This is a genomic window from Microbacterium sp. SA39, assembly GCF_000967865.1.
GTDB lineage: Bacteria > Actinomycetota > Actinomycetes > Actinomycetales > Microbacteriaceae > Microbacterium.
Window position 1 is genome coordinate 1 of sequence record NZ_JXRU01000024.1, and the last position, 55,586, is coordinate 55,586.

The window sequence follows — 55,586 nt, forward strand, 5'->3', positions numbered from 1 at the left end:
CCTTGACCCCACAACCTCCCCCACCGGCACAGCATCCGCCAACCGCATCCGCTCGTCCTCGCTCAAACTCGATCTCTGCCGCCCCGCGTTCTCGTCCAGCCGTGCCCTCCTCCGCGCCCCCGGAATCGGCACCACACCTTTCGACAACACCCACGCGTGCGCCACCGTCGCCCCGCGCTCCCGAGCAACCTCCTCGACCCGCGCGACCAGCCGGCGGTTCGCCGCGAAGGCCTCGGGCTGGAGGCGCGGCCGTCCGCGTCAAGCATCCTCGTGCGCCAGCTCGTCCAGCAAACGGCTACCGGGGGTCACCGTCCCGCGCCCGAACGGAGAGAGCGGCACCAACCCGATGCCAGGCTCGTCGGCCGTCGCCTTCTCGTCGTTGTGCAGTACGTCGCGTGCGAAGAGCGAGAACTCCGACTGCACGGCCGCGATCGGATGCACCACGTGCGCCCGCCGCAACCTGGAAGCCGACGTCTCGGACAGCCCGATGTGCCGCACCTTGCCCTCGCGCACGAGGTCGGCCAGCGCACCGACGCTCTCCTCGATCGGCACATTCGGATCGACGCGGCGCAGGTAGTGGAGGTCGATCACGTCTGTCCCGAGGTGCCGCAGCGACCGTTCGCACGCCCGCCGGATGTACTCCGGCTGTCGTTGCGTCCGTGGACCGTGCCGTCGTCATTCGTCTCGGCCGGCGCCTCCGTGGCGATTGTGACCTCGTCGCGCGGGGTGCCCAGCGCGCGCCCGACGAGACTCATGCTTCCGACCGATCGTAGCCGAATATATTGCTTGTGTCCTCATATGTGGGCTTTCATAGCCAGATGGATCATCAACTCTCGAACACTCGGGCGGATTCATGAACACAGAAGTTCCAACAGCAGCCCTCGTCGCACTATCGGTGCCGCGGTGGCGGCCCACCGCAACCGGAAAGAGGAATCGCATGTCATCTCCCATCAGTCATTCCACTGCAAGCCCGAACGTGTTCGCGCGTTTCGGTCGACGCACGGTCGCGAGCGCCGCCGTCGCGGCCACGATCATCGCGGGAAGCGCCCTGTGGGCGGGGCCCTCCGCCTACGCCGAAGAGACCGGCGACGGTGTCACCGTGCAGGAAGTCGCCGTCGCTCTGGACAGCGTCAGCAGCGGGCTTGTGAAAGATGCGGTGGCGGTCCCGGCCGGGCCGAGCGCAGAGACCACGCTTCAGGTTGAGGTGCCGGCGACAGCGTCGGAGGGCGTCTCGATGTCCGTGGGAGATTTCGACCTGAGTATCTCGCTCCCGCAAGCGGCAACAGCAGACAACGGGCGGCTTCTCGGCGACGGGACGACCGTTTACCCCTCCGACGGCGCGAGCAGCAATGCCGTCATCCCCATAGCAGGCGGTGTCCAACTGCTCTCCGTCCTCGAAGGCCGCGATGCTTCGGAGAGCTACTCGTACGATCTGACCATCCCGGCCGGCCACCGGCTTGAGGCCACCGCAGACGGCGGCGCTCGGATCGTGGACGAACAAGGTACCGTGAAGGTTGAGTTCGAACCGGCCTGGGCCCAGGACGCGTCCGGCGTTGCCGTGCCCACGCACTACTCCGTCGAAGGGAACACGCTCACCCAGGTGGTGGAGCACAAAGATCTGGGCAGCGTTTCCTACCCGATCGTGGCGGACCCGCTCCCCGTGGTCGTGTTCGTTGTCACCGGCCTCGCCTTGGTCGCGGTTGCGGCCCTCGCGCTGGGGGTCGCTTCATGGCTCGTGGTCAGCTGGTGGAACACCTGCCAGGCGAAGGGGATGTACCCCGAGCTGTCCACCAGGAACGGTTTCACAGCCAGGTGCGTGCGATGAGCCAACCCCGCGCCCTCGATGCCAGCGTCTCGGGACACTCCAGCGAGATCGCCGGGCGCCTCTTCATCATCGCCTGTTCCCTGGGGATCGCTATCGGGGTCGTCGCCACCGCGGGAATGCTGCTCGCAGCGACCGCGTTTGCAACGGCCAGCACGCTCGTCGTTCCGCTCGTAGCCACATTCGAGGGCTTCCAGGACGTGGCGGGAACGAACGCGGTCACCGTCACCGGGTCCTGGGCGATGGCAGGTGCCTTGATGATCATCCTGGCGTCGCTCCTGTCCTTCTTCGTGCTTCGACGCCCCGGACCACCGGCTGACAGGAACATCCCGGCGTGAATGACTGAGAGGTAGCGAGCCTTTTCCAGGAGGCCGCGACCCACAGCACAACGGAAGGATCATCATGTTCGGAAACGGACTCGACATCGTCGCACTTCTCGCCTGGGTCGCCGTCGCCGCGGCGGCGGCTATCGCTGCAGTTGTGCTGATCAAGGCGATCATCCGACTCTGGCGTCGTGCGTCCGGTCGAAACCGCTCCGATGCAGACCGCTGACCGGCCGATCCGCCACGAAGGGCGCCCGAACTGTCGGGTGCCCTTCGTTGGGCTTGGAACAAGTGGCGGCTCAAGGTGACCTATTACAGCTGTGGTTTCAACTACTGCAGCTACACGATGTACACAGCCGCACCGTAGACAGGAGGAACAACATGCGCATCAGGACGCCGTCCACCAAAGTCGGGTATCTCCTTATCGTCGCCGTCGGGATCACGCTCACCGCAATTCCGCTCGCCGCCATCAGCTTCGAACTCGGGTTCGCGTGGGCGGTCATAGCTCTCGTAGCGGCTGTCGCGGTGGCAGCACGAACATTCCGTGGCGCGGGTGAATCGGACGCCCCACGCCCCTGGTGGAAGATGACCAGCTCACGGGGCAGCGGAATTCTCCTCAGCGTGTTGTTCCTCGTCCAGGGCATCACGGCATCCTTCGGAGCGTTCGCTTCACCGAGTCCGACACTCGCTGTCACCGGTAGCGTGGTGGCGCTGATCACGGCTGTCTTCTACCTGAACTCAGCCATCCGGGTACACCATCACGCGGCGCAGCCCGTTCGCGGGGAACTCTGAGTCGAGGCTCTTCCGTACCTCACCGTGCCCCATCCGCCTCGTCGACAAGCTCCACGGCATTGCCCCACACCCAGCACCGGAACCGCTGATCGCCGGCGCGGAACTCGATGCCCGCCGCCTTCGGTGTGGATCGCACGATGACGGCATCCACACGGATCGATTCCGGACCGAACCGCACCCACGCCCGTACGCGACGCTGCAGTCGATACGGATACACGGTGAGGGGTTGGTCGGCGATCGCGAGTTCCCGGTCGGTCAACGACTGCAGCGGTCCGTGCTTCGATGCGGCGATGATCGACTTTTCCTGCGACCGCAGATCGTAGTGCGCGGCCAGCGACGGACCGGGGTTCCCCATACCGGCTCTTCCTTCCTCCGGCCGAGGTGGTCAGCCTACGGCGAGGCACCGACGGACCCGCCAGCGATCACGACCGCCGACGCGTCTGCGCCTCCGCGTCAGGTGAAGGTCGCCAGATCGGTGACGGTCGCGGTCTCCGGGTTCCACAGGCGCAGGCCCACAGCGCGTCCGTGGATCTCGCCACCTACGAGCTCGAGCGCTGCGACGAAATCGACGACGCGCAGCCGGCGGGCGAGGGTGACGTGGGGGGTCCACTCGCCCGGAGCCGTGTGCGGGGCGTCGTCCCCGAGTCCGGCAGCAGCGTGCACGGCTGAGTGAGTGTCGAGGAGTTCGGCGCTCGGCACGATGCTGCGGGCCAGCACGCGGCGCTCGCCTGCGCCGAACAGTAGAGGAGCACTGAGCGTGACCGGGAACGACGAGCGCTCGAGGAGGGCGTGCGCGTCGAAATGGGCCAGGTCGGTGCGGACGAGGAGGGTCACGTGCGGACGGTTGCTCGCCGACGTGTGATGGGCGAGGCTCGACATCCCGTGTGCGGCGAGCGCGTCCCACTCGGCTCGGACGGCCGCCTCCGTCGCCGGATCGAGCAGCAACTCGATCGACATGAAGGGTCGCTTCGGCTCTGGATCTCGCACGCACCGATTATCCCGCGCCGCGAGGGCGGCGGGACGGTACACGGCGGTCGCGACGTTTCGTCACTTCGACTCGCTCCGCTCGCTCAGTACGGCGCTCCTCGCTTCACTCGTCGCTCAACGACCAGGGGAAACCTGCGAGGATCGCACAGTGAGCGCCACCGTGACGATCCCCGCAGGGGTAACCGTCATCGTCGACGACGGCAGCCGACACGACCTCGTCCCCGGCACCTATCCGGTCCATGCCACCACCGCGACGGGGCAGCAGGTGCCCGCCGGCGATCGCCCGCACTTCCTCGAGCTCGACCTGCCGACCGCAGGGACGACCGGTGTCGGCATCATCCTCGTGCGCATCCCGGCATACGAGGATCTGTTCCCGGTGCAGACGGCAGGCGGAACCGTGAAGTTCGGGATCGACAGCGAGCGAGCCGTCCGCCGAGGCTAGCGGACCGGCTTCTGCGCTCCCGCACCCGCACCGTGTTGCTTTTCGAACGCGAGGATGTCCCGTCGCACACGTCGGAACTCGATGATCCCGTAGATCGCGCTGAACGCGAAGACCAGGGCACCGAGCCACCGCAGGAAGTCGTTGCCGTCGATGATGAGGATCAGGAACCACGCGATCGCGATCACGGTCGAGGAGATGAGGGTGTAGAGCGCGAACGACCGCCGACGGGCGAAAGCGATCCGCTGCTGGATCAGCGACGGGACGGGTCCGATGTCGGGCTCACTCATCCGACGAGCCTAGCCCTGACGTTTCGACGGCAGGATGCTAGGACGTGTGGTCGTCTTTCGACCGGATCTCGATGTGCGGGTCGCCGACGCGGGTGAAAGCGACCAGCATCCAGTCGATCCAGGTGCCGTCCGGCTGGCGCATCTCCCAGTGGGCGCGCATCTCTTCCGGCCCATGGAACGTCACCGTGGCGCGGATCCCCTCGCCATCGTTGCGATAGCGGCCCTTGTCATCGAAACTGCCGAGCGCGTGCTCGACCGTGCCGTCGGCGTTGAACGACGTCTGGTCGAACTCGGTCGCCGACCCCTCACGCGGAGTGAAGAGCTCGAGGGCTTCGTTCCGACCGCCGAAGATCTCCACATCGACGCGGTGCACCATCTGCCGTTCGCCGGGGAACCACTCGTAGATGTCGTGGCCCGACCAGTCCTGGCCGACGTAGTCCCCACCGATGAAGCGCCCCGCGGACCGCCAGGTGCCGACGAGCCGGTCCATCTTCTCGCGCAGTTCTTCACTCTCGCTCATCACTCCAGCGAACCGGGTGGGAGCGTCGGATGCAAGCGTTCGAGGGTATTGAGCTGCCAGCAGCGTGGCTCCCGTTGCCAATAGCATCGAGGATCGACGACAAGACCAAGCCCGCCGTCACCTTCACTCAGGTCGGCGCTGGGGAATCTGGAGGGCCATGATGAACATCCGCTACGACCCCGAGGTGGACGCGGCCTACATCGCGATCGGACGCGCCGTCGCTCCGGGAGAGGCCGCCACTCAGGTGCACGGCATCCGTTCCCCGCGGGGCGAAGGCGAGATCATCCTCGACTTCGACGCCCAGGGGCACGTCATCGGCATCGAGCTCCTCGGGGCCTCCTCGCTGCTACGATCCGAAGATATCGAGCGCGCCGAGACTGTCTGACTTCCGCACGCAGTCGGCGGCTCACCAACCGCCTGATTCGAGATTCGGCATTCGCGCAGCGCGCGCGAATTCCTCTCGCCGATGGACGTACGACATGAACGTGAACCAGGTGAGCATCGGGACCAAGGTGATGATTACGATCGCCGGCTGCCAGTCCGGGCGATGAGTCGAGATCGCCCAGCCCATCACGCTCAACGCATTGATTGTCGTGGTCCCGATGAAGTGGCTCACTGGACGCGTCAGCGTTCCGAACCATGAGACTTTCTCAGGGACGGAATCCTCGTACCTCGCCATCATGAGGAGGTACCAGGTGACAATCCCGAGCACGGCGGGCGCGTGGAACCACCATCGGTGCTCGGGCATCGATGCGCCCGCGATCATGAGCGCGGCGAAACCGACCAGCACGATGCAGGTCGTCATCCGAGTGACTCCGGGCTGGAGGATCGTCCGGAACCACGACCGGGGGTGTGGGGTATCGGGCATGATCGTCCTCCGTTCGACTCGTCTCCTTTCGGAAGATGAAAGCACACATATGAGGACATCGGGGATATTCTGGTGACGCACCACCCCCCGCGGCACTGTGAGACGTTTCGTCTCCTCGCTTCGCTCGTCGCTCAACGACCGGAGCGGCGGCCGGGTCAGGCCGAGATCCCCCGCAGCAGCACGCTCACCGTCGCGTCGACCCGCTCGTCGCTCAGCGGACGCCCGAGCAGCGCGGCGTAGCTCGCCATCGCGACGAACTGGTCCGCGATAGCGGCAGCATCCGCGTCTTCCCGAACATCCCCCGCCGACACAGCAAGCGCCACCCGCGACCCGACCCACTCGCGGATCGGCGCCGCGAGCTTCTCATTCAGAGCGAGCCCGAGCTCGGGATCGGATGCCGTGATCACGATCAGCGCCCGCGCGATCGCGACGCCGTCGGCATCCGCCAGCGACGCGCTCATCGCCGAGAACCAGGCCCGCAGGTCGGCGGCGAGATCCGGCGTGAACGGTACGGCGACATCCGCCCCGGGCAGCCCGCCCTCGAGCAGCGCCTCACCGAGGATCGCAGCCTTCGACGGCCACCACCGATAGATCGTCTGCTTCGAGACCTCCGCCTCGGCGGCGAGGCCCTCGATCGTCACAGCCTCGTACGCGTGGCTCGACAGCGCGGCGCGCATCGCGTCCAGCACGGACTGACGGGCTTTCTCGCTGCGAGGACGGGGCACCATCCGAGCGTACTCAGGCGTACACTGAATCATAAGTAGACGCACCGTTGCGAAATAGGCGCGTTGCGAAACTCGAACAAGGAGAACGAGCATGGCCCTCACCGCACACTCCACCATCGGCGACTGGATGAACGACCCGACCGGCGGCCCGCTCATCCGCAGCCTCTTCGAGAAGACGGGCGCCGACCCCTCGCTGCTCACCCCTGTTCTCGGCCTGCCGCTGCAGCAGCTCGTCGCCATGAGCCAGGGCGCCATGCCGCAGTCCGTCGTCGACGACCTCGTGCGCGCGGCCAACGGCGGCGAGATCCCGGCGGACGACGAGTCCGCAGGCTGGACCGAGAAGCCCACCACCGGACGCTTCGCCGGCAAGACGGTGATCGTGACCGGCGCAGCATCCGGAATCGGCAAGGCCACGGCATCCCGCATCGCCCGCGAAGGCGGACGCGTGATCGCCAGCGACATCGCCGCCGAGAAGCTCGACGCCCTGAAGGCGGAACTGCCGGATGCCGACATCGTCACGGTTCCGGGAGACCTCACGAAGCAGGACGCGATCGACGCCGTCCTCGCCGCCGCCGGCGACCGCATCGACGCCCTCGCGAACGTCGCCGGCATCAACGACGACTTCTCCCCCGCGGGCGAGACGACGGATGCCGTGTGGGACCGCGTCATCGCGATCAACCTCACCGCGCCGTTCAAGCTCATGCGCGCGGTGCTGCCTCTGATGGAAGCGGCCGGTCGCGGGGCGATCCTCAACGTCTCGAGCGAAGCGGGTCTGCGCGGAAACGCCTCGGGCAACGCCTACACGGCCAGCAAGCACGGCATCATCGGCGTCACGAAGTCGGCGGCGTTCATGTACGGGCCGAAGGGCATTCGCGTGAACTCGGTCGCTCCGGGCGGCGTGGCCACCGGCATCCCGATGCCCCCGAACATGTCGGAGTACGGATCGGGCCGGCTCGCTCCCTTCCAGCAGGCGATCCCGACCGTCGCGACGGCCGAGCACCTGGCCGCGTCGATCACCTTCCTGCTGTCGGACGACGCGGTGAACATCACCGGGGCGATTCTCGCGAGTGATGGTGGTTGGTCTGTGCAGTAGACCGCTGGCCTAGTCTGAACCGCATGGTTCGGATCACCGAGGTTCTCACCGCAGACGAAGCAGTTCTCACCGCGTTGAATCGGCTACTGCCGCAGCTCTCATCGACGGCGAAGCCGTTGAGGATCGGCGACCTTAACGAGATCGTCGCCGCGGACACCACCTTGTTCCTGGCACATGTGGACGAGGCTGCGGTCGGCACCCTCTCGCTGATCTTCTATCGAACACCCTCGGGTTTGCGATCGCGGATCGAAGATGTGGTCGTCGATGAGGCTGCACGCGGTCACGGTGTCGGGCGGGCATTGACCCGGGCGGCCGTCGCAGCTGCGCGCACCCGCGGTGCACGGAGCATCGATCTCACCTCACGTCCGTCGCGTGTCGCCGCGAACGAGCTCTACAAGTCGGAAGGGTTCCAGCTGCGGGAATCGGCCTCGTACCGGCTCACGCTGTAGCTCCAGGTCGGATACTGGATCAGAAATGCTTCTCCTCGGCACTGGGGAGAGGCATTTCTGATCCACGCTGAGGTCGACGGGCGCGGCGCAAGGGGGTGGCTCGACGCGCGGGCCCTTCGTAGCATCGCGACATGCTCGCCATCGTCTCGATCGTCATCCGAGTGAACGATCTCACCGCGCAAACCGAGTTCTGGAAGGCCGCCCTCGACTACATCGAGCGCGATGCCCCGGAAGACGACTGGGTCGTGCTCAAGCCACGTTACGCGGACGCGCCTTGCATCGCGCTCGACGCGCACCACTCCGAACGCGTGCTGCCGCCGCGCATCCACCTCGACATCTACGCCGAGGACCAGGCCGCCGAGGTCCACCGGCTCACCGAGCTGGGCGCCCGCGAGGTGCAGTGGGACGGACGGCCCGACGACGCGGACTACATCATCCTGGGAGACCCCGAGGGCAACCGCTTCTGCATCGTCGACCGTCCGCACTGGCCGGGCTGGCAGCGCATCCCGGCACGCTGATCACAGCGGCCCGAGGACCCTCGCCGGTTCGGCATCCAGCGCCAACGTCTCGAGGTGTGAGGCAAGACTCTGTCACAGGATGGATCAGAAATGCATCGCAGACCCGCACGGGAGATGCACTTTTGATCCACCCTGCTGGCTCACTGGGGCACACGCCTCCGCGACCAGGCTGTCGCGAACACCACTGCCGCGAGCAGGAACGCCACCCCGTACGCCATGCGTCCGATCGGCGGCAGCACGAACTGCGGAAGCGCGAGCGCCGCCAGCACCCCGAGCGGCCACGCTCCCCACACCGCAGCGCCCGCCCGCCCCGCGACGACCGCGAGGCAGACCATCCCCGCGGCGACGAGCAGCAGCCCGACTCCGAACAGCGTTGCCGCCACGACATTCCCGCGGATGCTGCCGCTCAGAGCCAGCACATCGACCGGCGATCCGGCGAGCGCTGCACGACCGATCTCGTGCAGCGCGAACGTCTCAGCCCCGTAGTACGGGAGAATCAGCACAGCTCCGACCGCCGTGCCGTAGCGGGCAATCCGCGCGACCGGAGACCGGCGTCGCACCGACTGCTCGCGAAGACCTGCGGTGACGACAGCATCCGCCAGCAGAGCGAGCACCACGAATGCCGCGGCCCCGGCAAGGTGCGCGATCACCCACCTGGGGTCGGCGAAGGCCTCTGCCACGGCATCCGGTTCTTCCGTCACATCGCCCCACGGGCGCAGCAGCTGGAACGTCGCCATCAGCACCCCGGCGACCACGGCGTACACGGGAATCAGTCGGTGGCGCATGCGCTCGACGCTAAGCGCCTGAGGTGAACGGCGAGCGAATCGTCATCCCGGAACGACGTCCCGATCCACGAAGTCGACGATCCTCCGGGTGAACAGCACCGGGTCCTGGATGCTCCAGATGTGCCGCATCCCGGGCGCCACCCACGTGCGGGTCTGCGGCATGGCACGGGTCAGCGCCGGGAACGCCGCCTGCACATCCTTCGGCTCCCGCTGCCCCGCGAGCGCGTCACGTCTCGCGGAGATCCGCGCTGAGCGAGCGAAGCGAGTCGAAGCGTCGCTCAACGAGCGGGGGCTCTCCTTGCGGCATCACCCGCGACAGCCCGCATCCGCCCGACCGCCTCGCGCACCATCGCGGCGTTCGTCGGAGCCCGACGCCCGTCGGGCAGCGTCAGCACATCTTCCAGGCCGATCCGCGAGTCGTGCCCCAGCTCGACCGCGAGGTCGAACGCCGGCCAGGCCGAGCGCTCCTCGCCGTGCAGCAGGATCGGGATGCCGGGCTCCTCGAGCCGCACGTGCGCGATGAGCCCCTCGGCGTGGTCGCGCACGACCTCGGCAGCTTCGTCGGGCAGCTCGATCAGTACCCGGAGGCAGTCGCCGCGCACCGGAGAGACCCGCCAGGCCTCGAGGCCACTGGCATCCCAGATCCCGGCCTCGACCCCGACGCCGCGGCTGAGCAGCAGCTCGGCCACCCGATCCGCACCCGCCTCGTGCCAGTTCACCGACGCGAAGTCCGGGAGCTCGGTCCACCCCGCGATCGCCGCGAGACGGCGCTCGACATCGGGCTCGGTCCATGCACCGGTCGTCACTCCCACCGGCACGTCCGGGCACGCCGACCTGATCTCGCGCAGCCACCGCGCGACATCGTCGCCGTCGAGGCTGTCGTCGCCCGCAGCATCCTTCGGGTGCACATGGATCGCCTGCGCACCGGCGGTCACAGACCGGGCCGCGTCCTCGGCCACGACGAACGGATCGGCAACGAGCCACGGATGTTCGGCGATATCTCGTGCGCCGTTGACGCACACCTGCAACAGCATCCGAGCTCCGCTCAGCTGCCGGGGCCGGACTCTGCCCGGCGGCTTCCCGCCTCGAGCACGTCGCCGGCCGGAAGTTCCTTGTGCCCACCGAACTGCAGCCGCATCGCCGACAGCACCTGGTTGGCGAACTTGTCCTCGTCGCGTGACGCGAAGCGCTCGAACAGGGATGCCGCGAGCACCGGCACCGGAACGCCCACGTCGACCGCCGCCTTCACAGTCCAGCGGCCCTCGCCCGAATCCGAGACCCGGCCCGTCAGACCCTCGAGCGTCGGGTTCTCGTTCAGCGCGGTGGCCGTGAGGTCGAGCAGCCACGACGAGATGACCGATCCGCGGCGCCAGAGTTCGGAGACCTTGGCCGTGTCGATCGGGAACTGGTAGAACTCCGGCTCCTCGAGCGGCGCGATCTCGGCCGAGTGCTGCGCCTCGCGGATGCCGGCATCCGCGTTCTCGAGCAGGTTGAGGCCTTCGGCGAGCGCCGCCATGATCCCGTACTCGATGCCGTTGTGCACCATCTTCACGAAGTGGCCGGCCCCCGACGGACCGCAATGCAGGAAGCCCTGCTCCTCGGGCGCGAGGTCGCCGGTGCGACCAGGGGTACGCTCGACCTCGCCGACGCCCGGAGCGACCGTGCGGAAGATCGGCTCGAGGCGCTGCACCGCGGCATCCGGCCCTCCGACCATCAGGCAGTAGCCGCGCTCCAGGCCGAAGACGCCGCCGCTCGTGCCGACATCGAGGTAGTCGATGCCGCGCTCGCGGAACGCGGCCGCGCGGCGCACGTCGTCGCGGTAGTTCGAGTTGCCACCGTCGATCAGGGCGTCACCGGGCTCGAGGGCCGCTGCCACCTCGTCGGCGACGCCGCCGGTGAGGGAGGCGGGCACCATCATCCAGACGGACCGCGGGGCCTGCATCTTCGAGACCATGTCGGGGATGCTGTCGGCCCCGACCGCTCCTTCGGCGACCAGCGCCTGCACGGCATCCGGATTCACGTCGAAGACGACGCACTCGTGACCCGCCCGCATCAACCTGCGAACGATGTTCGCACCCATTCGTCCGAGTCCGACCATCGCCAGCTGCATTGCGTCTCCTCCGGATATGTTCTCGATCATGCGCATCGCGCGCGCACCTGGGGGTGATGCTACGCCTCCCCGGTGACGCGCCACTCACCAGATCAGGTCGCGCGGGTGGGGCTGCTGGCCCGGAGCGTCTGCCGAGGGCCCCTCCTCGGTGCGGACGGTGTGCTCGACCTGTCGCGCGACGGCCGCGCCGCGACCGGCCCTGACGGCATCCTCCTCGTTGTCGAACCCGTCACCGATCGTGCGGGATTCGCCGACGATGCGGTTGAACCAGATGCCGTTGCGGTGGAACGTCTCGATGTCGCCTGCAGCCATTGCGTGATCCTCTCTGCCTGCTTCTGTTCTAGGTCAGAGCGCGGATCTGTTGGAGCCCCTTGACAGTGCGAGCGCGTGGGGCCGGGCGTGCTGCCGTGCACAACTCCTCCAGAGTTTGCGCCGATCGGCTCTGAAAGCCTTTTCGGCGCCCGAGTCGGGAAATTCTGACTGAGTTGTGCACGGGCCATCGCCGCGCCCGCAGCCCGAACCACGGTTTTCTCAGGGCGTCAAGCCCGCAGACGGCACACTGCTGCGCGGTTAGCTTCGGATGATGCCCGACCCGAATGGCCTCACCCCGACCGCGACGCTCCGGTGGTCACGATGACACTGGAAGTCGTCTCCCCGACGTCGGCGCTGCTCGACGGACGGTACCTGCTGGAGGACCGCGTCGGCAAAGGCGGCATGGCGACCGTGTACCGCGCGGAGGACACTCATCTCGGGCGGACTGTCGCGATCAAGATGATCCACGCCGACGACCACCGGGCCATGGCATCCGCCGACCGGGCTCACACCGAGAAGGCCCTGCTGGCCTCGCTCAACCATCCCTCCCTCGTCGCGCTGTTCGATGCGCAGCTGGAGCCCGGCCGCCCGCAGTACCTCGTGATGGAGTACGTCGACGGGCCGACGATGGCCGACCGCATGGCCCAAGGCCCGATCCCCGCGCGGGACCTCGCCCGCATCGCCCATGATCTGGCCGACGGCCTCGCCGCCGTGCACGCCGCCGGAATCGTGCACCGCGACATCAAGCCGTCGAACCTGCTGCTGGCGCGACCGCGCGGCGACGCCCGCGTCCCGCGCACGGCCAAGCTCGCCGATTTCGGCATCGCCTGCTCGCTCGACGGCGACCGGATGACCTCTCCGGGAATCGTGCTCGGGACGCTCGCCTACATCGCTCCGGAGCAGCTGCGGGATGCCGACCCCGGCACGGCCGCCGACATCTTCTCCCTCGGCCTCGTGCTGGTGGAGGCACTCAGCGGAGAGCCCGGCTACCCCTCGCTCGGCACGGGCAAGAGCGCGGCCATCTCCCGCCTGATGGCGCCCCCGACGATTCCGGCACCCGTTCCGGCGGACTGGCGCGATCTGCTCGAGCGGATGACGCGACTGGAGCCCGCTGAGCGTCCGACGGCACCGGAGGTGGCGCGCGTCGCGAAGCAGCTGCAGCGGTCGGCCGGCGGACTCACGGTGCTGGACTCCGTGCCCCCTCCGCGCAGGTCCACCGAGGCCGTGAGCTCTCCGACGGCCGCGACGGCGGTACTCCCGCCGGTGCGCACGCCGCGCTCTAAGCGCGTGGCGTTGTTCGGCGGGGCGGCGGCGCTGGCGCTGATCGCCGCGGCATTCGTCACCGACCTCGCGTCGTCTGCGGATGCCGGGATCGACGCGGGCAGAACGGTCGCCGAGACCCTCGTGCGCGCGGAAGCACCCGCGACGTCGGTCGAGCCGGCCGCCACCGTCACCGATGGGCCCCAGCCGGACCCGCTAATTCCGGTGCAGACCAGCAACGGCAACAGCGACAAGGCTCAGACGTCGAACCGTCCCGACGGCGGCACCGGAAAGCCCGAAGACACCGGCAAACCGCCGAAGTAGGCACGTGAGCCGCGGCGGTTGCGTCGACGTCGCTGTTCACAATTCAGTCAGAATCTGCGCCGGAGGCCCCCATTCGGTCACCTCGGGCCGACTGCCGAAGTTCTTGACGGAATTGTGAACACACTCGGCCCGAGATCTCGGCCCGAGCCCGCCATGCGCACCGACGAGCAACCACCTTCAGACGGCTAGTGCGTCACACGCACCTCCACGCCCGCCGTCTCGAACGGCGCGAGATCGAGACGGATGGCGGCACCATCGACCGCCACGTCGCCGAGCACATCGCCCAGCAGGGTCGTGCGGCGCGCAGCATCCGCTCCCTCGACCTGGATACGCAGCGGCACCGCCTCGTCGGCGAACGACTGCAGGCGCAGGCGCGTCCAGCCCTCCTCGTCGGTCGCGCCTATTCCGATCAGGGCCACCCGATCGTCGTCCATCCGCACGAAGGAGGCCTCCGAGACGGGAGTCCCCCGACCGGCCGCCGGAATCGACAGCAGCGGGCGCGCGACCGCCGAGGCCGTGCGCACCGCGAGCGCCTCCGCGCTCTCTTCCGCGTTCGCGCGCACACCGACGGCGTAAGAGAACGTGGCGGTGAAACCCTGCTCGATCGGGAAGTTGGTGTCCCACACGTTGTTGTGGAACCACGAGAACACGGTCCCCGGCTCATGCGGTGAGGTACTGGCCGGGAAGGGCGAGTAGGGCAGCGCGATCGAGCCGGTCTGCACGAGCGGTGCGTCCTTCGTGGCCCAGGCGACAGCATCCGCCGCGTCGACGACGCTCACCCAATTGCGGATGGCGCGCATGTGCTGCGGCGCACCGGGGATGTGCGCGATGCCGTCTCCCGTCACCCCACCGGACACCTCGAACCGCACCGACGGTTCGTCGGCGGCGAAGGGGAATGCGAAATACCCGCTCTCCTTCACGCGTGTCACCGGCTTCGACACGCGGTTCTCGATCAGCAGCGTCGGATCCCCGTGCCGCAGACGCAGCGTCACCTGAACGGAGTCCACGCCATCGGCCGCGTACTCGTAGACCAGCCGCTGCTCGACCGCGTCATCGACCCGCTCGATCACGATCGAGGGACGCGCTTCGGTCCGCGAGGCCAGCAGCTCGAGCCGCGGTGACACCGACAGCTTGTTGGCGAGGTGGTTCACCCCCGCACCGGAGCTGCCGTAGGTGTCGTAGATGTAGCCGTTGAAGCCGGCGACCGACTCCGTGTTCACCCAGTCGCGTCCGGTCGACTTCTCGACGAGCGAGCGGATGACGGAGCGGCGGTCATCGACCTCGACGCGCAGGTGCTCGTTCTCGAGGACCAGCAGCTGCTCGCGAGGGGCGCTCTGAAGCGGATGCCGCCGCGCGGGCTCTGCGGGCGCATCGGCCGCGACGATGTCGAACCGCACCCACCCGACCTCAGGAGCACCCGCCACCGGGAACGTGATCCACCGACCGGACTCGCGGTGCAGGGAGTTGCCCTGTGCTTCTATGGCGTGCGGCACGGTGTTTCCCGTGCGGGTGTCGATCACCCGGAAGTCGGCCTCGAGCGGCACCTGCGACTCCTTCACCAGCACCCGAGCGACCGACGACCGCGAGTGACCCGCGACGTTGACCACGACGTAGCCGGCGAGCGCCGACTCCGCGGGCGCGACGGCCTGAGCGAGGTGGTGCAGAGCGCGCTCGGTGGCGTCCGCCGTGCGCTGATGCGCGGCGATCGCGTGGCCGACCTTCCACTGCCACTGCCGCTCCCCCGAGTCGTAGCCCTCGTCGCCGTGCGTCCACGAGTTGCTCGCACCCCAGGTGTGCTCGTTGAACATCGAGATCGCGTCGTAGGCGGCCTGCGCGTCCACGCCCTCGGAGGTCACTGCCTCGCCGCCGCTCCAGCGCGACAGCTGGGAGACTGACCGCGCGACGGGAGCCGATACCTGCGCCTCCCGAGCGAGGGCGAGCGGAACGGCGCCGGACCCGACGCCCTCGACCCACCAGTCGCCCCAGTCGCCCTCGAACGTCTGCAACTCGTCGCCGACGCGCTCTTCCGCTTCGGCGAAGAAGTCCTCGTTGCGCGACACCCGCAGTTTCGGGAAGTCCCAGGTCTCGTTCCACTGCCGCACCTGCTCGGAGAGGTGCAGGCGCGCGGGACCGTTGTCACCCATGAAGCCCTGGGTGCGCACGTGCAGCACATCCCACGGGTACGGCTGGCGACCCGGGTCCTCCTCGCCGTGCGCGCCGAAGACGCCGGGAGGGAACGGGTACCCACGCGTCGACAGTGCGGTGAGATAGGCAGGGAAGAGCGTCTCGAGCGTCTCGAACGACTCGGTGAACCCGACCATCGGCCCCTCGATGTAGGCCAGGCCGTGTGGGCTGTCGGTCATCCAGACGAGCACCGACTTGCCCGCCGGCGACTTCCAGCGGAACATCCTCGGCATGTCGAGTGCGCCGTTCCTGTGCGGCTCGGAGCGACCAGCCCAGTTGTGTGCGACGGCGAGGTACCGCACGCCGAGATCCGACAGCGCGTCGGGGAGGCCCGCGACCTGGCCGGGCACATCGGTCTGCATGGCGCTCGCGAAGTCGATGCCGTACTCGTCGCGGATGCGGCGGGCCGACGCGAGCAGTTCGTGCAGTTCATCGGTGGAGCAGGTGTCGGTGTGCAGGTTGTACGGCATCGCGCTCAGGCCGATCGACCCCTCCTTCACGAGCTTCACGAGCTCGTCGACCTCGCCGCGGGTGCGCGTGCTCTCCCAGTCGCCGAACGCCCAGAGCGCCTCGGCGTTCCAGCGGAACCGCGAGGCCTCCGGCCAGTCCGCGGTCTGATGGATGAGGTCGACCGCCGAGTCGAGGTACGACCTCTGGTTCGCGATCACGGCGGCCTGCGGATCGGTGTATCCGAAGTCGAAGTGGGAGTGGTGCACGACGTGCACGCTCCACGGCCGCACGACGTCGAGCTCAGCCTCGACGACCTCGTCGCCGAGCTCAGGGATGCGCACCCGGACCGTCGTGGGCGTATCGGATGCCGGCACCAGCACGCGCACCGACCCCGCCGGTGCGTCCGCCCGGCCGACGTTCACGGTCGCGCCCTGCGCATCCACGAGCACGACGTCCAGCGCGCCGGCATCCGCCTCGCGAGGCCCGTCGACGGCCACGCGGACGCTGCGCGCGTTCTGCCCGTCGACCTGGCGCTGCAGCGGTTCCGGGATCACCCGCACCGTGTGACCACCGATGCGGCCGACCGCGGCGGTGGCGCGATCGATCAGTCCGGCGCGTGCCTCTTCGCCGGTCCACGGGCTGGCGGAGATCAGGGAGGGTTTCATCGGTTTTCGCTCCTCGGTGAGTCGGGGGAATCGGGGGATGGTTCGTGCGACAGCAGCCAGTGGGCCGCGCCGAGCACTGGTGCGTCGGCGAGCAGGGTCGAGGGGACGACGTCGAGAGCGGCGGGTCGGGAACCGCCGGAACCGCGGTCGATGCCGGCGGTCAGGGCGTCCACGAGGACGGGCCAGGAGCGGACCATCGATCCGCCGATGGTCAGACGCGTCGCGGAGAACGACTTCAGCCACGGAGAGAGCGTCTCGCCCAGTGCGGCCATCGCATGATCGAGCACCGCCGCCGCGTCGATGTCGCCGGCGGTGGCCGCTGCGGCGATCTCCTTCACCGTCGACACGCGGCCGGTGCGTCGAGTGAAGGCGCGGGTGATCGCTCGTGTCGACACCGTGTCCTCGAGAGGGAGGCCGTCGAACTCGAGCAGATACGCCCATCCGCGCGGGGGCACCTCCGGCCCTTCGTCGACGACGCGTCCGTGATCGAGGAAGCTCGACCCGACACCCGTGCCCAGCGTGATGCAGACCTGACGATCGGCGCGCGTCGCCGAGCCGTAGGCCCACTCGCCGATCCCGTAGGCGGCGGCGTCGTTGACGAAGCGGATGCCGTCGGCCTCGATGCCGAGACGCAGGGCCAGCCCGTCTCGGACCGACACGTCGCGCAGGGCGTCGAACTTCCCCACGGCGTCGAAGCGCCCGACCCCGGTGGCGTAGTCGAACGGCCCCGGCATCGCCACGACCCATGCGCCGGCCCTTGCCGAACCTTCTGCACGCGCCCGCGCGGCGACCCGCGACGCCGGCTCGGCGATCGCGTCGAGCAACGCTTCCGCGGGGGCCGAGGGGTCGAGGGCCACCGTCTCGGCATCCGTCACTTCGCCGGCCCCGGCATCCGCCTCGACATCCGCACCCGCACCTTTCGCGTCGCGCAGGAGGACGGATGCCGCCGTGGCATGGCTGCCGCCCACCTCGATCACCCGCACGACGGTGTCCGCCGCGCGGCCGCGCGTCTCGTCGATCACAGAGAGCACCTTCGCATGTCGATCGGGCGGGGATCAGTACTGTCCGAGCGCGAGGCCGCGCTGGAAGTACTTCTGAGTGAGTCCGAACAGCAGAGCCGTCGGGATGGAGACGAGCAGCGCGGCCGTGAGCAGCACCGTGAACGCTGATCCTCCGCCCTGCACCGACTGCAGGGCCTGCAGCAGCGGCATGACCGGACGGGTCTCGGAGCTCTGGGTGAGGATGAGCGCGAGCAGGAAGTCGTTCCACACCCACGTCGCCTGCAGGATGAAGACGACGACCAGGGCGCTGCGCGACATCGGCAGGTAGATCTGCGTGAAGATGCGCCAGGGCTTCGCGCCGTCGACCACCGCCGCCTCGAACACCGAGTCGGCGATACCCGCGAAGAAGTTGCGCATCACGAACGCCGAGAACGGCAGGCAGACCACCGAATAGATCAGGATCATGCCGACGGCCGTGTCGAAGAGACCGACCTGCGAGTACGCGGCGAACAGCGGGATCACCATCAGCTGCAGCGGGAAGACCGTGCCGCAGAAGATCACGAAGAACCAGAAGAACCCGTGCTTCAGCTTGAGCGCGATGACCGCATAGCCGACCGCCGCGCCGAGGATCACCGCGATGACGGGCGCGACGATCGCGTAGATCAGCGTGATGAAGAGCCCGGACGGCACGTCCGTCGTCGTGAAGACGTCGACGATGTTCTGCACGAGGGCGGGGAAGTTGCCCGGTTCCCACAGGCGTGAGCCGGAGTACTCGGACGTCAGCTTGCTCGCGTTCGCGAGCAGCAGGTAGATGGGAAGCAGCCAGAGGATGCCCATCAGGCCGAGGATGCCGTAGCGGAGGATCTTGGAGATCATGCGCGGCGCGCTCCCTTCGTCTTCGGTGCGGCATCGATCTTCGGCGCCGCGTCTCCGAGGGAGAGCTGGCGGCGCAGGTAGATGACGGATGCCGCGACGGTGATGACGGTGAGGAAGATGGCGACGGCCGACCCCATCCCGTACTCGTTGTTGAGGAACGTCTCGCGGTACATCGTCACGCCCAGGGTCTCGGACACGCGGTTCGGTCCGCCCTGGGTCATCGACTGCACGATGTCGAACGTCTTCAGGCTGTTCACGATCGACAGCCCGACGACGATGGTGGTGGTCGGACGCAGCAGCGGCCAGACCATGGAGGCGAACAGACGGAAGCCGCCGGCACCGTCGACCTTCGCCGCCTCGAGCGGCTCCTTCGGTATCGACTGCAGCCCGACGGTGAACAGCAGCGCGTTCACGCCCACCCCTTGCCAGGAGGCGGCCAGGATCATCACGATCGTGTTGAGCGGAGCATCCTGCAGCCAGCGCAGCTCGGAACCGGGCAGGTTCAGGAACGCGAGTGCCTGCGACAGCGCGCCGCCGTTCTGCAGCACGAACGAGAAGATCACGCCGACCGCGACGCCCGACAGCGCATATGGGATGAGGAACGGCACCCGCAGCCACGCCGCCCCGGGGAGCCCGTAGGCGAGGTACGCGACGAGCAGCCCGAGCCCGACGGGCACGAGGAGCGTACCGAGCACCCACGCCAGCGTGTTGAGGATCGAGAGAGCGATCGCCGGATCCTGGAACATCTCGACGTAGTTGTCGAGTCCGATCCACGTCGGATCCCCCAGACCGTCGTACTCGGTGAAGCTGAGGTAGACGGTGTAGAGCACCGGGATGTACAGCGCGACGACGACCACCGCGACGCCCGGGCCCATGAAGGCCCAGGCGTCGCGCTGGCGCGCGGAGCGGACCGGGGTCCGGCTCAATGCTCGCTCCAGTACTCGTCAGCCGCCCGCTGGATGCCCTCGAGGTACGGCATCGGATCACCGGGATTCGTCATGAATCCGGTGAACTCGTCGAGCGACGCCGTGAGGATCGGAGCAGGCGCCGCCTCGTAGTAGCGCAGGTAGAACGTGTACTTCGGGTCGGTGTACTCCTCGCCGATCTTCTGGAACTCCTCGGTCGCGGCGGTCGCCTTGGGGTTGAACGGCAGGTTGCCCTGCTGCTCCGACCATGCCGTCTGCGCATTGGTTCCCATCCACCACTCGGAGTACTTCAGGCCGAGGTCTCGCTGCGCCGACTTCTCGGGCACGCAGATCGGAGCGGTCTCGATCGCGACCGGGACGACCTCCTGGTCGGCGTTCACGTTCGGGATCGGGAACACGCCCCAGTCCTTCCCGCTCTCGAGGCCGACCGTGTCGAGGGTGCTGGAGTACCAGGTGCCGAAGGGGACCATCGCGATCTCCTGGTCCTTGATCTGCGTCTCGGCCGGAGTCTTGGAACCGGGGTCGGAGAAGTATCCCTTCTCCTTCATGTCGAGCCAGACGTTCATGACGTCGACGACCTCGGGGTCGGTGAACTTCGCCTCGCCGCTCACGAGGTCCTCGTAGAGTTCGACGTCTGTGCCCGCCACGAGGATCTGGAACCAGACGAATGCCCAGGGGTTGCCGCCCGAGTTCCAGAACGGGGCGATGCCCGCATCTACCAGGGTGTCGGAGACCGCCATCATCTCGTCCCACGTGGTCGGCACCTCGAGGCCGAGCTCGGAGAACGTGCGCTTGTCGTAGTACATGACCCAGTCGTCGACGCTGATCGGCGTGCAGTACTGGGCGCCGTCGATCGTGTAGAGATCCTTGACCGACTCGCTCACGTCGCCGTCGGCGATCGCCTTCTCCCAGATGTCGGTCGTCTCTACCACGAGACCTTCGGCGACGAGCTCCTCCAGCGGCGAACCGGTGTGCCAGGTGAAGAGGCCCGGTGCCTTGTTCGAGCGGAAGGACTGCTTGATGAACGCCTGGAACGCATTCTGGTCGGCGTAGTACTTCGGATCCAGCGCAATGTCGATGTCCTCCTCGCCGACGGCGGAGAACTTCTCGAAGTCCCAGCTCTTGTCGGTGACGAAATTCAGGTCGCCGGAGGAGGCGGAGGACGAGCCGGCGCAGCCCGCGGCGGATGCCACGATCGCCAGTGCAGCCGTGACTGCGGCTGCTTTACGAGGGAACTTCACGGCGGAACTCCTTTGTTCGGTACGAGGGCCAAGACCGGATCACGAGGTGAGAGCGCCGTCTTGGTATCGTTATCAGAATCGGACTGTAACACGAGGCCGGAGCAGAGGGCAAGGAAGTCGTCCGCCGCCGTCGCGTCGTCTTCCGGCGGCGCGAAGACGCGCTCGCCCCGAGAAAGCCGCCGCTCACCACGGGTGCGGATACCATGACGGCATGCCCGACCACCTCGCTCCTCACCGCGGTGCCGCCGCACCCACCGTGCAGGACGTGGCGGCCGCTGCGGGCGTCTCACCCATGACGGTGTCACGCGTGCTCAACGGCGGACCCAACGTGCGACCCCAGAAGATCCAGGCTGTCCTCGACGCCGCCGCAGCACTCGGATATCGCCGGAACGAGAACGCGCGCAGCATCCGTCCCGGCCAGCGCACCGGACTGCTCGGCGTCATCATCACCAACGTCGCGAACCCGTACTACGCCCAGGTGCAGCTCGGGGTGGAGGAGATCGTCTCCTCTGACGGCATGCGGCTGCTCGTCGGCAACAGCGGCGAGGACGTCCACCGTGAACGCGCCCTCGTCAACGACTTCATCGGACGCAAGGTCGACGGCTTGATCGTGGTCCCCGCCGGCGGAGACGTCGCGCACCTGCGCGCTGCCACGGCGGTCGGCATCCCCCTCGCCCTCGCCTCGCGGCAGGTCGACGGCGTCGATGCCGACGTCGTGCTCGTCGATGACGAGGGCGGCGCACGAGACGGCACCGCGCACCTGCTCGCCGAGGGGCACCGACGCATCGCCTTCCTCGGGAACCGCTCGTCCGTGTTCACCAGCCGCCGCCGTCAGCAGGGGTTCGAGCGGGCGCATGCCGAGGCCGGAGTCGCGTTCGACCCGATCCTGCTGCGCGCGGGTCAGAATGACGATGCGACCGCCCACGACGTGACGCTCGAGCTCCTCGCGCTCGACGAGCCGCCGACCGCGATCTTCAGCGCGAACAACCGGAACACCGTGGGCGCATTGCGCGCCCTCTCCGAGCGCCGCGACCTCGCCGAGTCGCTGCGGATCGTCGCCTTCGATGACTTCGAACTCTCGAGCCTCGTTCCGTTCGCGCTCTCGGTGATCGAGCACGACCCTCGAGAACTCGGTCGCACCGCGGCGCGCATGGTGATGGCGCGCCTGCACTCGACGGTCGACAGCGTCGCGCAGACGATCGAACTGCCCACGCACTTCCGGCCCTGAGCGCATCGGCAGGTGGACATTCGGCGCTCGTTGTGTAAATTGGTAACGATATCAGCGCGGTGCCTCCGAAGTGAGGCACGGCGCGGAGCTTCATCGAGAAAGGCTGCAGCGATGCACCACCCCCACGAGCGCGACAGCGCGACGGCGACGTCTGCCTACGATCGCTCGCCCGCGATCGACCTTCCCGCGGGAGAGCAGATCCGCCGGGGAGGCGAGGCTTGGCGCCCGCTGCTTCACGCTGCGGCCGCCCTGGGCATCCGTCCGCTGATCGCCGTCGACGCCTACCCGGGAGCCGACGTGGCCACGCTCCTGACCCAGCTGGGCGCGGCGTTCCCCGAGTACGAGGTCATCGATGTCGAGCGTGCAGCGCTTTCGGCCCCGCAGCTCGCCGAGAACTTCCGGGCGAACCTCACGGACGATCGGGTCTTCGGTGTGATGTCGCACGCGACGATCGAGTCCTTCTACGCCCCCGAGGGCATCGAGGCACTGCGAGCCGAGGTGCGCGAGCGCGCGAGCGGAATGATCCTCGTGGGTTGGGGCGCCGCCACGATCGCGGAACCCGACATCACCGTCCTCGGGGAGATGGCCCGGTGGGAGATCCAGCTCCGATACCGGCGGGGGATGCCGAACTGGCACGCCGGGAATCACGAGGAAGACCCACTGCGCAAGATCAAGCGCGGCTACTTCCTCGAGTGGCGCGCCGCCGACCGGCACAAGCGACCGCTCTTCGACGCCGCCGACTTCGTGCTCGACCTCAACGACGCGTCCGATCCGGCGCTGATCACCGGCGACGCTTTCCGCGGGGCGCTCGCCTCCGCGCTGACGCGGCCGTTCCGCGTCGTCCCCTACTTCGACCCCGGCGTCTGGGGCGGGCAGTGGATGAAGCAGGTCTGCGGACTCGACGACTCCGAGCCGAATTACGCCTGGTCGTTCGACGGCGTGCCCGAGGAGAACAGCCTGCTGCTCTCGGACGGAGTTTCGACCTTCCAGATCCCCGCGACCGACCTGGTCTTCCGGCATCCGCGCGAGCTTCTCGGCGAACGCACGTTCGCGCGGTTCGGCGCGGAATTCCCGATCCGCTTCGACCTGCTCGACACGATGGACGGCGGGAACCTCTCGCTGCAGGTGCATCCGCTCACCGACTACATCCAGGACCGATTCGGGATGGCCTATACACAGGATGAGAGCTACTACCTGCTGGATGCCGGTGACGACGCGGTCGTCTACCTCGGACTGAAGACGGGAGTGGACCGGCAGCGACTCACCGACGACCTCTCACGGGCTCAGGCCGGAGAGATCTCCTTCCCTGCGGAGGACTACGTGAACACGTTCCCAGCGAAGAAGCACGACCACTTCGCGATCCCCGCCGGCACGGTGCACTGCTCGGGGCGCAACTCGATGGTGCTCGAGATCTCGGCGACGCCGTACATCTTCACCTTCAAGATGTGGGACTGGGACCGGGTCGGCCTCGACGGCGCCCCGCGCCCGATCCACCTCGATCACGCGTTGGCCAACATCCAGTGGGACCGTGACACCGAGTGGACGACCGCCAACCTCGTCGACCAGGTCGAGCCGGTGTCGGCGGGAGACGGATGGCGCGAGGAGCGTACCGGCCTTCACGAACTGGAGTTCATCGAGGTGCGCCGGCACTGGTTCGACGGCACCGTGCCGCACGACACGCAGGGCACGGTCAACGTCCTGAACCTCGTCGAAGGACGCGAGGTCATCGTCGAATCGCCGACCGACGATTTCGCGCCTTTCGTGGTGCACTACGCCGAGACCTTCATCGTGCCGGCCGCCGTCGGGGCCTACACGATCCGCCCGCACGGTTCGGGCGTCGGCATCCGACACGCCACCGTCAAGGCGTCGGTTCGCGACACCGCGACCTGACTCAGGCTCGGTCTCGGGTGGGCTGGATGCCGACGTGTGCTCCCGTGGATCAGGCCGTGCGGATCAGCTTCTTGTTCACGAACTCGTCGGCACCCAGGAAGCCCAGCTCGCGGCCGATGCCGCTGCGCTTCACGCCGCCGAACGGCAGCTCCGGGCTGTCCGCGAGCACGAGGTTCACATAGACCATGCCGGCCTCGATCTGATCCGCCACACGCGCCGCCTGCTCGGCATCCGTCGAGAAGAGGTACGAGCCGAGGCCGAACGGCGTGCCGTTGGCGATGCGCACGGCATCCGCCTCATCCGTCGCGCGGTAGACGACCGCGACGGGACCGAAGAACTCCTCGCTCCACGCCGCCATCTGCTCGGTCACGCCGGTGAGCACCGTCGGCTCGAAGAAGGCGCCGCTGCGGCCTCCGCCGAGGGCGAGTCGAGCACCTGCTTCGATGGCCCGGGCCACCTGCTTCTGCAGGGAGGCCGCCGCCTCCTCCGAGGAGAGCGGGCCCAGCACCGCGTCGTCGGCGAGGGGCTCGACCGCGGCGTGCGCGCCCATCCGCTCGACGAACTTCGCCAGGAACTCCTCGTACAGGTCGTCCGCGATGATGAACCGCTTGGCGCCGTTGCAGGACTGTCCGCTGTTGTCGAGGCGCGCGTCGACCGCAGCCTGCACCGTGGCGCCGAGGTCGTCGGTCGACAGCAGGATGAACGGGTCGGATCCGCCGAGCTCCAGCACGACCTTCTTGAGGTGCCGGCCGGCCGTCTCGGCGACGCTCGAGCCCGCGCCCTCCGAGCCGGTCAGCGAGACGCCCTGCACCCGCGGGTCGGCGATGATGTCGGCCGCCTGCGCGTTCGAGATGTAGAGGTTCGCGTAGGCACCCTCGGGGAAACCGGCGTCGTGGAAGATCTGACCGATGGCGGCCGACGACTCGGGGCACTGACGGGCGTGCTTCAGCAGGATCGGGTTGCCGATCAGCAGGTTCGGCGCCGCGAAACGCGCGACCTGGTAGTACGGGAAGTTCCACGGCATGACGCCGAGCAGCGGGCCCAGAGCGGACCGGCGGATGACGGCGGTGCCGTCGCCCTGGATGCTCAATTGCTGATCCTTGAGGATCTCTTCCGCATTGTCGGCGTAGTACTCGATGATGTCGGCCGCGAAGTCGACCTCGCCCAGTGCACCCTCGAGGATCTTCCCCATCTCGCGCACGATCAGCTGCGCGAGCTCCTCCCGGCGCTCCCGGTGGAGGCGCGCCACCTCGCGGAGCAGCGCGGCGCGCTCCGCGACACTGCTCGAGCGGGACCAGCCGCGGAACGCCGCATCGGCGGCATCCACCGCCTCCCCGACCTGCGCGTCGGTGATCTCGTCGTAGGTGTTGAGCACGGACCCGGTCGCGGGGTCGGTCACGCTGTAGACAGCCATGTCGTGGTTCCTTCTTTCGTCGGGAGGGCGGAGAGATAGGTCGGAACGCTCTAGGCGCGGAGTCCGGGGATGAGCAGCTGGCGCAGCGCGTCGCCGGTGGCGAGTAGGTCGAGGCTGGCCTCGGCCTCTTCGAGCGGACGGTGCGCGCTGATGAGCTCGTCGACGAGCAGTCGGCCGGCCATGTACTCGTCGACCAACCACGGGATGTCGCGCGACGGCTTGATGCCCCCGTAGTTCGAGCCGATGATCCGCTGGTCGAGATCGACGAGCGTCTGCGGCTCGAACGACACCGTCGACCCCGCGGGCGGGATGCCGACGACCACGGCGCTGCCGCCGATCGCCAGGCTGCGGATGCACTGGTCGGTGACCGCACCCTTGCCGATCGCGTCGAACGCGAAGTCGACCCCGTCTCCGCTGAGCTGGCGGATCCGTTCGACCACATCCATCCCGGGCTCGACGGCGATCGAGTCGGTCGCGCCGACCCTGCGGGCGAGCGCGAGCTTGTCGGGGCGCACGTCGACCGCGATGATCTGCGCGGCGCCGGCGAGGCGGGCGCCCTGGATGATCGACAGGCCGACGCCACCGCATCCGATCACGGCGACGGTCGACCCGGCCGGCACCTGCGCCGAGTTCACGACCGCGCCGACTCCGGTCGCGATCGCGCAGCCGATGATCGAGATCGCCTCCAGCGGAGCGTCGTCACGCACCTTGATGGCGCCGGATGCCGGAACGACGGCGCGCTCGGCGAACGCCGACGTGCCGAGGTAGTGGTGGACCGTCTCGCCACCGACGCTCAGCCGTGAGGTTCCGTCGTTCAGGGTGCCGCCCAGGGCGACGATCCCGGCGGCGACCTCGCAGCGCACCTCGCGCCCGAGCAGGCAGTTGCGACATTCGCCGCACGGCGCGACCCAGGAGAGCACGACGTGGTCGCCGATCGCGAGATCGGTGACTCCCTCGCCGACGGCCGAGATCGTGCCGCTGCCCTCGTGGCCGAGGACCAGGGGAAGCGGAAGATCCCAATCGCCCTTCCGCACGTGCAGGTCGGAGTGGCAGACGCCGGCGGCCGCGATGGTGACCTCGACCTCGTTCGGTCCGGGCGCCTGCAGCTGCACGTCTTCGACGGTGATCGCGGTGGCGCTGTCTCTCAGGACGACTGCTCTCATGGTGGGGGGCCTCACTTGATCTTGTCGGCGGTGTCGGCGGAAAGTGCGGATGCCTCGGCTGCGGCGGCGAGCTCGATCTCGCGGGTGGCGAGCGCGAACTGCGGGCCTGCCTGGGCGGTGGCGATCCGGGTGCGGAGGCGTGCGAGCCACCAGATCCCGGCGAGCGCCATCGCGACGAGGAACACCACGGCGTTCGGCTGGAACGCCGGGAGGAACAGCAGCGCCGACAGGACGGCCCCGAAGACCACGACGCCGAGGATGTAGATCGGCACGCGGAGGCGTCCGAGGTCGAACGTGCCCGCCGTGTCGGTGGGGATGCGGCCACGCCTGTGAGCGATGAGCAGCCCGATGGTGGTCAGCATGTACACGCCGAAGTAGCCGAGGGCCGACATCCCGATGATGTACGAGAACGTCTGCTCGTTGGCGAACGCCGAGCAGAGCAGCAGGAACGACATGACTCCGGTCGCCCAGACGGCGGCGGTCGGGACCTTGTGCTTCTTCGACACCCCGCGAAGGGCTTTCGAACCAGGGAGCATGTTGTCGCGTGCCAGCGCGTAGACCACGCGGGAGGCGACGAGCATGTTCGCCAGGACGCAGACGAGGATGTTCGTCAGCGCGAGGGCGACCACGAGCTTCGAGAACCACGGCGAGATCTGCTGCGCGAACAGGTCGGCGATCGGCGAGGCGCTGCCGGCGAGGGTGTCGGGGTCCTTGATCACCAGCAGGAACGTGATGTACATGAAGAACTCGATGACGGATGCCACGCCGAGCGCCAGGAACATCGTGCGGGGAATCGTGCGTCGGGCGTTCTTCGTCTCCTCGGCGATGTCGGCCGCGGCTTCCACGCCGAGCAGGCCGAAGATGCAGCCGAGGCTCGAGGTGAGCCACACGACGATGTACGGCGACGGGCCCTCGTCGGTGCCGCCGGTGGAGAAGAGGAAGTCGAGGCTCTGGTGCTCGTTGGTGACGAAGAACGCCACGATCGCGATGAAGGCCGTCGCCCCGATCGTGACCACGAGCTCGAGGCCGACGCCGATGTTGTTGAGCAGCGTCGCGAGCTTCACGCCGTAGACGTTGATCAACACGCACAGCAGGACGATGGCGATCGAGATGCCGATCTGCAGCGGCGTGGACATCTCGAGGCCGAAGAGACTGCCGACGTAGCCGGCCATCACGAACGCGACGCCGGTGAATCCGCTGATGAAGCCGATCGCTCCGGCGAAGCCGGTGAACCAGCCGAGGCTCGGGTTCACCAGGCGGCTCGTCCACTGGTAGGCGTAGCCCGAGAGCGGCAGCTTGCTCACCAGGTCGGCAGCGATCAGCGCCCAGATGAAGAAGACTGCGACGGCGATCGGAAACGTCCACACGAAGGCGGGGCCTGCCGTGCCGAGGCCGAAGCCGAAACCGGAGAACACCGCGGTGGTCGCGCTGATGACCGCGAACCCGAGGAAGAAGGAGGAGACCCCACCGACCGATCGACTGAGTTTCTGCGTGTAGCCGAGTTCGCCGAGGCGGCGGTCTTCGTCCGAGTTTTCCATGCGTGCTCTTCTCTGTCGGCGTCGTTGCCCCCCCATGACAAGCCCTGAGCCTAGGGAGGGGTCTGACAGAGGACAACCGGGGCACTCCCGTTGCTTTCCATCGTGTTCTCCTGTTCCGCGGGGTTCACTCCCGTGGCAGTTGTGGCGGGTGTTGCGGCCGCAGACCGACCACACCTGCCACGGGGGTGCGCGGGTCAGGCCTGGACGTCGAGCACCCAGGTCACGCCGAAGCGGTCGGTGAGCATGCCGAAGCCGGGCGACCATACGGAGGCCGCCAGCGGCTCGATGATCTCGGCGCCCTCGGCGAGCGCGGTCCAGTAGCGGGTGAGCTCGTCGAGCGAGTCGGCTTGCAGCGACTGGAAGAAGGTGCGGTCAGTGAGCGTGGCACCGTTCTCGCGTCGTGTCGTGCCTGCGGTGGCGGCGGCATCCGCATCGTCGTGGCCGGGGATGTCGTAGGCCAGCAGACGGATGCCGTCGGGGCTCACGAGCTTCCCGAAGACGATCTTGTCAGCGCCCGGCACTCCCGCCGGCATCCCGAAGTCGCCGTACGTGGCGAGCGTGACCTCGCCGCCGAAGACGGATGCATAGAACTCGAGCGCCTGTCGCGCGGTGCCGCGGAAGTTGAGGTGCGTGGTGGTCGTGATGGTCATGGTGTCCTCCTGGATCGCGACGGCCGGAAACGCCGTCATGACCAACGATCACAGGGGTAGAGGTCAGGATCGGTCCTCTACTCACGGCACAATGAAGGCATGACCGGAAGCTCCTCCCGCATGCTCGCGCTGCTGTCGCTGCTGCAGACGCAACGCGATTGGCCGGGCCGGGTGCTCGCCGACCGCCTCGAGGTGAGCCCGCGCACAGTGCGCCGGGATGTCGACCGTCTGCGTGAGCTCGGGTACCGGATCGGCGCGATCAAGGGGCCGGACGGCGGCTATCGGCTCGCCGCCGGGTCGGAGCTTCCGCCGTTGCTGTTCGACGACGACCAGGCCGTCGCGATCGCCGTCGCCCTGCAGAGCGTGCCGTCGAGCGGGGTCGACCTCGACGAGGCGGCCGCCCGCGCGCTGGCCACCGTGCGGCAGGTGATGCCGTCACGGCTGCGGCACCGCGTGGACGGCATCCGCTTCTCCGGCACGACCAACACGACCAGGGTCGATCCCGCGGTGCTCGAGGCGGTGAGCGGGGCAGTGCGGGAGCGGCGGATGCTGCGCTTCGACTACGGCTCGTCGTCTGAGAGGCCGGCGAGGCGGACCGAGCCGCACGCGATCGTTGCGCGCGAAGGACGCTGGTATCTGATCGCATGGGATCTCGAGGCCGACGACTGGCGCACGTTCCGGCTGGATCGGCTGCGTCCACGGATCCCGACCGGGCCGTCGTTCACGCCACGTGAGCTGCCGGCAGCGGATGCCGTGACGTACCTGGCTGCGCGATCGAAGGGCTCGGTCGGGGAGGACCGCTGGCCCTGCATCGGCGAGGTCGTCATCGAGCTGCCGGCGCAGGAGGTCGCGCCGTGGATCGGCGACGGCACGCTCGAGCCGCTCGATGAGGGGTCGTGCCGGATCACCGTCGGATCCTGGTCGTGGACCGGGGTGCTGGCCTCAGTCGCCCGGTTCGATGCGTCGTTCACGGTGGTGGGGCCGGAAGCGTTGCGCGAGGCGGCCTCAGCGCTGGCGGCGCGGTTCGCCGCGTCATCTGGCCGCTCCGCCTCCTCCTGATCGGGCGAGCGGCGTGCACAATTCAGCAAGAATTCGCTCGAGCCGAGGGCGGCGTCCCGGATTCACGCGGAAGTCGGCCCTCGGCACCGAAGATCTTGCTGAATTGTGCACGCGGTCGGCCCGGCATCCGAGGCCAACCGACCGGCATCCCGCACGAACCTCCTCGAATCCGGCCGAACGTGACCGCCGGTAGACTGGACACGCCCCGCCGGCCCCTTCCTTTGGAGTGCGCGTGACCACCGCCCCTGCACCTGTCCACAAGCACGTCCCCGACTCGGTCGAGAACGCGACCGCGACGCCCGAGAAGGAGCAGCCCTACGGCGCCCTCGGCCTCAAGGACGACGAGTACGCGCGCATCAAGGAGATCCTCGGCCGCCGCCCCACATCGGGCGAGCTGGCGATGTACTCCGTCATGTGGAGTGAGCACTGCTCGTACAAGAGCAGCAAGAACTACCTGCGCCGCTTCGGCCAGAAGGTCTCCGACGAGATGAAGGAACGCCTGATGGTCGGCATGGGCCAGAACGCCGGCGTCATCGACGTCGGCGAGGGCTGGGCCGTCACCTTCAAGGCCGAGTCGCACAACCACCCCTCGTTCATCGAGCCGTTCCAGGGTGCGGCCACCGGTGTCGGCGGCATCGTCCGCGACATCATCTCGATGGGCGCCCGCCCGGTCGCGGTCATGGACGCTCTGCGCTTCGGCGCGATCGACCACCCCGACACCGCCCGCGTCGTGCACGGCGTGACCAGCGGCATCAGCTTCTACGGCAACTGCCTCGGCCTGCCGAACATCGGCGGCGAGACGGTGTTCGACTCCGTCTATCAGGCCAACCCCCTCGTGAACGCGCTCGCGGTGGGCGTGCTGCGCCACGAAGACCTCAAGCTCGCCAACGCGACCGGCGTCGGCAACAAGGTCGTGCTCTTCGGCGCCCGCACGGGCGGCGACGGCATCGGCGGCGCCAGCATCCTGGCATCCGACTCCTTCGACGAGTCCGGACCGACCAAGCGCCCCGCGGTGCAGGTCGGCGACCCCTTCGCCGAGAAGGTGCTCATCGAGTGCTGCCTCGAGCTGTACCGCGGCGAGCTCGTCGAGGCGATCCAGGACCTCGGTGCCGCCGGCATCTCCTGCGCGACCAGCGAGCTCGCGGCCAACGGCAACAGCGGCATGAAGGTCTCGCTCGACAACGTGCTGCTGCGCGATCCCTCGCTCACGGCCGAGGAGATCCTCATGTCGGAGTCGCAGGAGCGCATGATGGCGATCGTCGCTCCCGAGAAGCTCGACGCGTTCCTCGCCGTCGTGAACAAGTGGGAGGTCGAGACCTCCGTGCTCGGCGAGGTCACCGGAGACGGCCGCCTCATCATCGACTGGCAGGGCGAGCGCATCGTCGACGTCGACCCGTCCACCGTTGCGGTCGACGGCCCGGTCTACGACCGTCCGGTCGCCTACCCGACCTGGATCGACGCGCTGCAGGCGGATGCCGCCGAGAACCTGCCCCGCTCCAACGACCCGGAGACGCTGCGCGACCAGTTCCTCGCGCTCGTCGCCTCGCCGAACCTGGCCGACACGAGCTGGATCACCAACCAGTACGACTACTACGTGCTCGGCAACACGGCCCTCAGCTTCCCCGACGACGCCGGCATGATCCGCGTCGACGAGGAGTCCGGCCTCGGCTTCGCCATCTCGACCGATGCGAACGGCCGCTACTGCCAGCTCGACCCGTACGCGGGTGCGCAGCTCGCACTGGCCGAGGCGTACCGCAACGTCGCCGTCACGGGCGCCGTTCCCACGGCGATCACCGACTGCCTGAACTTCGGGTCGCCGGAGAACCCCGAGGTCATGTGGCAGTTCGGGCAGACCGTCGACGGCCTGGCGGACGGATGCTACGAGCTGGGCACCCCGGTCACCGGCGGCAACGTCTCGTTCTACAACCAGACCGGCGACGTGCCGATCCACCCGACTCCGCTCGTGGGTGTGCTCGGCATCATCGACGACGTCTCGCGCCGCATCCCCTCGGGCTGGCAGGACATCGGTCAGAACATCTACCTGCTCGGCACCACCGCGACCGAGCTCTCGGGTTCGGCCTGGGCCGACGTCGTGCACCAGCACCTCGGCGGTCTGCCGCCCAAGGTAGACCTCGCTGCCGAGAAGCGTCTCGCCGGCCTGCTCGCCGCAGCGCGCGACGAGTGGCTGATCTCCTCGGCGCACGACCTCTCCGAGGGCGGCCTCGGCCAGGCTCTCGCCGAGGGTGTTTCGCGCTTCGGCGTCGGGGCGCGCGTGTGGCTGAACGAGATCCTCGAGCGCGACGGTGTGGATGCCGCGTCGGCGCTGTTCTCCGAGTCGACCGGCCGCGTGATCGTCACGGTTCCTCGCGAGGACGACGTGAAGTTCCAGGGCCTCTGCGAGGGTCGCGGATACCCGGTGCTGCGCATCGGCGTGACGGACAGCGAGCCGCAGCTCGAGGTGCAGGACGTGTTCACGGTCTCGGTCGCCGAGCTGCGCGAGCGCTCGCAGGCCACGCTGCCGTCGTACTTCGGTCCCACGGTCACGGAGCCGGCAGACGCCGGTCGTTGAGCGAGCGAAGCGAGACGAAACGCGTGAACAGCGAGCTCAGCAAGCCCGACGACGACTACGGCGACCTCGGTGAGCCGCGTAACCGCCGCATCCGCATCATCGCGTGGACGGTCATCGTCGCGCTGATCCTCGGCGGCGGCGGGGCGACCGTGCTGACGATCCTGCTCGGCTGAGTCGGCTTTTCGTCCACAGCGACCCGTCAGACGAAGTTCTCCCCCGCCACCGGAGAACGCCCCGCGAATGTGAGTGCCCCCGCGGAGGATGAATTCACCACGAACAAGGGGGATTGCATGAGTGACGCGAAGCTGGACCTCATCGCCAAGCTGCTGGCCAAGGCCGAGAGCACCACGCCGGAAGAAGCCGAGGCTCTCACTGAGCACGCCGAACGCCTGATGGTGAAATACGGCATCGAACAGGCGCGCATCGACGAGCGCCGCGGGCGGCTCGGGCAGGAGCGCGAGGAGATCGTCCAGGAGCGGATCATCTTCACGGGCACGTACGCGCGCGACATGAGGGAACTCGGCACCCGTGTGGCGCTGGCTCTCGACACCGTGCGTCCGCTGCATGCCGAGGGAGCGGGCTCCGTGCTGTACCTCGTCGGGCACACCTCCGACGTGCAGCAGGCCCGAACACTCACGGCCAGCCTCGAAGTGCAGGCGATGGTCGCAATGCGCACCTGGTGGGCGCATCACCGCGACGCCTACCGTCCGTTCTCGGAGAGCGACAAGCGCCGTGCGCGCAGCGGCTTCATCCGCGGGTTCGCCTCGGGTGCCGCCGATCGCATCAGCGAGAGTCGTCAGGCCATCGTCGAAGAGGCCGGCCACGGCACGGAGCTCGTGCTCGCTTCACGGCGCGACCGCGTGGACGACGCGGTCGGCCGGATGTCGACGCGGAGAGGGCGAGGCCGGCAAGGAGCGGATGCCGGAGCATTCATGCACGGCCATCGTTCCGGCACGCAGGCGCGCACCGGGGAGCGCGCGATGGCGGCCGACCACGGCGGATGACCGGCGCGGGAGATCTGCGCATGCCGGGGAACCCCGGCCGCCGAGGGAGCGCGACGAGACGGTACACCCCACCCAGCATGAGGTGACTCGCTGCCGCGCTGCTCGCTCGACGACCGGGGGTGGGATGGAGCGACCCTCCCCAGCGTCGCCTGGACGACCCTAGCCCGGTTGCGCGTGGTGATGCCAGGGGAGAACTGCCCACTCGCCTCCGACGTCGGTGCCCCTGCATAGAGTGAGCGCATGACCGGCGATCACTTGCGTGTGCTCCTGGATGAGCTGCGTCTCCGGGCCGCGGCGCGCGTGGCGACGACCTCGGCGGCGCTGGCCGAGCTCACCCACGACCGCGCGGGCTCGAACGACGACGACGAGCATGATCCCGAGGGCGTGCCACTGTCGTCGGAGTGGTCGCGGCTGACCGGGCTCGCCGAAGGGGCGGCATCCGAACTGCAGCAGGTCGACGAGGCGATCGCGCGGATGGATGCCGGCACCTACGGCATCTGCGCGAACTGCGGTCGCCCGATCCCGGCGGCGCGACTGGAGGTGCGGCCCTTCGCCGAGCACTGCGTCGCCTGCGCCGAGAAGCTCGGACGCTGAGACGTCGGCGGGGACGAGTAGCATCCCTCCATGGCCATCACACTCGAGAACGTCGGCATCGCCGTGCGCGACCTGGAAGCGACCATCTCGTTCTTCTCCGACCTCGGTCTGACCGTGCTCGGTCGCGACGAGGTCAGCGGAGAGTGGGCTGACACGGCGGTTGGTCTTGACGGCAACCACGCGAAGATCGCGGTGCTGCAGACCCCCGACGGGCACGGCCAGATCGAGCTCTTCGAGTACATCCATCCCGAGGCGATCGAGACCGAGCCCACGCTCCCGAACGAGATCGGCATGCACCGCATCGCCTTCTCGGTCGACGACATCGACGAGTCCCTGGCGATCGCCGCGAAGCACGGCTATCACCCGCTCCGCGGCGTCGCGAACTATCAGGACGTCTACAAGCTCACGTACCTCCGCGGGCCCAGCGGCATCCTCGTGATGTTCGCGCAGGACCTCACGAAGTCCTGAGCCGTCGCGGTCACGCGCGCGGCATCCGTCCAGCTCGGGCGGGGTCGGGTCATGCCGCACCGCGCGCCGCGCCGACGGCCACTTGCGCCAGCCCAAGATGCGCGGACACGCGACCATCCCGGAAGGTGTCACATCTGGTCGCACGGGACGCGGGAAAGCGACCATCTGCGCCACCCATTGCTTGAGTGAGACGCTCGCGGCCGTAGCGGTGACGCCGCGAGCCGACGAGGTGGCACGTATGGTCGGTTCCTCGAGCGACAGCCGACCACTTGCGCCACCTCCCGGCCGTGTCGGCCTACGGGGCAGGTCTCCTACGCCACCATCCCGCGCCAGATGACCTCGATCGCGGCCCGCAGCCTCGCGACCACGGCGGGGTCGCTGATGCGATCGCCCCGCACGACCAGCTGGTAGTACGCCGCGCCCGCGATCGCGTCGAAGCACGCCTCGACGTCGAGGTCGTCGCGCAGCTCTCCGCGCGCGATGCCCGCGAGCAGCGCATTCTCCATCGGTACGCGACGCCGCGAGACGTGTGATTCCCAATACGCCTTCTGCAGCGCCCCGTCCGACATCACGAGACGGATGCGCTGGCGGAACCGCTCCTCGGAGTACCCGGGCGCCGAAGGCGCGACCGCGTCGGCACCGAGGCCGAGCCCGGTGAGCAGGATCTCGTGCAGATCGGCATCCGCGGGGTACTCGGGCGGCACCTCGCGACCGACGTCGAGCGCCGTGGCGATCAGCGTCGTGAGGGACGGCCAGCGCCGGTACAGCGCCGCGCGGCTGACACCGCTCCGTGCGACCACACGCGACACCGTCACCTCTTCGCCGGCGTCGATGATCGCCAGGGTCGCCGCGACGATCTGCCCGTCGATGTCCTCATCTCTCGGACGGCCGGGCCGTCGGCGGGCAGCCGCCGCCCCGGCATCCGCCGCCGCCCCGGCATCCACCGCCACCGGACCGGACGCCGCCGGACCCGCCGACGACCCCGGTGCCCCCGCCATCGTGACGAGGCTCATGCGGCCAGCGCCCGCTCGCGCAGCCGCGCGATCGTGGCATCCGACAGTCCGGCGGCACGCAGCGGCGTGAGGGGATCGCCGTACTGCGCGCGCAGGGTGCCGAGCAGGTTGCGCATCGACACGTCCATCGACCCCTCCAGCAGCGACGACGTGGCCGCGAGCGCGTCGGTGTCGAAGCCGAGCGCCTTCCACATCGCTCCCATGACCGGGGCCGTCCGCTGCATGATGGCGACCATGTTGGCGCCGGTCAACGCGTAGTCGGAGACGATGTCTTCGTCGGCTGCGCCGAGCGCGAGCAGCAGCATGGCCGCCAGCACACCGGTGCGGTCGCGGCCGGCTGCGCAGTGGAACGCGGCGGCTCCGGGAGTGTGCGCGATGACGTTGAGCGCGGTGACCAGCTGCGGCGCCGCGCCCTCCACCATGCGCAGGTACATGAGTCCCATGCCCTCGTGGCTGAGCGCGGGGGCGTCGCGATCCATCGACTCCGCGACATTCGCGATCAGCGGCAGGTGATGGTACGCGATCGGATGCGTCGCGAGAGGTCCGCGCCCGGTGAGCGATACCTCGACCGGAGACCGCAGGTCGATGACCGCGGTGAGACCCTCGGCGACGAGCTGCTCGGCGACCTCCTCGGTCACGTACGCGAGGTCGTCGGTGCGGATCGCGAGCCCCGTCCGGAGCACCCCGCCGTCGATCGCGATGCCGCCGAGGTCGCGCAGGTTGACCGGCGCGCTGAGGACGAGATCGGTGTCGATGATGGTCATGTGATTCTCCTTCGGATGAGGGCACTGCCCTGGTCGATCGCCGTGACGAGCACGATGATGCAGATGATGATGGCGCTGAGGTGCCCGTAGTCGTACATGCGCATCGCGGTCGTCAGCTCGAGGCCGATGCCGCCCGCGCCGACGAGGCCGAGGATGGTCGCGCCGCGCACGTTCCCCTCGAACAACAGCAGCGTGTACGAGGTGAGCAGCGGGGCGGCCTGCGGCAGGATGCCGTACTGGATCACCTGCCGCTTCGACGCGCCGACTGCCTCCATCGCGACGACGGGCCCACGGTCGACCTGCTCCATGGCCTCGGCGAAGATCTTGCCGATCGACCCGATCGAGCCGATAGTCATGGCGAGGATGCCGGCGAACGGACCGAGTCCGACGGCCGACACGAACATGAGCGCGAACACGAGGTCGGGCACCGAGCGGATGATGTTCATCACCCAGCGCGTCGGGTAGTAGAGCCACTTCGGCGCGAGGCCGGAAGTCGCTCCGAACGCGACGATGAGGGACAGCACCGCTCCCAGCACCGTGCCGACGACCGCCATCTGAAAGGTCTCGACCAGCAGCGCGAGGATCGTGCCGATCTTCGAGAAGTCCGGCGGGAAGAGGCGCGAGAGGAACTCGCCCATGTTGACCGCACCGTCGCCGAGCTTCACGAAGTTGAACTCGGCGCCGTTGAACGACCAGAGCAGCACGAGGAACGCGATCGGCAGCCCGATCAGGAAGCGGGCTCGCGGCACCCGGAACGCGCTTTCGAGCCGGGCGCGTTCGGCGGGGGCGAGCGCGGGGCGGGCCGCGCGGTCCGCGCGGGGCTCAGTGAGCGTCATCGTCGTGCTCCTCGTCGTCGTAGAGGGGTGCCAGTGCCGCGGCATCCAGCTGGGAGGTCACGCCCGACACGAGCATCTCGCCGTGCCGCAGCCCCACGATGCGGTCGCTGTGCGCGAGCGCCAACGGAAGCACGTGCAGGCTGACGAGCACCGGGATGCCGTCTTCCGTGGCGATCCGACGCAGCAGGTCGAGCACGGAATCCGCGAGCTTCGGGTCGAGCGAGGCGACCGGCTCGTCGGCGAGGATCACCTTCGGCTGCTGCATGAGCGCCCGGGCGATGGCGACTCGCTGTTGCTGCCCGCCCGAGAGGGACCGCGCGGGAGCGGATGCCTTATGCGCGATGCCGACGCGATCGAGCAGTTCGAGCGCGCGGCGGCGATGCGCACCGGAGAAGCCGCCCGCGAGGTTGATCGGCCCGGCGCCGTGCAGCGCGCCCGTGAGCACGTTCGTCAGGACGCTCAGCCGCGGGATCAGGTTGAACTGCTGGAACACCTGACCCACCTCCGACCGCAGCGTGCGCAGCTCGCCGCGGCCGAGGTTCGTCACGTCGTGCCCGGCGACCCGCACGGAGCCGGCCGAGATCGGAGCGAACCCGGTGAGACTGCGCATCAGCGTGGACTTGCCCGACCCCGACGCCCCGAGCAGCGCCACCATCTCGCCCGCGAAGAGGTCGAGGTCGACGCCGTCGAGCACGTTCTGACCGTCGTACGCGACCTCGAGGCCGCGCACGGTCACGAGCGGCAGCGCCTGGCGGAGCTCGGCCGTGGGCGTGCGCGTTTCGTCTCGTCGCGGAGACCCGTCCTGAGCGAGCGAATGCGAGTCGAAGGGTCCTCGCTCAACGACCGGGAGGTTTCCGGTCGTTGAGCGACGCTTCGACTCGCTGACGCTCGCTCTGTGCAGGTCTCCGCGAGACGAAACGCCAGCGACCGCGCTCGTCGTGCCTCCGCCCTGGGTCCCTGAGCTTGTCGCAGGGCGCACGACGCCAGCCGCTGTCACTTGAGGTCCTTGAGCTCGACGCCCGCGACGGCCGCGATCTCGGCGAAGGACTCGAAGTCCGCGCTCTTCGGGTCGACCGTCTGCGGGGCCGCCGCGAAAGCTCCGTACGCCCCAAGCTTCTCGGCGTTCTCCGGCGAGAAGACCGCGGCGATGCCCTCCTGGATGACCTTGCGCGTCTCGGCATCCAGCGATTGACGTCCGAGCACCGCACCCTGGATGCTCATCGCCGGGCTCTCGCCGACCGCGCGCCACTCTCCGTCGGCGAAGGGAAACATCGGGGCACCGAGCTCGGTGAGCATGAAGGCGGTGCACGCGGCATCCACCTGACCCTGCTCGAGGGCTGCGAAGCTGCCCTCGTGTCCGCCGGCGAAGATCGCCTCGTAGTCGGTGCCCTGCTCGAGGCCGGCCTCATGCAGCATGTAGACCGGCATGAAGTAGCCCGAGCTCGATGCCTGGTCGGCGAAGGCGACCGTCCTGCCCTCGAAGTCCTCCACCGTCTGGATCGGCGAGTCTTCGAGCACGACACAGGTCGACACCGGCTTGCCGTCGCCCTCGAAGGCGACCAGTGCATCGACCTCCCCGGTGTTCACGGCGAGCGCCGAGGGGAAGCCGCTCATGATGCCGATGTCGACGTGGTCGGCGCGGATGGCCTCGACGACGCTGAGGTAGTCGGGCACATCGGTGATCTCGACCGTGCGGCCGGTGGCCTCTTCGAGCAGCTCGGCGAACACCTCGATCGGGTTCTCGGCGGTGGGGTCGTCGCCGACGGGCAGCGTCGCGATCGTGATGGGGGCGTCGGGGTCGGCCGGGGCCGCCTCGGCGCTGGGGCTCTGGCAGCCGGTGAGTGCGAGGGCGGCGACGCCCAAGAGGCCGACGACGGGCAGGGTGAAGCGGCGCATGATGACCTTTCGGGAGGAGACGTTCCCGAATTCCGAGAACACTGGTATTCCAACTCCCGAAGGTGACAGGCAATTACGAGACCGCCGTACTCCGAATGGAACGCTGCGTGAACGGCGGATGACGGATGCCGCGGGGCGGGTTCGACCGAGCTCCCGGTGTCCCATCCTGCTAGCGAGGTGTCACAAAGCGCTGTCTCGGAGGCGTGCGTGCGGCACTTCCTGACACCTCAGCCCTGCGTCATGCCCGACGCGCGCGTTATCCCGCCACGGCCTCCGCGATCGCGGCCCCGAGCTCGACCGTTGTCGCCATGCCGCCGAGGTCGGGGGTGAAGGGCGCAGCATCCGCTCCCCTGGCGAGAACGTCCTCGATCGCGGCGAGCACGGCGGCGGCGGCATCCGCGTGGCCGAGGTGTTCGAGCATCATCGCTCCGCACCAGATCTGGCCGATGGGGTTCGCGATGCCGCGCCCGGCGATGTCGGGAGCCGAGCCGTGCACCGGCTCGAACAGGCTCGGGAACAGGCCCTCGGGATTGATGTTGGCGCTCGGGGCGATGCCGATCGTGCCCGTGCAGGCCGGTCCGAGGTCCGACAGGATGTCGCCGAACAGGTTGCTCGCCACGACCACGTCGAACCAGTCGGGGTGCAACACGAAGTTCGCGGTGAGGATGTCGATGTGGAACTGGTCCCGCCGCACGTCCGGGTAGTCGGCGCCGACCGCGGCGACCCGCTCGTCCCAGTAGGGCATCGAGATCGAGATGCCGTTGCTCTTGGTCGCCGAGGTGAGGTGCTTCGCCTCACGCCGCTGCGCCAGGTCGTACGCGTACCGCAGCACCCGGTCGACGCCGGTGCGGGTCATCACGGTCTCCTGCAGCACGAACTCGCGGTCGGTGCCCTCGAACATCCGCCCGCCGATCGACGAGTACTCGCCCTCGGTGTTCTCGCGCACGACGTAGAAGTCGATGTCGCCGGGTTCGCGCCCGGCGAGGGGCGAGACGACCCCGGGCATCAGTCGCACCGGCCGCAGGTTCACGTACTGATCGAACGCGCGGCGGAACTGGATGAGGCTCCCCCACAGGCTCACGTGGTCGGGCACGACATCGGGCCAGCCGACCGCGCCGAAGTAGATGGCGTCGAAACCGCGGAGCGTCTCGAACCAGTCGTCCGGCAGCATCCGCCCGTGCTCCTGCCAGTACGCGGCGCTGGCGAAGTCGAACTCCTCGAACTCGAGCGAGATGTCGAACCGGGATGCCGCGGCTCGCATCACCCGCAGCCCCTCGGGCATGACCTCGGTGCCGATGCCGTCGCCGGCGATCACGGCGATGCGGTGGGTGGTGGTCATGGGGTTCCTTCCGGTTCGGCGGAGATGGCTTGCTTTCGAATCGCGCAACTGGTCGATCGTGGCCGCCAGGACCGACCAGTTGCGCGATTCGAAAGCACAAGGGGTCAGAGCACGTCGAGCTCGGCGGGGTGGTGACAGGCGACACGGTGAGTGCCGCCGTGATCGACCAGCTCCGGAACCTCCTCGGCGCACACCTCGGTCGCCTTCCAGCAGCGCGTGCGGAAGCGGCATCCGCTCGGCGGCGACACCGGACTCGGCACGTCGCCGGTGAGCACGATCCGTTCACGCGCGCGCTCGGCGCGTGGGTCGGGGACCGGGATCGCCGACAGCAGCGCCTGCGTGTACGGATGCCGCGGCCGCTCGTACAGGTCGTCGACCGGCCCCTCCTCGACCAGCTTTCCGAGGTACATGACCCCGACGCGGTCGCTGAGATGCCGCACCACGGACAGGTCGTGCGCGATGAAGAGGTACGTGAGGCCGAGGTCGCGCTGCAGGTCGTCGAGCAGATTCAGCACCCCGGCCTGCACGCTGACATCGAGGGCGCTGACCGGCTCGTCGAGCACGATGACCTCGGGCTCCACGGCGAGCGCGCGGGCGATGCCGAGGCGCTGTCGCTGTCCACCCGAGAACTCGTGCGGGAAGCGGTCGGCGTGCGCGGGGTTCAGCCCGACCTGGGCGAGCAGCTCCTCGACCCTTCGCTCATGCTGACCGCGGTGCAGTCCGTGGATCACGAGCGGCTCGGTCAGCGTCGCGCGCACCGACTTCCGCGGGTTCAGCGAGGCGTACGGATCCTGGAAGACGAACTGCACCCGCCGACGCAGCGCCCGCAGTCGCGAGCCCTCGACGCCCGTGATGTCCTGGTCTCCCAGTCGTATCGAGCCGCCGTCGCTCGATTGCAGCCGGGCGACGCTGCGCCCGAGCGACGACTTGCCGCAGCCGCTCTCGCCCACCAAGCCGAATGTCTGCCCGCCCTCGATCGAGAGGCTCACGTCCGACACCGCCTGCACGATGTCGCGCGTGCGGCCGAACAGGCCGCCGCCGACCTTGTACTCCTTCACGAGGTTGGTCACGGTCAGTCCGGTGCTCGTCGGCCGGTCCACCACGGGCTGGGTCACAGGACCGCCTCCTTCTGCCATTCGCCGACCCGCACGCACGCGGCGGTGTGGATGCCGGGAGCCGCACCAGCGGCATCCGCCTCGACACCCGAAGCCACCGCCACCACCGGCACCGCCGGCGGCACGACCACATCGCAGAGCCCGGCCACCGCATGCGCGCAGCGCGGGGCGAAGCGGCATCCGTCGGGCCATGCCGTCGCCACGGGAGGCTGACCGGCGATCTGGTACAGCCGGTCCTCGCGCGACGCGCGCCGGTCGATGCGGGGCAGCGAGGCCAGGAGCCCCGCCGTGTACGGGTGCGCCGTCTCGTAGAAGAGCGGGTCGACGTCGGCGGTCTCGACCAGGCCGCCCGCGTACATGACCATGACGCGATCGGCGGTCCCCGCGACGACGCCGAGGTCGTGCGTGATGAGCAGCACGGTCGACCCCGTGCGGCGCTGCACCTCGCGGAGCACCTCGAGCACCTGCGCCTGCACGGTCACGTCGAGCGCCGTGGTGGGCTCGTCGGCGATCAGCAGGTCGGGTTCGTTGGCGATGCTCATCGCGATCATCACGCGCTGACGCATGCCTCCGGAGAACTCGTGCGGAAAGCGATCGACGCGCAGCTCGGGCGAGGGGATGCCGACGATGTCGAGCAGTTCCACCGCCCTGGCGCGACGCTCGGCCGCCGAGCTCTCGGGTCGGTGCACGCGCACGGCCTCGATCAGCTGGTCGCCGACGCGCATCACCGGGTTCAGGGCGGTGAGCGCGTCCTGGAACACGACCGCGATGTCCTTCCCGCGGATCTCGCGCAGCGCGGCATCCGACATCCCGAGGAGTTCCGTGCCGCGGAACCGGATCGACCCGGTGACGACGGCGTTCTTCGGCAGCAGGCCCATGATCGCCATGGCGGTCATGGACTTGCCCGAACCCGACTCCCCGACGATCCCGACGGTCTCTCCCTCGTGCAGCACGAACGAGACGCCCTCGATGGCTCTCGCTCGTCCGGCATCCGTCGGGAAGCTGACCGACAGGTCCGTGACCTGGAGCAGCACGGCGCTCACAGGTTCTTCCCCTGCGGGTCGAGCGCGTCGCGCAGGCCGTCGCCGATGAAGTTCACGCACAGCACCGTGACGAGGATGAACAGGCCCGGGAAGTACAGCAGATACACCTGCGGGGTGCCGACGTAGCCGGCGGCCTGGCTGAGCATCGAGCCCCAGCTGGTCTGCGGCGGCTGCACCCCGAACCCGAGGAAGCTCAGCGTCGATTCCGCGATGATCGAGGATGCCACGGCGAGACTCATCGCGACGACGATGACGCCGGCGAGGTTCGGCAGCAGGTGCGAGACGACGATGCGGAATCCGGATGCTCCGATGCCGCGCGCTGCGTCGATGAAGTCCTTCTCACGCAGCGACAGCACCTGTGCCCGCACCACGCGGGCGATGTACGTCCAGCCGAGCGCGGTGAGCGCCAGCACGATCGTCGTCGGTGAGGGGCCGAGGCCCTGCAGGATCACCGCGAGCAGCGCGATCGCGGGAACGATGAGGAACAGGTCGGTGATGCGCATGATGAGCTCTCCGATCCAGCCGCCGACGTAGCCCGCGATCGCGCCGAGCGCGGTCCCGACGACCGTGGCGAGCAGCGCCACCGCGAGCCCGATCGCGAGGGAGATCTGCCCCGAGAAGAGGATCTCGCTGAGGTAGTCGCGGCCGAGTTCGTCGGTGCCGAGCCAGTGTGCACCCGACGGCGCCGTAGGTCCGAGCAGCAGGTCCTGCTGCCCCTGCGGATAGGGAGCGATCCAGCCGGCACCGAAGCAGGCGATCAGCAGAAGCACGAGCACCGCCAGACTCACGACGCCCAGCCGATGCCGCAGGAAACCCTTCAGCAGCTGGCGGGTGGGCGCCTTCTGCGGCTCCTGGTCGGCGAGCAGCTCTTCGCGCCCGGCGATGCCTGCACTGCTCATGACAGTCTCACTCTCGGGTCGAGCACCGCGTAGGCGATGTCGGCGATCAGGTTGCAGAGCACCACGGCCACGGCGACCACGATCATCCAGGGCAGCAGCACGAACACGTCGCCCGCGACGAGCGACTGCAGGAACAGCCGCCCCATGCCGGGAATGGCGAAGATCTGCTCGGTGACCACGAGCCCGCCGATCAGGATCGCCGCGTCCAGGGCCACGACCGTGACGAACGGGGCGAGGGAGTTGCGCACCGCGTGCCGCCAGATGACCTGTCGCCGCGGCACGCCCTTCGCTCGGGCTGTGCGCACGTAGTCGCTGGAGAGGGCATCGAGCATCGCGGCACGGCCGAATCGGCTCCACGACGCGACCAGCGCGATCATGAGCGCGGCGACCGGCAGGATCAGGTGACGGATGTAGTCCAGCACGCCGGTCTGCCCCGGCGAGTTCAGGCCGATGAAGTACAGCGGCGGCTCGCTGAGCCCGAACGCCTCCTTCGGCCACACGGCGAACGTCTGGATCAGGATGAGGCCGAACCAGAAGGCCGGCATCGCGATCCCGAGGTACGAGGCCCCCGTCAGCAGGTTGTCGCCGAGCGAGTACTGCCGCACGGCCGAGTAGACGCTGATGCCTCCGGCGATGAGGATCGCCACGAGCAGACCCCAGAACGCGAGCTGCAGGGTCGGCCACAGGGCCTCGCCGATCAGCGGGAGCACCGGGGTGCCGGTGCGCGTGCTCACACCCCAGTCGCCGACGACCATCGCCCGCAGCCACAAGAAGTACTGCTCGGGGATGGAGCGATCGAGGCCGAGCCGCTCGACCTCGCGGGCCAGAGCGGTCGGGTCCTGCGCCAGGCGGAGCTTGGCGAGCGGATCGAACGTCGCGCGCACCGCCCAGAACAGGACGAAGGAGGCGACGAGGATCACCGGGATCGAGTACAGCACCCGTCGTGTGATGAACGTGACCATGTCGTCGCCTCCTTCCTGTCCGAATTCTGTCCGCGTCGCTGAGCGTGCCGGGCCGCGGGGTCAGCCCGCGAGGCCCCACTCGGCGAGGTTCCAGAACGGGCCCTCGATCGGGTTGATCTGCAGCGGGCCGCCGACCTTCTCGCTCCACAGCAGCACGTTCGGCACGGCGTCGAGCGGGAGGGAGGGGACGTTCTCGGCGATCAGCGCGTCGCCTTCGTGGGATGCCGCGATGCGGGCATCCGTGTCGATCTCGCTGTCGACCTGGGTGAGCAGGTCGTCGAGGCCGGGGATGTCCGCCCGGTAGAAGTTGATGCCGGAGTACCCGTTCGCCTCGCTCGGGATGTTGACCGACGAGAACGTCGCGCTGAGCGTGGGGTCCGGGAACGTGTCGACGAGCGCCCAGATGCCGGCCTGGAATTCGCCCTCCGGCGCGATCGTGCCGAACAGGTCGGCCGGGGTGACCTGGTCGATGGTCATCTCGAATCCGGCATCCGCCAGCTGCGACTGCAGCACCTGCACCGTGAGGTCGCGGCGCTTGTTGCCGGCGAGCGTCTTGATCGAGAAGGTCGCGGTCTCGCCGCCCTTCGCCCAGACGCCGTCGGAGTTCTTCTCCCAGCCATCGCCCTCCATGAGCTCGTCGACCTTGTCGAGATCGAGCGTGTACTTCGAGAAGTCGTCCGACGCGAACGGTGCGACCATCGGCGAGTTGAAGCTCTGCTGCGCCTTGTCGATGCCGAGTCCGCCGAAGAGGCGCTTGACGATGGCGTCGCGGTCGATCGAATAGGCGAGTGCCTGGCGTACGGCGACCGAGTCGAAGGGGGCTGCGGCGTTGTTCAACCAGATGGCCTCCAGGTTGCCGCTGCGGGCGTCGACCTGCGACTTGATGCCGGGCAGCCCGGCCTCGATCTGGGTGAGCGCGTCGAGCTGCGGGGTCGGGGCGAGCACACTGACCTGGCCGCTCTTGAGCGCCTGGAACGCGGCCGTCGTGTCGGGCAGGAACAGGAAGGTCACCTTGTCGAGGTGCGGCTTCTCGCCCCAGTAGTTCTCGTTCGGCACGAGCGTGACCGACGTGCCGCGGGTCCACTTCTCGATCTTCCACGGGCCGCCGCTGAAGTCGTAGCCGTCGGCCATCATCGCGCCGCGGTCCTGCCCCTCGAGGATGTGGGCGGGCATGATCCCGTAGACGCTGAACAGCGTGCGCCATCCGGCGTAGGCGGAGTCGAGCGTGACCACGGCCTTCTTCGGGTCGCTCGCGTCGACATCGGCGATCCGGTCGTAGCCGGTCTTGTCGAAGATGTCGTCGCCGTCGCGGATCTGCAGGGCGGTGTAGGCGAAGTCGGCCGAGGTGATGGGCTCGCCGTCGGACCAGACGGCATCCGGGTTGATCTCGTAGGTGATCGTCTGCGTGCCGTCGTCGGCGACCTCGGTGGTCGGCTCGCCCGTGACGAGGTCGGAGGGCTGCGGAACCCACTCCTCGTCGACCAGACGCGTCTCGAACACGGCCGGCATGGTCGGGATCTGCATGACGTAGGTGCCCCAGATCGATCCTCCGCAGGTGGCGATCCAGTCGGCGCAGTCGGGTTCCTGCTCGGCGCCGATCACGAGTTCGCCGCCGTCGACGACGGCGACCTCCTCGTTCGTCTCGGCCGGTGCGGGAGCCGACGTGCAGGCGGCGAGGGAGCCGATCAGCGCGACGGTGCTGAGGGCCGCGATCAGGCGGCGACGGGAAGAGGGGACAGCGGTGCGGAGCAATGATTTCGACATGGACGGATCTCCAGTGAGCGTGCGACGAGGGAACAGTGCAGAGGGTGCTGTGGTGCGGGTGGTGGTCCGACTCTAGAACTGACCGCGATAGATAGCAAGCACTTTAGTCAATGTTCGTGACTATCGGTGAGATCGTCCGTGTTCCAGGGCTCTCCGGCCAGTGTGCGCAGCGCGAGTTCCTGCATCCGGCGCTGGGTGTGGACGGCACCCTCGAGGCCCGTCGGCTCGTGTCCGCCCTCGAAGATGTCGAGCACGACGTCGCCGCCGCGAGCGGCGAGCCGGTCGACATAGCCCTGCACGCCGACGACGGGCGTGCGGGTGTCGATCGAGCCCTGATTGATCCAGACGGATGCCGTGACGTCGTCGAGGTACGAGATGGCAGAGAACCGCTCGACGAGCTCGGGCGGCACCCACGAGCTCCAGACCGTGCGCACGGCGGGGTTCATCGCCTCGATCGTGACCGACCAGTCGGCGACCGCGACCTGCGCGAGTCCGCCGGCGAACAGGTCGGGCAGGCGACCCACGCTGAGGAGGGTCATATGCCCGCCGTACGACTCCCCCGTGACGAACGTGGATGCCGGGTCGGCGAGGCCCTGCGCGCGCAACCAGGCGATCGCCGCCTGCACGTCTTCGATCTCACGGTCCCCGCCGACGTTCCAGAAGCCCTCGCGGAAGGCCCGCCCGAACGTCACCGATCCGCGGTAGTTCAGCGCGGCGTAGGCGAAGCCGGCGTCGAGCCAGGCCTGGGCCGACGAGTCGTAGCGGTCGACCACGACGAGGTTGGGTCCGCCGTGGATCGCGAGGATCGTTCCGAGCGGCTCGCGCCCCGAGGGGCGCCCCGACCAGAGCTGGATCTTCGTGCCGTCGGCGCTGGTCACCAGCGTGGAGGAGAGCGGATGCCCCGGCGGCACGGCCGCGGGCGCGATGAGGGTCTTCTCGACACCGTCGAGAGCCATCTCGGTGACGTGCAGCGGCACGGCCCAGCTCGAGCGCAGCGCGCGCACGGCGCCGTCGGGTGCGAAGTACGACGTCCAGTAGTACGGGTGCAGGTTCGCGACATCCGGCTCGGCGAAGCTGCCGCCCTCGAGCACAGTGCGCGCCGTGCCGTCGGCCTCGTGCAGTTCGAGCAGATGCTGGATGCCGTCGCGGTCGATGTGCAGGGCGAGCACACGCCCGCTCGGCGCGTGCCAGTCGAGCGCGAGCACCTCGCCGGTGAGCGCAGGCAGGTCGAAGTCGCGGCGCTCTCCGGTGCGCGGATGCCAGATGGCAGGGCGGGAGAACCCGCTGCGTTCGGTGTTCACCAGCAGTCGTTCGTCGCCGGGCGTGGAGGAGAAGCGCACGGCACGGATCGGCCCGTCCGGCAGATCGTCGAGCGTCGCGACGTGCGCTCCGGTTACACCATCCACCACGGTGATCCGCGGACGACGGATGCCGGGATTGTGGTCGGTCGTGTCGATCGAGACGAGCGACCCGTCGTGCGAGGGCAGCCCGAACCAGGCCTCCACGGGGTTCGAGTAGACGATCCGCGGCTCGCCCCAGGGCGCTGCGGGGATCATCAGCACGTGGAATCCCTCTTCGTCGACGACCGTGGCGACGATCGTGGAGCCGTCGGTCGACGACTCCAATCCGCGCAGCACGTAGGGTTCGCGGCCGGGCGTGAGCTCGACCCGTTCCGATCCGTCGAGGGAGGTCGCGACGACTGCGCCGACCTCGGATCCGCCGCCGTCATCGATGTCGACGATCCAGCGTCCGTCGTTCGTGATGATGGCGCCGGTGCTCACGGCGAACGGCAGGGGCGCCGCTGGTTCGGCAGGCGCCGCCCAGACGCGGCCGCGCGCGCCGTCGGGGTGATTCTCGATCACCAGCGCGAGGTCGGCCGGGCCGGCGGCGGGGCGCACGGTGAGCAGGTGCGGCGTCGCGAAGCGCTCCGAGAGCGGGTCCGACGTGGATTCCTCCGGGGTGTGCAGCATCCTTGCCCTCTCCTCGCGATCGCCAATGGCGTTGACTATAGCATTGGCTAAGCTCTCGGACCAGGGATCCGTTCGTTGTCGATGACGCTGACAGACAGCGTGACGACGGTGAGGTACCGTGATCTCTGCGTGACCGATTCCCGGTGACGAGAGCGAAGGAGTGACTCGATGGCGACTCGGAAGGCCGCGGGCACGGCGAAGGCGCCGACCCGCACGAACGGCACCGCCGCCCGCCCCCGACGCGCCCGCGACTCGCTCAGCCGCGAGATCATCGTGGCCGCCGCCGACCGTGTCGTCGAGCGCGAGGGTCTCGACCGCCTCACCTTCCAGGCGATCGGCGAAGAGCTCGGCGCGCACCCGACCTCGATCTATCGGCACTTCCGCGACAAGGACGAGCTGCTCCTCGCCCTCATCGACACTCTTCGCGCCCGCTCCTACAGCGGCGGCATGGTCGCGACGGACGACTGGCTCGCCGACCTGCGCACTCAGGCGCACCTCATCCACGACCACTACATGCGCTACCCCGAGTTCGCGCTGCAGATGGCCCTGCGCCGGCCCACCGACTTCACGTCGATGGAGTTCTCGATCGGCGCGCTGCGACGCGGCGGCTACGAGCCGGAGCAGGCGGCGCTGTACGCCCGAGCTCTCGGGCAGCTGATCCGCTCGGCATCCAGCATCCAGGCTGCGCTCACGGCACTGCCGGCCGACGTGCAGGACGCCGACGAGCTCACGTGGCAGATGGACTACCGGCGGCTCGACGTAGCCGAGTTCCCGAACATCGCGTGGACGGGCGACAGCCTCCCCGGCATCCGCGATCCCCGCGCCTGGGAGACTGCGCTCGATCTGCTCCTGGAGAGCATCGAGCGCCACGCGCCCGGCGCCTGAGCCGCCTCTGCTCGCCCGCACTGCGGAGGGGATCTGCACTTCGGAGGATGATCCCAGCCGGATCGGTCCTCCGTAGTGCAGATCTCCTCCGAAGCGCTGAGGGCTCGGGAGGAGAACTCCGCCTGGGCGGAGCATCCGCTCCGGGGCATCCGCCCGAGAGCGGGAACCCCTCCGGATGCTTCGCCTACGGCTTCCGAACCTCCGGATGCTGCGCCTCCGGATGCTGCGCGGTCGCGCCCGTGAGCTCGTCGAGCATTCCGGCGACGAGCTCGATCCGCTCCATCATCGAGTCGATCGACACCCACTCGTGATCGGCGTGCGCGCCGGCGCCGCGCGGCCCGAGTCCGTCGAGGGTTCGCGCGCCGACCGCGGCGGTGAAGTTGCCGTCGGATGCTCCGCCGGCGGAGACCGCTTCCACCTCTGGATGCCCGAGACGCGCGGCGACCCGACGGGCACAGGCGAGCAGCTCCGCCGACACGCTCTCCTCCATCGGCGGGCGGTTGATGCCTCCCGAGACCGACACGGTCACGTCGTCGGTGTGCGCGCCGAGCTGCTGCATCGCGGCATCCACTCGTTCCAGCTCACCCAGCGACCACGCCCGCACATCGATTCGGAGGTCGGCGTGTTCCGGGATGACGTTGGTCACGGTCCCCGCCTGCGCGACCGTCGGGCTCACCGTGGTCCCCGCGGCATCATCAGCCAGACGGGGCAGCGCGAGCACGTGGTGTGCGAGCTCGGCGAGCGCGCTGCGTCCCTTCCACGGTTCGAGGCCGGCATGCGCCGCGCGTCCGGCGAAGCCGATGCGGTAGATGCTGCCGCCGCGTCGCGCGATCTTGAGCGCACCGTCGAGGCTCGGTTCGAGCACCAGCACGGTGCCGGCTCGCGCCGCCTCCCGCTCGATCAGTGCGCGCGAGGTGAGCGAGCCCACTTCTTCGTCGCTCGACAGCAGCACCGCGACCGAGCCGGGCCGAGCGATCCGCTCGAGTGCGGCCGCCATGATCACGATGCCCGCCTTCATGTCGAAGACCCCGGGGCCGGTGGCGCGGTCGCCGTCGACGTGGAACGGTCGGTCGACGGTCGTCCCCTTCGGGAAGACGGTGTCCAGGTGCCCGAGCAGCAGCACCGACGGAGCACCCCCGCCCGACCAGCGCAGGTGGTCGATGCCGTCGACGGTCTCGATCATCCCCGCCTCGCCGATCACGGGATCGAGCCACGAGCACACCAGGCGCTGCGCAGCCGCGAGTCCATCGGCATCCCCGGTGGGCGTCTCGACCGAGACGAGTTCAGCCAGGCGCTCGATCTCGCGGCTCCGCGCGTTCATGCCGCGACCTCGACGGTCGAGAGGAAGTCGCGCAGTGCGGCGGCCGTCGCAGCCGGCGCTTCCTCTGCCAGGTAGTGGTCGGCCTCGATCGCGGCTCCCGTGACGCCAGGCGCATACGGCGCCCAGGTCGCGAGCATGTCGAAGTTGCGGCCGACGTAGCTGTGCGCTCCCCACAGGGCGAGCACCGGGCAGTCGACCGTGCGGCCGGCGCCACGATCGGCGCGGTCGTGATCGAGATCGACGGATGCCGCGGCGCGATAGTCCGCGCAGGACGCGAACACCGAGTCGCTGTCGAAGCACCGCAGGTACTCCGGCCAGGCGTCGGGAAGCCGATCGCTGTCGTGACGTCGCCCGGTGAAGCGACTCCGCAGCCAGGTCTCCCTGTCGGCATCGATGAGCGCCTCGGGAAGCCCCCCGCTCCGGGCGAGGAAGAACCAGTGGAAGTACGCGGTGGCCATCTCGCGGTCGACGTTCTCGAACATGTGCAGCGTCGGCACGATGTCGAGCACGGCCACGGTTGCCACGGCATCCGCATGATCGAGGGCCATCCGATGCGCGACGCGCCCTCCTCGGTCGTGTCCGACGACGGCGAAGCGCGAGAAGCCGAGTTCGCGCATGAGCGTCACCTGATCCCGGGCCATCGCGCGCTTGTCGTAGTGATCGCCTCGCGGTTTGGCGGAGTCGCCGTAGCCGCGCAGGTCGGCGGCGACGACCGTGTGGTCGGCGGCGAGCGCCTCAGCCACGTCGTGCCACATCGCCTTCGTCTCGGGATAGCCGTGGAGCAGCAGCACCGGGGAGCCGGAGCCGCGCACGTCAGCGGAGATCCCGATGCCGTCGCAGTCCACCACCATCGTGCGGGGTGAGGTCATCGTCGTCCCACTCTCGAAGTCCAGTCAGCAAGTCAATCACGTTGACTATAGCAATGACCAGTCGGTGGAGATAGCCCTCCGGCTGTCGATTCCGGTCTCAGAGTGCCGCGACGGCCGCGACGAGCGGCGCCGCACCCGGCGCCGACGCCCTGACCCGCAGCGTGGTTCCGTCCGACGCGCGCACGATCAGCATCCGCCGCGCCGCCGCACCGCGCATCCGGTGCGAGACGATGTCGCGGTAGCGGATGCGGCGCTCCACACCGAACACCGTCCGGAAGGTGACCCCGTCCCCGCCCGGCAGCACATACCGGTTGCGATACGCCAGCAGCACCAGCAGACCGACGACGAGCAACACAACCGATGCGATGCGGAACGGCACCGGGTCGCGCATGTCACCGCTGCCGAAGCCCAGCAGCGACGACAGGGCGGCGAGAGCGAGCAGCACCCCGGCGACGATGGCGACGAACCGGGGCAGGCGGATGCGGGGATCCGGGGCCTTCGCGCGCGTCGAGCGCATGAAGAACGAGCGCACGAGCACCACGACGAAGACCAGCGCCAACGCGAAGAGCACGATCTTCAGCACGAAGGCGGGGATCATCCTCCGACGCTACCAAGCCCTGGCCGGCGTCAGCGCCGCGGGGCGCGACCCGTGCGCGCAGGCAGTGCGCCGGCGAAGAGCTCCGGATGCTGCGCCTGCACGGCCTCGAGATCGTCGAAGACGAACCGGAGGTGAGCGCGGAGCGCGGCGATGGCGGCATCCGCGTCGCCTGCGACGAGCGCATCGACGACGCGCTCGTGATCGTCGACGTAGTCCTGCACGTCGCGGGTCGCGCTCATGCCCACGTACCGGGCACGGTCGAGGTGCCCCTTCGCCGCGCTCACCGCCGCCCACGCGTTCCCATGCCCGGCGAGACCGAGGAGCGCGCGATGGAACTCCTCGTCGAGCGGGTAGAACGCATCGCGATCGGATGCCGTGCGCTGCCGCGCGAGGAGGGCGCGCAGCATCCGCTCCTCCTCCGCCGACGGCTGCGCGCAGGCCGCCAGCGAGGCCAGCTCGATGGCCTCGCGGATGAACTGCGCCTCGCGCACCCGGTCGGGATCGATGCGCGTGACGTACGTGCCGCTCTGCGGCCGCACCTCGACGAGACCCTCCTGCGCGATGAGGAGCAGCGCCTCGCGCACCGGCTGCCTGCTGAGGCCGAGAGCCGCGGCGAGCTCGTTCTCGGACAGCAGCACCCCGGGAGCGGAGCGCCCGACGATGATGTCATCGCGGATGCGCCCGTACGCGAGCGACCGCGCGGAAGGACGGTCGGCGGCGGGCATACGGTCACGATAGCTTGACACAACTTGTATGGCAGTGATTGCATGAGCGTGTCTCACAGGAGAGGAACCGCCTCCCCGAAGGAGCCTCCGAAGGAGCTTCCGATGACCATCGACAAGGCCGAGGTGATCGTCACCAGCCCCGATCGCAACTTCGTGACACTGAAGATCACGACCGCCGACGGGGTGACCGGGCTGGGCGACGCGACCCTCAACGGTCGCGAGCTCGCGGTCGTCGCCTACCTCTCCGAGCACGTCGTGCCGCTGCTGATCGGCGCCGACGAGTCGCGCATCGAGGACACCTGGCAGTTCCTCTACCGCAGCGCCTACTGGCGGCGCGGACCCGTGACGATGGCCGCGATCGCCGCCGTCGACATGGCGCTGTGGGACATCAAGGGCAAGGTCGCCGGGCTCCCCGTCTACCAGCTGCTCGGCGGGGCGAGCCGGAACGGGCTGATGGCCTACGGCCACGCGTCCGGCAAGGAGCTGCCGGAGCTGTTCGACTCGATCCGCGCGCACCAGGCGCAGGGATACAAGGCGATCCGCGTGCAGACCGGCGTGCCCACCCTCAAGGCGATCTACGGCATCGCCGCCCAGGGCGCCGACGTCGGCGACGCGAGCGTGCGGTACGACCACGAACCGGCCCGCCGTGGCGCGAAGCCGGTCGAGGAGGACTGGGACACCCGCGCCTACCTCACCCACCTGCCCGGCGTGCTCGAGGCCGTGCGCAACGAGTTCGGTCCCGGCATCCCGCTCCTGCACGACGGCCACCACCGGATGACGCCTATCCAGGCCGCGCGCCTCGGCAAGGATCTCGAGCCGTACGACCTGTTCTGGCTCGAGGACTGCACGCCCGCCGAGAACCAGGAGGCGCTGCGCCTCGTGCGCCAGCACACCACGACGCCGTTGGCGATCGGCGAGATCTTCAACACGGTCTGGGACTTCAAGGACATCATCCGCGACCAGCTCATCGACTACGTCCGCGGCGCCGTCACCCACATGGGCGGCATCACCGCGCTGAGGAAGACCCTCGACTACGCCGCGATGTACCAGATCAAATCCGGCATGCACGGCCCGACCGACATCTCGCCCGTCGGCATGGCCGCCGCGATGCACCTCGGACTCGCGATCCACAACTTCGGCATCCAGGAGTACATGCAGCACGGCGCACGCACCGATCAGGTCTTCGAGCAGTCCTTCACCTGGACCGACGGCTACCTGCACCCCGGCGACAACCCGGGCCTCGGCGTCGAACTCAACGTCGACGAGGCGGGCAAGTACCCTTACGAGCAGGCATACCTCCCCTACAACAGGCTTCTCGACGGAACGGTGCACGACTGGTGACCGACGCACGACCACTGAGCACGGCCGAGACCCCGATCGTCGTGATGGGCGTCTCCGGCGTCGGCAAGACGACCATCGGCGTGCAGCTGGCGGCTCGGCTGGGAGTCGACTTCGTGGATGCCGACGACCTGCACGGACCCGAGAACATCGCGAAGATGAGCGCGGGCATCCCGCTCGTCGACGCGGACCGCTGGCCGTGGCTCGACCTGGTCGGCGCCGCGCTCATCGCCGAGCCGGGGGCCGTCGTCGCATGTTCCGCGCTGCGACGCAGCTACCGCGATCGGCTGCGGGCCACCGCGCCGGAGACCCTGTTCGTGCACCTCGCCGCCGCACCCGAACGGGTCGCCCTGCAGGCGGAGGCCCGCGCCGGCCACTTCATGCCGCCCGCGCTGCTGCAGTCGCAGATCGCGACCCTCGAGCCGCTCGAGCCCGACGAGCGGGGCATCACCGTGATAGTCGATGCGGGACCCGAGGAACTCGTCGACCGGATCGTTCACTCGTTGGCAGGTGAGCGGGAAGGGTCCGAGAAGTAGGCTGAACGCATCATGCAAGAGTTCCTTCAATGGGCGGGCAGCTACTGGTGGCTCATCTTCCCCGTCATGGGGATGGCCGGTGGCGCCGCCAAGGCCTGGGAACAGGGCGCGAAGCGCCGGCATGAGCGCCGCCTCGAGACCCTGAAGATGAAGGCGCAGCTGAAGACCGCCGAGATCGAGGCGCGGGCCCTCAACCAGCAGATGAAGCGACGCGGGCCCTCGGTCGTCGACACCACGGCATCCGTCGTTCCCGACGACCTGCTCGTGCGTCTGTTCGCCGAGCACGACGAGATCACCGCCCGCTGGCTGGACTACGAGCTCGACGTCGCGAAGCTGATCGCCTTCCCCGCCATGAGCGACGGCCGCCAGCCGCTGACGGCCGCTTTCCTGCGGGCCAAGAAGACGGCGGATGCTCTGCGCCCGGCATCCGCCGAAGCCAAGGTCAGCGAGCACCAGGTCGCCGAGTACCTGCAGGCGGTCGGCGACTACGCCGTCGCGTTCGAGATCGCCGAGAAAGATGCCCGGCGCCTGCGCGACTCGACCTTCACCGAGCCGGAGCGCAAGCGCCTCGATCGAGCGCAGCAGCTGCTCAAGGTCGCTGTCGACGAGTCGGCCACGCAGGCCGAGCGCAACGTCGCCTACAAGCGGGTGCGCGAAGAGCTCGACGGACTGATCCTGCTCTCCGACGATGCGGTCACCGTGCTCGAGCAGCAGGTGGCCCGCGAGATCTCCGCGCCGGTCACCCCGGCGGTCGAGCCGGCGCCCGAACCGGTCCGGATGCCGCTGGCCGAGCCCCAGCATCCGACGCCCCGCGAGGGCGCATGACCCCCGAGAACGTCACCGGCCCGGTCGCGCATCACGCCGAGACTCCGGTGTGGTGGCCGGGATGGGGCGGATTGCGCTGGGTCGACGGGCACGCCGGCGACCTGCTCACGCTGCGCGACGACGGCGTGACCCGGCAGCACATCGACGACGAGTACCTCGCGTTCGCCCGGCCCCGCACGACCGGCGGCTTCGTCGCCGTCGGCGCCCGCACGCTCTACCTCGCGGACGAACCCGAGGGCGATACCCGCGCGGTCGCGACCCTGCTCGACGACCCGGCCGTGCGCATGAACGACGGATGCTGCGATCCCCGCGGCCGTCTGCTCACCGGATCCATGGCGTATGACTCGACGC

60 protein-coding genes and 1 pseudogene (1 of these 61 running past the window's edge) are annotated in these 55,586 nt (G+C 68.8%); 23 read left to right on the plus strand and 38 right to left on the minus strand.

Annotated features, from left to right (window positions below; all coding sequences use genetic code 11):
- Both RS85_RS19940 and RS85_RS19660 read right to left on the minus strand, forming a co-directional pair.
- Positions 1-636 (minus strand): annotated as a pseudogene (locus tag RS85_RS19940) (aldo/keto reductase); the annotation flags it as partial.
- Complete coding sequence (locus RS85_RS19660) at positions 588-755, minus strand: hypothetical protein (RefSeq protein ID WP_160298606.1); 168 nt, start codon at positions 753-755, stop codon at positions 588-590. The gene RS85_RS19660 and the pseudogene RS85_RS19940, both read right to left, overlap by 49 nt.
- A gap of 182 nt (positions 756-937) precedes the next feature.
- On the opposite strand from RS85_RS19660, the gene RS85_RS18885 reads away from it, so the two are divergent.
- From RS85_RS18885 to RS85_RS02315, 4 genes are all read left to right on the plus strand, one after another.
- A complete protein-coding gene (locus RS85_RS18885) occupies positions 938-1,825 on the plus strand; it encodes a hypothetical protein (protein ID WP_152642314.1) in 888 nt (295 codons plus the stop codon).
- Positions 1,822-2,160: a hypothetical protein gene (locus RS85_RS02310; RefSeq protein WP_046011814.1), complete on the plus strand. Its 339-nt coding sequence runs from the start codon at positions 1,822-1,824 to the stop codon at positions 2,158-2,160. The genes RS85_RS18885 and RS85_RS02310 overlap by 4 nt, the downstream gene beginning before the upstream one ends.
- Positions 2,161-2,224: 64 nt before the next feature.
- Positions 2,225-2,374, plus strand: a complete 150-nt coding sequence (locus tag RS85_RS19665; RefSeq protein WP_160298607.1) for a hypothetical protein — start codon at positions 2,225-2,227, stop codon at positions 2,372-2,374.
- Positions 2,375-2,526: 152 nt separating this feature from the next.
- Positions 2,527-2,937 (plus strand): hypothetical protein, encoded by a 411-nt coding sequence (locus tag RS85_RS02315; RefSeq protein WP_046011815.1) that lies wholly within the window; start codon positions 2,527-2,529, stop codon positions 2,935-2,937.
- Between the two features lie 19 nt (positions 2,938-2,956).
- Here the strand turns inward: RS85_RS02315 and RS85_RS02320 are convergent, their stop codons facing one another.
- Together RS85_RS02320 and RS85_RS02325 are read right to left on the minus strand one after the other, a co-directional pair.
- The gene (locus RS85_RS02320; RefSeq protein ID WP_046011816.1) at positions 2,957-3,292 is read right to left on the minus strand and encodes a hypothetical protein; all 336 of its coding nucleotides are present in this window, start codon (positions 3,290-3,292) and stop codon (positions 2,957-2,959) included.
- A gap of 98 nt (positions 3,293-3,390) precedes the next feature.
- A complete protein-coding gene (locus RS85_RS02325) occupies positions 3,391-3,894 on the minus strand; it encodes a 2'-5' RNA ligase family protein (protein ID WP_046011817.1) in 504 nt (167 codons plus the stop codon).
- 178 nt (positions 3,895-4,072) lie between these two features.
- On the opposite strand from RS85_RS02325, the gene RS85_RS02330 reads away from it, so the two are divergent.
- Complete coding sequence (locus RS85_RS02330; RefSeq protein ID WP_046011818.1) at positions 4,073-4,366, plus strand: hypothetical protein; 294 nt, start codon at positions 4,073-4,075, stop codon at positions 4,364-4,366.
- Here RS85_RS02330 and RS85_RS02335 read toward each other — a convergent pair.
- Positions 4,363-4,653: a hypothetical protein gene (locus RS85_RS02335; protein ID WP_046011819.1), complete on the minus strand. Its 291-nt coding sequence runs from the start codon at positions 4,651-4,653 to the stop codon at positions 4,363-4,365. The two genes, RS85_RS02330 and RS85_RS02335, sit on opposite strands and share 4 nt — an antisense overlap.
- Before the next feature lie 37 nt (positions 4,654-4,690).
- Positions 4,691-5,173, minus strand: coding sequence for a hypothetical protein (locus RS85_RS02340; protein WP_046011820.1), 483 nt, complete (start codon positions 5,171-5,173; stop codon positions 4,691-4,693).
- Positions 5,174-5,330: 157 nt separating this feature from the next.
- Here RS85_RS02340 and RS85_RS02345 point away from each other — a divergent pair, with 157 nt between their 5' ends.
- A complete protein-coding gene (locus RS85_RS02345) occupies positions 5,331-5,558 on the plus strand; it encodes a DUF2283 domain-containing protein (protein WP_200894776.1) in 228 nt (75 codons plus the stop codon).
- A gap of 21 nt (positions 5,559-5,579) precedes the next feature.
- On the opposite strand, the gene RS85_RS02350 is transcribed toward RS85_RS02345, so the two are convergent.
- Complete coding sequence (locus RS85_RS02350) at positions 5,580-5,978, minus strand: hypothetical protein (protein ID WP_046011821.1); 399 nt, start codon at positions 5,976-5,978, stop codon at positions 5,580-5,582.
- A gap of 218 nt (positions 5,979-6,196) precedes the next feature.
- The gene (locus tag RS85_RS02355; protein ID WP_235282305.1) at positions 6,197-6,766 is read right to left on the minus strand and encodes a TetR/AcrR family transcriptional regulator; all 570 of its coding nucleotides are present in this window, start codon (positions 6,764-6,766) and stop codon (positions 6,197-6,199) included.
- A 91-nt stretch (positions 6,767-6,857) separates the two neighbouring features.
- On the opposite strand from RS85_RS02355, the gene RS85_RS02360 reads away from it, so the two are divergent.
- The 3 genes from RS85_RS02360 (at position 6,858) to RS85_RS02370 (ending at position 8,826) form a co-directional block, all read left to right on the plus strand.
- Positions 6,858-7,859, plus strand: a complete 1,002-nt coding sequence (locus RS85_RS02360; RefSeq protein WP_046011822.1) for an SDR family NAD(P)-dependent oxidoreductase — start codon at positions 6,858-6,860, stop codon at positions 7,857-7,859.
- Positions 7,860-7,882: 23 nt separating this feature from the next.
- A complete protein-coding gene (locus RS85_RS02365; RefSeq protein ID WP_046011823.1) occupies positions 7,883-8,308 on the plus strand; it encodes a GNAT family N-acetyltransferase in 426 nt (141 codons plus the stop codon).
- 131 nt (positions 8,309-8,439) lie between these two features.
- Positions 8,440-8,826 (plus strand): VOC family protein, encoded by a 387-nt coding sequence (locus RS85_RS02370; protein ID WP_046011824.1) that lies wholly within the window; start codon positions 8,440-8,442, stop codon positions 8,824-8,826.
- 140 nt (positions 8,827-8,966) lie between these two features.
- Here the strand turns inward: RS85_RS02370 and RS85_RS02375 are convergent, their stop codons facing one another.
- The 5 genes from RS85_RS02375 to RS85_RS02395 form a co-directional block, all read right to left on the minus strand.
- Positions 8,967-9,611 (minus strand): hypothetical protein, encoded by a 645-nt coding sequence (locus RS85_RS02375; RefSeq protein ID WP_046011825.1) that lies wholly within the window; start codon positions 9,609-9,611, stop codon positions 8,967-8,969.
- 42 nt (positions 9,612-9,653) lie between these two features.
- Positions 9,654-9,893 (minus strand): hypothetical protein, encoded by a 240-nt coding sequence (locus RS85_RS02380; RefSeq protein ID WP_046011826.1) that lies wholly within the window; start codon positions 9,891-9,893, stop codon positions 9,654-9,656.
- On the minus strand, positions 9,890-10,645 hold the full coding sequence (locus tag RS85_RS02385; protein WP_046011827.1) for a 3-keto-5-aminohexanoate cleavage protein: 756 nt from the start codon (positions 10,643-10,645) through the stop codon (positions 9,890-9,892). Before RS85_RS02385 ends, RS85_RS02380 begins: the two co-directional genes overlap by 4 nt.
- An 11-nt stretch (positions 10,646-10,656) precedes the next feature.
- Entirely contained in the window at positions 10,657-11,721 is a 1,065-nt protein-coding gene (gnd, locus tag RS85_RS02390) for a phosphogluconate dehydrogenase (NAD(+)-dependent, decarboxylating) (RefSeq protein ID WP_046011828.1), read from the minus strand.
- An 84-nt stretch (positions 11,722-11,805) separates the two neighbouring features.
- Positions 11,806-12,033, minus strand: a complete 228-nt coding sequence (locus RS85_RS02395; RefSeq protein WP_046011829.1) for a hypothetical protein — start codon at positions 12,031-12,033, stop codon at positions 11,806-11,808.
- A gap of 321 nt (positions 12,034-12,354) precedes the next feature.
- Here RS85_RS02395 and RS85_RS02400 point away from each other — a divergent pair, with 321 nt between their 5' ends.
- Positions 12,355-13,617, plus strand: a complete 1,263-nt coding sequence (locus tag RS85_RS02400; RefSeq protein WP_152642315.1) for a serine/threonine-protein kinase — start codon at positions 12,355-12,357, stop codon at positions 13,615-13,617.
- Between the two features lie 185 nt (positions 13,618-13,802).
- Here RS85_RS02400 and RS85_RS02405 read toward each other — a convergent pair whose 3' ends face one another.
- From RS85_RS02405 to RS85_RS02425, 5 genes are read right to left on the minus strand one after another with little or no spacing between them, the layout of a single operon-like run.
- Positions 13,803-16,916, minus strand: coding sequence for a glycoside hydrolase family 38 C-terminal domain-containing protein (locus tag RS85_RS02405; protein WP_052703303.1), 3,114 nt, complete (start codon positions 16,914-16,916; stop codon positions 13,803-13,805).
- Positions 16,913-17,938 (minus strand): ROK family protein, encoded by a 1,026-nt coding sequence (locus RS85_RS02410; protein WP_152642316.1) that lies wholly within the window; start codon positions 17,936-17,938, stop codon positions 16,913-16,915. The genes RS85_RS02405 and RS85_RS02410 overlap by 4 nt, the downstream gene beginning before the upstream one ends.
- Before the next feature lie 33 nt (positions 17,939-17,971).
- A complete protein-coding gene (locus RS85_RS02415; RefSeq protein WP_235282306.1) occupies positions 17,972-18,793 on the minus strand; it encodes a carbohydrate ABC transporter permease in 822 nt (273 codons plus the stop codon).
- Positions 18,790-19,719: a carbohydrate ABC transporter permease gene (locus RS85_RS02420; RefSeq protein WP_235282307.1), complete on the minus strand. Its 930-nt coding sequence runs from the start codon at positions 19,717-19,719 to the stop codon at positions 18,790-18,792. Before RS85_RS02420 ends, RS85_RS02415 begins: the two co-directional genes overlap by 4 nt.
- Positions 19,716-20,960 (minus strand): ABC transporter substrate-binding protein, encoded by a 1,245-nt coding sequence (locus RS85_RS02425; protein ID WP_046011831.1) that lies wholly within the window; start codon positions 20,958-20,960, stop codon positions 19,716-19,718. Before RS85_RS02425 ends, RS85_RS02420 begins: the two co-directional genes overlap by 4 nt.
- Before the next feature lie 211 nt (positions 20,961-21,171).
- On the opposite strand from RS85_RS02425, the gene RS85_RS02430 reads away from it, so the two are divergent.
- A complete protein-coding gene (locus tag RS85_RS02430) occupies positions 21,172-22,188 on the plus strand; it encodes a LacI family DNA-binding transcriptional regulator (RefSeq protein WP_046011832.1) in 1,017 nt (338 codons plus the stop codon).
- 111 nt (positions 22,189-22,299) lie between these two features.
- Positions 22,300-24,078: a class I mannose-6-phosphate isomerase gene (locus tag RS85_RS02435; RefSeq protein ID WP_046011833.1), complete on the plus strand. Its 1,779-nt coding sequence runs from the start codon at positions 22,300-22,302 to the stop codon at positions 24,076-24,078.
- 49 nt (positions 24,079-24,127) lie between these two features.
- On the opposite strand, the gene RS85_RS02440 is transcribed toward RS85_RS02435, so the two are convergent.
- The 4 genes from RS85_RS02440 to RS85_RS02455 form a co-directional block, all read right to left on the minus strand.
- A complete protein-coding gene (locus RS85_RS02440) occupies positions 24,128-25,492 on the minus strand; it encodes an NAD-dependent succinate-semialdehyde dehydrogenase (RefSeq protein ID WP_046011834.1) in 1,365 nt (454 codons plus the stop codon).
- Positions 25,493-25,542: 50 nt separating this feature from the next.
- Entirely contained in the window at positions 25,543-26,655 is a 1,113-nt protein-coding gene (locus RS85_RS02445) for a zinc-binding dehydrogenase (protein WP_046011835.1), read from the minus strand.
- Positions 26,656-26,666: 11 nt separating this feature from the next.
- On the minus strand, positions 26,667-28,193 hold the full coding sequence (locus RS85_RS02450; protein ID WP_200894777.1) for an APC family permease: 1,527 nt from the start codon (positions 28,191-28,193) through the stop codon (positions 26,667-26,669).
- Positions 28,194-28,387: 194 nt separating this feature from the next.
- Entirely contained in the window at positions 28,388-28,843 is a 456-nt protein-coding gene (locus RS85_RS02455; RefSeq protein ID WP_046011888.1) for a VOC family protein, read from the minus strand.
- Between the two features lie 99 nt (positions 28,844-28,942).
- Between RS85_RS02455 and RS85_RS02460 the strand changes: the two genes are divergently transcribed.
- From RS85_RS02460 to RS85_RS02480, 6 genes are all read left to right on the plus strand, one after another.
- A complete protein-coding gene (locus RS85_RS02460; RefSeq protein WP_046011836.1) occupies positions 28,943-29,902 on the plus strand; it encodes a helix-turn-helix transcriptional regulator in 960 nt (319 codons plus the stop codon).
- A 232-nt stretch (positions 29,903-30,134) separates the two neighbouring features.
- Complete coding sequence (purL, locus tag RS85_RS02465; RefSeq protein WP_046011837.1) at positions 30,135-32,471, plus strand: phosphoribosylformylglycinamidine synthase subunit PurL; 2,337 nt, start codon at positions 30,135-30,137, stop codon at positions 32,469-32,471.
- A complete protein-coding gene (locus RS85_RS19810; protein ID WP_235282308.1) occupies positions 32,468-32,644 on the plus strand; it encodes a hypothetical protein in 177 nt (58 codons plus the stop codon). Before purL ends, RS85_RS19810 begins: the two co-directional genes overlap by 4 nt.
- Positions 32,645-32,761: 117 nt before the next feature.
- Positions 32,762-33,475 carry a DUF2786 domain-containing protein gene (locus RS85_RS02470; RefSeq protein WP_046011838.1) on the plus strand — a complete coding sequence of 238 codons (714 nt, stop codon included), beginning with the start codon at positions 32,762-32,764 and terminating at the stop codon, positions 33,473-33,475.
- Positions 33,476-33,715: 240 nt separating this feature from the next.
- Positions 33,716-34,069 (plus strand): TraR/DksA family transcriptional regulator, encoded by a 354-nt coding sequence (locus RS85_RS02475; RefSeq protein WP_046011839.1) that lies wholly within the window; start codon positions 33,716-33,718, stop codon positions 34,067-34,069.
- Positions 34,070-34,099: 30 nt separating this feature from the next.
- On the plus strand, positions 34,100-34,537 hold the full coding sequence (locus RS85_RS02480) for a VOC family protein (RefSeq protein ID WP_046011840.1): 438 nt from the start codon (positions 34,100-34,102) through the stop codon (positions 34,535-34,537).
- A gap of 311 nt (positions 34,538-34,848) precedes the next feature.
- Here the strand turns inward: RS85_RS02480 and RS85_RS02485 are convergent, their stop codons facing one another.
- From RS85_RS02485 to RS85_RS02540, 12 genes are all read right to left on the minus strand, one after another.
- Positions 34,849-35,550, minus strand: a complete 702-nt coding sequence (locus RS85_RS02485; protein ID WP_235282309.1) for a TetR/AcrR family transcriptional regulator — start codon at positions 35,548-35,550, stop codon at positions 34,849-34,851.
- Entirely contained in the window at positions 35,547-36,314 is a 768-nt protein-coding gene (locus tag RS85_RS02490) for a tyrosine-protein phosphatase (RefSeq protein ID WP_046011841.1), read from the minus strand. The genes RS85_RS02485 and RS85_RS02490 overlap by 4 nt, the downstream gene beginning before the upstream one ends.
- A complete protein-coding gene (phnE, locus tag RS85_RS02495) occupies positions 36,311-37,150 on the minus strand; it encodes a phosphonate ABC transporter, permease protein PhnE (protein ID WP_046011842.1) in 840 nt (279 codons plus the stop codon). The genes RS85_RS02490 and phnE overlap by 4 nt, the downstream gene beginning before the upstream one ends.
- A complete protein-coding gene (locus tag RS85_RS02500) occupies positions 37,137-38,147 on the minus strand; it encodes a phosphonate ABC transporter ATP-binding protein (RefSeq protein ID WP_235282310.1) in 1,011 nt (336 codons plus the stop codon). Before RS85_RS02500 ends, phnE begins: the two co-directional genes overlap by 14 nt.
- On the minus strand, positions 38,144-39,046 hold the full coding sequence (phnD, locus tag RS85_RS02505) for a phosphate/phosphite/phosphonate ABC transporter substrate-binding protein (RefSeq protein ID WP_046011891.1): 903 nt from the start codon (positions 39,044-39,046) through the stop codon (positions 38,144-38,146). The genes RS85_RS02500 and phnD overlap by 4 nt, the downstream gene beginning before the upstream one ends.
- A 256-nt stretch (positions 39,047-39,302) precedes the next feature.
- On the minus strand, positions 39,303-40,385 hold the full coding sequence (locus tag RS85_RS02510; RefSeq protein WP_046011843.1) for a tartrate dehydrogenase: 1,083 nt from the start codon (positions 40,383-40,385) through the stop codon (positions 39,303-39,305).
- A gap of 104 nt (positions 40,386-40,489) precedes the next feature.
- Entirely contained in the window at positions 40,490-41,500 is a 1,011-nt protein-coding gene (locus RS85_RS19435; protein WP_235282311.1) for an ABC transporter ATP-binding protein, read from the minus strand.
- The gene (locus RS85_RS19440; RefSeq protein WP_152642317.1) at positions 41,497-42,543 is read right to left on the minus strand and encodes an ABC transporter ATP-binding protein; all 1,047 of its coding nucleotides are present in this window, start codon (positions 42,541-42,543) and stop codon (positions 41,497-41,499) included. The genes RS85_RS19435 and RS85_RS19440 overlap by 4 nt, the downstream gene beginning before the upstream one ends.
- Positions 42,540-43,442 carry an ABC transporter permease gene (locus tag RS85_RS02525; protein ID WP_082087453.1) on the minus strand — a complete coding sequence of 301 codons (903 nt, stop codon included), beginning with the start codon at positions 43,440-43,442 and terminating at the stop codon, positions 42,540-42,542. Before RS85_RS02525 ends, RS85_RS19440 begins: the two co-directional genes overlap by 4 nt.
- Complete coding sequence (locus tag RS85_RS02530; protein WP_046011844.1) at positions 43,439-44,404, minus strand: ABC transporter permease; 966 nt, start codon at positions 44,402-44,404, stop codon at positions 43,439-43,441. The genes RS85_RS02525 and RS85_RS02530 overlap by 4 nt, the downstream gene beginning before the upstream one ends.
- Positions 44,405-44,464: 60 nt before the next feature.
- Positions 44,465-46,168, minus strand: coding sequence for an ABC transporter substrate-binding protein (locus tag RS85_RS02535; protein ID WP_082087454.1), 1,704 nt, complete (start codon positions 46,166-46,168; stop codon positions 44,465-44,467).
- Positions 46,169-46,275: 107 nt separating this feature from the next.
- Complete coding sequence (locus tag RS85_RS02540) at positions 46,276-48,138, minus strand: S9 family peptidase (protein WP_046011845.1); 1,863 nt, start codon at positions 48,136-48,138, stop codon at positions 46,276-46,278.
- A 168-nt stretch (positions 48,139-48,306) separates the two neighbouring features.
- On the opposite strand from RS85_RS02540, the gene RS85_RS02545 reads away from it, so the two are divergent.
- On the plus strand, positions 48,307-49,023 hold the full coding sequence (locus RS85_RS02545; RefSeq protein WP_046011846.1) for a TetR/AcrR family transcriptional regulator: 717 nt from the start codon (positions 48,307-48,309) through the stop codon (positions 49,021-49,023).
- Between the two features lie 184 nt (positions 49,024-49,207).
- Here the strand turns inward: RS85_RS02545 and RS85_RS02550 are convergent, their stop codons facing one another.
- The 4 genes from RS85_RS02550 to RS85_RS02565 all read right to left on the minus strand — a co-directional run bounded on the left by RS85_RS02550 (position 49,208) and on the right by RS85_RS02565 (position 52,536).
- Positions 49,208-50,344, minus strand: a complete 1,137-nt coding sequence (locus RS85_RS02550) for a M20 family metallopeptidase (protein ID WP_046011847.1) — start codon at positions 50,342-50,344, stop codon at positions 49,208-49,210.
- Positions 50,341-51,213 carry an alpha/beta hydrolase gene (locus RS85_RS02555; RefSeq protein ID WP_046011848.1) on the minus strand — a complete coding sequence of 291 codons (873 nt, stop codon included), beginning with the start codon at positions 51,211-51,213 and terminating at the stop codon, positions 50,341-50,343. Before RS85_RS02555 ends, RS85_RS02550 begins: the two co-directional genes overlap by 4 nt.
- A gap of 97 nt (positions 51,214-51,310) precedes the next feature.
- Entirely contained in the window at positions 51,311-51,811 is a 501-nt protein-coding gene (locus tag RS85_RS02560; protein ID WP_046011849.1) for a hypothetical protein, read from the minus strand.
- A gap of 29 nt (positions 51,812-51,840) precedes the next feature.
- On the minus strand, positions 51,841-52,536 hold the full coding sequence (locus RS85_RS02565; RefSeq protein WP_046011850.1) for a GntR family transcriptional regulator: 696 nt from the start codon (positions 52,534-52,536) through the stop codon (positions 51,841-51,843).
- A 102-nt stretch (positions 52,537-52,638) separates the two neighbouring features.
- Between RS85_RS02565 and manD the strand changes: the two genes are divergently transcribed.
- The 4 genes in view from manD to RS85_RS02585 are tightly spaced (at most 12 nt apart) and all read left to right on the plus strand, a layout consistent with a single transcriptional unit that may run on beyond the window.
- Positions 52,639-53,877: a D-mannonate dehydratase ManD gene (manD, locus tag RS85_RS02570; RefSeq protein WP_046011851.1), complete on the plus strand. Its 1,239-nt coding sequence runs from the start codon at positions 52,639-52,641 to the stop codon at positions 53,875-53,877.
- Complete coding sequence (locus RS85_RS02575) at positions 53,874-54,410, plus strand: gluconokinase (RefSeq protein WP_235282312.1); 537 nt, start codon at positions 53,874-53,876, stop codon at positions 54,408-54,410. Before manD ends, RS85_RS02575 begins: the two co-directional genes overlap by 4 nt.
- Before the next feature lie 12 nt (positions 54,411-54,422).
- The gene (locus tag RS85_RS02580) at positions 54,423-55,235 is read left to right on the plus strand and encodes a hypothetical protein (protein ID WP_046011852.1); all 813 of its coding nucleotides are present in this window, start codon (positions 54,423-54,425) and stop codon (positions 55,233-55,235) included.
- Positions 55,232-55,586 carry the 5' end (the start) of an SMP-30/gluconolactonase/LRE family protein gene (locus tag RS85_RS02585; protein ID WP_046011853.1) on the plus strand. 494 nt of this gene lie beyond the right edge of the window, so the window shows 355 of its 849 coding nt (coding positions 1-355); the start codon lies at positions 55,232-55,234; its stop codon lies off the right edge, out of view. The genes RS85_RS02580 and RS85_RS02585 overlap by 4 nt, the downstream gene beginning before the upstream one ends.

Coding starts and splice junctions, on each gene's coding strand:
- RS85_RS19660 (WP_160298606.1), bottom strand. CDS start 755: ATGAGTCTCGTCGGGCGCGCGCTGGGCACCCCGCGCGACGAGGTCACA.
- RS85_RS18885 (WP_152642314.1), top strand. CDS start 938: ATGTCATCTCCCATCAGTCATTCCACTGCAAGCCCGAACGTGTTCGCG.
- RS85_RS02310 (WP_046011814.1), top strand. CDS start 1,822: ATGAGCCAACCCCGCGCCCTCGATGCCAGCGTCTCGGGACACTCCAGC.
- RS85_RS19665 (WP_160298607.1), top strand. CDS start 2,225: ATGTTCGGAAACGGACTCGACATCGTCGCACTTCTCGCCTGGGTCGCC.
- RS85_RS02315 (WP_046011815.1), top strand. CDS start 2,527: ATGCGCATCAGGACGCCGTCCACCAAAGTCGGGTATCTCCTTATCGTC.
- RS85_RS02320 (WP_046011816.1), bottom strand. CDS start 3,292: ATGGGGAACCCCGGTCCGTCGCTGGCCGCGCACTACGATCTGCGGTCG.
- RS85_RS02325 (WP_046011817.1), bottom strand. CDS start 3,894: ATGTCGATCGAGTTGCTGCTCGATCCGGCGACGGAGGCGGCCGTCCGA.
- RS85_RS02335 (WP_046011819.1), bottom strand. CDS start 4,653: ATGAGTGAGCCCGACATCGGACCCGTCCCGTCGCTGATCCAGCAGCGG.
- RS85_RS02340 (WP_046011820.1), bottom strand. CDS start 5,173: ATGAGCGAGAGTGAAGAACTGCGCGAGAAGATGGACCGGCTCGTCGGC.
- RS85_RS02345 (WP_200894776.1), top strand. CDS start 5,331: ATGATGAACATCCGCTACGACCCCGAGGTGGACGCGGCCTACATCGCG.
- RS85_RS02350 (WP_046011821.1), bottom strand. CDS start 5,978: ATGACGACCTGCATCGTGCTGGTCGGTTTCGCCGCGCTCATGATCGCG.
- RS85_RS02360 (WP_046011822.1), top strand. CDS start 6,858: ATGGCCCTCACCGCACACTCCACCATCGGCGACTGGATGAACGACCCG.
- RS85_RS02365 (WP_046011823.1), top strand. CDS start 7,883: ATGGTTCGGATCACCGAGGTTCTCACCGCAGACGAAGCAGTTCTCACC.
- RS85_RS02370 (WP_046011824.1), top strand. CDS start 8,440: ATGCTCGCCATCGTCTCGATCGTCATCCGAGTGAACGATCTCACCGCG.
- RS85_RS02375 (WP_046011825.1), bottom strand. CDS start 9,611: ATGCGCCACCGACTGATTCCCGTGTACGCCGTGGTCGCCGGGGTGCTG.
- RS85_RS02385 (WP_046011827.1), bottom strand. CDS start 10,645: ATGCTGTTGCAGGTGTGCGTCAACGGCGCACGAGATATCGCCGAACAT.
- gnd (WP_046011828.1), bottom strand. CDS start 11,721: ATGCAGCTGGCGATGGTCGGACTCGGACGAATGGGTGCGAACATCGTT.
- RS85_RS02395 (WP_046011829.1), bottom strand. CDS start 12,033: ATGGCTGCAGGCGACATCGAGACGTTCCACCGCAACGGCATCTGGTTC.
- RS85_RS02400 (WP_152642315.1), top strand. CDS start 12,355: ATGACACTGGAAGTCGTCTCCCCGACGTCGGCGCTGCTCGACGGACGG.
- RS85_RS02405 (WP_052703303.1), bottom strand. CDS start 16,916: ATGAAACCCTCCCTGATCTCCGCCAGCCCGTGGACCGGCGAAGAGGCA.
- RS85_RS02415 (WP_235282306.1), bottom strand. CDS start 18,793: ATGATCTCCAAGATCCTCCGCTACGGCATCCTCGGCCTGATGGGCATC.
- RS85_RS02430 (WP_046011832.1), top strand. CDS start 21,172: ATGCCCGACCACCTCGCTCCTCACCGCGGTGCCGCCGCACCCACCGTG.
- RS85_RS02435 (WP_046011833.1), top strand. CDS start 22,300: ATGCACCACCCCCACGAGCGCGACAGCGCGACGGCGACGTCTGCCTAC.
- RS85_RS02440 (WP_046011834.1), bottom strand. CDS start 25,492: ATGGCTGTCTACAGCGTGACCGACCCCGCGACCGGGTCCGTGCTCAAC.
- RS85_RS02445 (WP_046011835.1), bottom strand. CDS start 26,655: ATGAGAGCAGTCGTCCTGAGAGACAGCGCCACCGCGATCACCGTCGAA.
- RS85_RS02450 (WP_200894777.1), bottom strand. CDS start 28,193: ATGGAAAACTCGGACGAAGACCGCCGCCTCGGCGAACTCGGCTACACG.
- RS85_RS02455 (WP_046011888.1), bottom strand. CDS start 28,843: ATGACCATCACGACCACCACGCACCTCAACTTCCGCGGCACCGCGCGA.
- RS85_RS02460 (WP_046011836.1), top strand. CDS start 28,943: ATGACCGGAAGCTCCTCCCGCATGCTCGCGCTGCTGTCGCTGCTGCAG.
- RS85_RS02470 (WP_046011838.1), top strand. CDS start 32,762: ATGAGTGACGCGAAGCTGGACCTCATCGCCAAGCTGCTGGCCAAGGCC.
- RS85_RS02475 (WP_046011839.1), top strand. CDS start 33,716: ATGACCGGCGATCACTTGCGTGTGCTCCTGGATGAGCTGCGTCTCCGG.
- RS85_RS02480 (WP_046011840.1), top strand. CDS start 34,100: ATGGCCATCACACTCGAGAACGTCGGCATCGCCGTGCGCGACCTGGAA.
- RS85_RS02485 (WP_235282309.1), bottom strand. CDS start 35,550: ATGAGCCTCGTCACGATGGCGGGGGCACCGGGGTCGTCGGCGGGTCCG.
- RS85_RS02490 (WP_046011841.1), bottom strand. CDS start 36,314: ATGACCATCATCGACACCGATCTCGTCCTCAGCGCGCCGGTCAACCTG.
- phnE (WP_046011842.1), bottom strand. CDS start 37,150: ATGACGCTCACTGAGCCCCGCGCGGACCGCGCGGCCCGCCCCGCGCTC.
- phnD (WP_046011891.1), bottom strand. CDS start 39,046: ATGCGCCGCTTCACCCTGCCCGTCGTCGGCCTCTTGGGCGTCGCCGCC.
- RS85_RS02510 (WP_046011843.1), bottom strand. CDS start 40,385: ATGACCACCACCCACCGCATCGCCGTGATCGCCGGCGACGGCATCGGC.
- RS85_RS02525 (WP_082087453.1), bottom strand. CDS start 43,442: ATGAGCAGTGCAGGCATCGCCGGGCGCGAAGAGCTGCTCGCCGACCAG.
- RS85_RS02530 (WP_046011844.1), bottom strand. CDS start 44,404: ATGGTCACGTTCATCACACGACGGGTGCTGTACTCGATCCCGGTGATC.
- RS85_RS02535 (WP_082087454.1), bottom strand. CDS start 46,168: ATGTCGAAATCATTGCTCCGCACCGCTGTCCCCTCTTCCCGTCGCCGC.
- RS85_RS02540 (WP_046011845.1), bottom strand. CDS start 48,138: ATGCTGCACACCCCGGAGGAATCCACGTCGGACCCGCTCTCGGAGCGC.
- RS85_RS02545 (WP_046011846.1), top strand. CDS start 48,307: ATGGCGACTCGGAAGGCCGCGGGCACGGCGAAGGCGCCGACCCGCACG.
- RS85_RS02550 (WP_046011847.1), bottom strand. CDS start 50,344: ATGAACGCGCGGAGCCGCGAGATCGAGCGCCTGGCTGAACTCGTCTCG.
- RS85_RS02555 (WP_046011848.1), bottom strand. CDS start 51,213: ATGACCTCACCCCGCACGATGGTGGTGGACTGCGACGGCATCGGGATC.
- RS85_RS02560 (WP_046011849.1), bottom strand. CDS start 51,811: ATGATCCCCGCCTTCGTGCTGAAGATCGTGCTCTTCGCGTTGGCGCTG.
- RS85_RS02565 (WP_046011850.1), bottom strand. CDS start 52,536: ATGCCCGCCGCCGACCGTCCTTCCGCGCGGTCGCTCGCGTACGGGCGC.
- manD (WP_046011851.1), top strand. CDS start 52,639: ATGACCATCGACAAGGCCGAGGTGATCGTCACCAGCCCCGATCGCAAC.
- RS85_RS02580 (WP_046011852.1), top strand. CDS start 54,423: ATGCAAGAGTTCCTTCAATGGGCGGGCAGCTACTGGTGGCTCATCTTC.